Source organism: Sphingobacterium paludis (assembly GCF_004364125.1).
GTDB classification, from domain to species: Bacteria; Bacteroidota; Bacteroidia; order Sphingobacteriales; family Sphingobacteriaceae; genus Sphingobacterium; species Sphingobacterium paludis.
This window is the reverse complement of the sequence record NZ_SNZV01000005.1, coordinates 115,343-172,088: the sequence shown is the minus strand read 5'-3', so window position 1 is coordinate 172,088 and position 56,746 is coordinate 115,343. Positions and strand designations below refer to the sequence as shown.

At 43.4% G+C, this 56,746-nt stretch carries 57 protein-coding genes and 1 tRNA gene (2 of these 58 cut by a window edge); 28 read left to right on the top strand and 30 right to left on the bottom strand.

The genetic code is table 11. From position 1 onward, the window contains the following. The 3 genes in view from B0I21_RS11050 to B0I21_RS11040 are tightly spaced (at most 17 nt apart) and all read right to left on the bottom strand, a layout consistent with a single transcriptional unit that may run on beyond the window. On the bottom strand, positions 1-51 hold the 5' portion of the coding sequence (locus B0I21_RS11050) for an undecaprenyl-diphosphate phosphatase (protein WP_133640536.1). The gene continues 744 nt to the left of window position 1, outside the view; the window shows 51 of its 795 coding nt (coding positions 1-51); it begins with the start codon at positions 49-51; the stop codon falls past the left edge of the window. Further along, entirely contained in the window at positions 51-305 is a 255-nt protein-coding gene (locus tag B0I21_RS11045; RefSeq protein WP_133640535.1) for a DUF3098 domain-containing protein, read from the bottom strand. Before B0I21_RS11045 ends, B0I21_RS11050 begins: the two co-directional genes overlap by 1 nt. A gap of 17 nt (positions 306-322) precedes the next feature. Further along, positions 323-1,201 carry a cell division protein FtsX gene (locus B0I21_RS11040; protein ID WP_133640534.1) on the bottom strand — a complete coding sequence of 293 codons (879 nt, stop codon included), beginning with the start codon at positions 1,199-1,201 and terminating at the stop codon, positions 323-325. 215 nt (positions 1,202-1,416) lie between these two features. On the opposite strand from B0I21_RS11040, the gene leuS reads away from it, so the two are divergent. The 5 genes from leuS (at position 1,417) to B0I21_RS11015 (ending at position 7,287) form a co-directional block, all read left to right on the top strand. Continuing rightward, a complete protein-coding gene (leuS, locus tag B0I21_RS11035) occupies positions 1,417-4,200 on the top strand; it encodes a leucine--tRNA ligase (protein WP_133640533.1) in 2,784 nt (927 codons plus the stop codon). Between the two features lie 379 nt (positions 4,201-4,579). Beyond that, positions 4,580-5,170: a hypothetical protein gene (locus tag B0I21_RS11030; RefSeq protein ID WP_133640532.1), complete on the top strand. Its 591-nt coding sequence runs from the start codon at positions 4,580-4,582 to the stop codon at positions 5,168-5,170. Beyond that, a complete protein-coding gene (locus B0I21_RS11025; RefSeq protein WP_133640531.1) occupies positions 5,167-5,910 on the top strand; it encodes a DUF3307 domain-containing protein in 744 nt (247 codons plus the stop codon). Before B0I21_RS11030 ends, B0I21_RS11025 begins: the two co-directional genes overlap by 4 nt. A gap of 144 nt (positions 5,911-6,054) precedes the next feature. After that, a complete protein-coding gene (locus tag B0I21_RS11020; RefSeq protein WP_243836053.1) occupies positions 6,055-6,567 on the top strand; it encodes a hypothetical protein in 513 nt (170 codons plus the stop codon). 36 nt (positions 6,568-6,603) lie between these two features. Beyond that, positions 6,604-7,287, top strand: coding sequence for a head GIN domain-containing protein (locus B0I21_RS11015; RefSeq protein WP_133640530.1), 684 nt, complete (start codon positions 6,604-6,606; stop codon positions 7,285-7,287). 51 nt (positions 7,288-7,338) lie between these two features. Here the strand turns inward: B0I21_RS11015 and B0I21_RS11010 are convergent, their stop codons facing one another. After that, positions 7,339-9,813, bottom strand: coding sequence for a DUF5686 and carboxypeptidase regulatory-like domain-containing protein (locus tag B0I21_RS11010; RefSeq protein WP_166637836.1), 2,475 nt, complete (start codon positions 9,811-9,813; stop codon positions 7,339-7,341). A gap of 158 nt (positions 9,814-9,971) precedes the next feature. On the opposite strand from B0I21_RS11010, the gene guaA reads away from it, so the two are divergent. The 3 genes from guaA to B0I21_RS10995 are packed head-to-tail and all read left to right on the top strand — an operon-like array spanning position 9,972 to position 13,943. Then, positions 9,972-11,522: a glutamine-hydrolyzing GMP synthase gene (gene guaA, locus B0I21_RS11005; protein ID WP_133640528.1), complete on the top strand. Its 1,551-nt coding sequence runs from the start codon at positions 9,972-9,974 to the stop codon at positions 11,520-11,522. Next, on the top strand, positions 11,479-12,762 hold the full coding sequence (locus B0I21_RS11000; RefSeq protein WP_243836050.1) for an ABC transporter substrate-binding protein: 1,284 nt from the start codon (positions 11,479-11,481) through the stop codon (positions 12,760-12,762). Before guaA ends, B0I21_RS11000 begins: the two co-directional genes overlap by 44 nt. A gap of 2 nt (positions 12,763-12,764) precedes the next feature. Next, the gene (locus tag B0I21_RS10995; protein WP_133640527.1) at positions 12,765-13,943 is read left to right on the top strand and encodes an RsmB/NOP family class I SAM-dependent RNA methyltransferase; all 1,179 of its coding nucleotides are present in this window, start codon (positions 12,765-12,767) and stop codon (positions 13,941-13,943) included. Positions 13,944-13,960: 17 nt separating this feature from the next. Here the strand turns inward: B0I21_RS10995 and B0I21_RS10990 are convergent, their stop codons facing one another. Next, complete coding sequence (locus B0I21_RS10990; RefSeq protein WP_133640526.1) at positions 13,961-14,428, bottom strand: universal stress protein; 468 nt, start codon at positions 14,426-14,428, stop codon at positions 13,961-13,963. A gap of 83 nt (positions 14,429-14,511) precedes the next feature. Between B0I21_RS10990 and B0I21_RS10985 the strand changes: the two genes are divergently transcribed. Further along, positions 14,512-15,285, top strand: coding sequence for a C40 family peptidase (locus B0I21_RS10985; RefSeq protein ID WP_133640525.1), 774 nt, complete (start codon positions 14,512-14,514; stop codon positions 15,283-15,285). A 75-nt stretch (positions 15,286-15,360) separates the two neighbouring features. Then, positions 15,361-16,356, top strand: coding sequence for a tetratricopeptide repeat protein (locus B0I21_RS10980; RefSeq protein WP_133640524.1), 996 nt, complete (start codon positions 15,361-15,363; stop codon positions 16,354-16,356). Between the two features lies 1 nt (position 16,357). Here the strand turns inward: B0I21_RS10980 and B0I21_RS10975 are convergent, their stop codons facing one another. Together B0I21_RS10975 and ychF are read right to left on the bottom strand one after the other, a co-directional pair. Then, entirely contained in the window at positions 16,358-17,278 is a 921-nt protein-coding gene (locus B0I21_RS10975; protein ID WP_243836048.1) for a DUF72 domain-containing protein, read from the bottom strand. Positions 17,279-17,369: 91 nt separating this feature from the next. After that, a complete protein-coding gene (ychF, locus tag B0I21_RS10970) occupies positions 17,370-18,470 on the bottom strand; it encodes a redox-regulated ATPase YchF (RefSeq protein ID WP_133640523.1) in 1,101 nt (366 codons plus the stop codon). A gap of 156 nt (positions 18,471-18,626) precedes the next feature. Here ychF and B0I21_RS10965 point away from each other — a divergent pair, with 156 nt between their 5' ends. From B0I21_RS10965 to B0I21_RS10955, 3 genes are all read left to right on the top strand, one after another. Continuing rightward, a complete protein-coding gene (locus B0I21_RS10965; RefSeq protein ID WP_133640522.1) occupies positions 18,627-19,319 on the top strand; it encodes an outer membrane beta-barrel protein in 693 nt (230 codons plus the stop codon). Positions 19,320-19,415: 96 nt separating this feature from the next. Then, positions 19,416-19,874, top strand: coding sequence for a hypothetical protein (locus tag B0I21_RS10960; RefSeq protein ID WP_133640521.1), 459 nt, complete (start codon positions 19,416-19,418; stop codon positions 19,872-19,874). A gap of 275 nt (positions 19,875-20,149) precedes the next feature. Continuing rightward, the gene (locus tag B0I21_RS10955; RefSeq protein ID WP_243836046.1) at positions 20,150-21,046 is read left to right on the top strand and encodes a polysaccharide deacetylase family protein; all 897 of its coding nucleotides are present in this window, start codon (positions 20,150-20,152) and stop codon (positions 21,044-21,046) included. A 74-nt stretch (positions 21,047-21,120) separates the two neighbouring features. Here the strand turns inward: B0I21_RS10955 and B0I21_RS10950 are convergent, their stop codons facing one another. After that, complete coding sequence (locus tag B0I21_RS10950; RefSeq protein WP_133640520.1) at positions 21,121-22,074, bottom strand: acetyl-CoA carboxylase carboxyltransferase subunit alpha; 954 nt, start codon at positions 22,072-22,074, stop codon at positions 21,121-21,123. 261 nt (positions 22,075-22,335) lie between these two features. On the opposite strand from B0I21_RS10950, the gene B0I21_RS10945 reads away from it, so the two are divergent. After that, positions 22,336-23,205, top strand: a complete 870-nt coding sequence (locus tag B0I21_RS10945; RefSeq protein ID WP_133640519.1) for a mechanosensitive ion channel family protein — start codon at positions 22,336-22,338, stop codon at positions 23,203-23,205. A 3-nt stretch (positions 23,206-23,208) separates the two neighbouring features. Here B0I21_RS10945 and coaA read toward each other — a convergent pair whose 3' ends face one another. From coaA to B0I21_RS10920, 5 genes are read right to left on the bottom strand one after another with little or no spacing between them, the layout of a single operon-like run. Beyond that, a complete protein-coding gene (gene coaA, locus B0I21_RS10940; RefSeq protein WP_133640518.1) occupies positions 23,209-24,156 on the bottom strand; it encodes a type I pantothenate kinase in 948 nt (315 codons plus the stop codon). 59 nt (positions 24,157-24,215) lie between these two features. Next, positions 24,216-24,617: an OsmC family protein gene (locus B0I21_RS10935; RefSeq protein ID WP_133640517.1), complete on the bottom strand. Its 402-nt coding sequence runs from the start codon at positions 24,615-24,617 to the stop codon at positions 24,216-24,218. A gap of 4 nt (positions 24,618-24,621) precedes the next feature. Continuing rightward, on the bottom strand, positions 24,622-24,996 hold the full coding sequence (locus B0I21_RS10930) for a methylglyoxal synthase (RefSeq protein ID WP_133640516.1): 375 nt from the start codon (positions 24,994-24,996) through the stop codon (positions 24,622-24,624). 18 nt (positions 24,997-25,014) lie between these two features. Next, entirely contained in the window at positions 25,015-26,247 is a 1,233-nt protein-coding gene (locus tag B0I21_RS10925; RefSeq protein ID WP_133640515.1) for a nucleoside recognition domain-containing protein, read from the bottom strand. A 55-nt stretch (positions 26,248-26,302) separates the two neighbouring features. Beyond that, entirely contained in the window at positions 26,303-27,352 is a 1,050-nt protein-coding gene (locus tag B0I21_RS10920; protein WP_133640514.1) for a patatin-like phospholipase family protein, read from the bottom strand. Positions 27,353-27,714: 362 nt separating this feature from the next. Here B0I21_RS10920 and B0I21_RS10915 point away from each other — a divergent pair, with 362 nt between their 5' ends. From B0I21_RS10915 to B0I21_RS10900, 4 genes are all read left to right on the top strand, one after another. Next, positions 27,715-28,170, top strand: coding sequence for a DUF1963 domain-containing protein (locus tag B0I21_RS10915; protein ID WP_133640513.1), 456 nt, complete (start codon positions 27,715-27,717; stop codon positions 28,168-28,170). A 297-nt stretch (positions 28,171-28,467) separates the two neighbouring features. After that, on the top strand, positions 28,468-28,758 hold the full coding sequence (locus B0I21_RS10910) for a helix-turn-helix transcriptional regulator (RefSeq protein WP_133640512.1): 291 nt from the start codon (positions 28,468-28,470) through the stop codon (positions 28,756-28,758). Between the two features lie 3 nt (positions 28,759-28,761). Continuing rightward, positions 28,762-30,015: a type II toxin-antitoxin system HipA family toxin gene (locus B0I21_RS10905; RefSeq protein ID WP_133640511.1), complete on the top strand. Its 1,254-nt coding sequence runs from the start codon at positions 28,762-28,764 to the stop codon at positions 30,013-30,015. Between the two features lie 697 nt (positions 30,016-30,712). Then, positions 30,713-31,195, top strand: coding sequence for a hypothetical protein (locus B0I21_RS10900; protein WP_133640510.1), 483 nt, complete (start codon positions 30,713-30,715; stop codon positions 31,193-31,195). Between the two features lie 146 nt (positions 31,196-31,341). On the opposite strand, the gene B0I21_RS10895 is transcribed toward B0I21_RS10900, so the two are convergent. Continuing rightward, entirely contained in the window at positions 31,342-32,256 is a 915-nt protein-coding gene (locus B0I21_RS10895) for a LysR family transcriptional regulator (protein ID WP_133640509.1), read from the bottom strand. Positions 32,257-32,567: 311 nt separating this feature from the next. Between B0I21_RS10895 and B0I21_RS10890 the strand changes: the two genes are divergently transcribed. Next, positions 32,568-33,566 carry an aldo/keto reductase gene (locus B0I21_RS10890; RefSeq protein WP_133640508.1) on the top strand — a complete coding sequence of 333 codons (999 nt, stop codon included), beginning with the start codon at positions 32,568-32,570 and terminating at the stop codon, positions 33,564-33,566. A gap of 679 nt (positions 33,567-34,245) precedes the next feature. Here B0I21_RS10890 and B0I21_RS10885 read toward each other — a convergent pair. The 7 genes from B0I21_RS10885 to B0I21_RS10855 all read right to left on the bottom strand — a co-directional run bounded on the left by B0I21_RS10885 (position 34,246) and on the right by B0I21_RS10855 (position 42,031). Continuing rightward, positions 34,246-34,333, bottom strand: a tRNA-Ser gene (locus tag B0I21_RS10885). A gap of 1,121 nt (positions 34,334-35,454) precedes the next feature. Then, positions 35,455-36,699 carry a sulfate adenylyltransferase subunit 1 gene (locus B0I21_RS10880; protein ID WP_133640507.1) on the bottom strand — a complete coding sequence of 415 codons (1,245 nt, stop codon included), beginning with the start codon at positions 36,697-36,699 and terminating at the stop codon, positions 35,455-35,457. A 249-nt stretch (positions 36,700-36,948) separates the two neighbouring features. Then, entirely contained in the window at positions 36,949-37,839 is an 891-nt protein-coding gene (gene cysD, locus B0I21_RS10875; RefSeq protein WP_133640506.1) for a sulfate adenylyltransferase subunit CysD, read from the bottom strand. Positions 37,840-37,870: 31 nt separating this feature from the next. Then, complete coding sequence (locus B0I21_RS10870; protein WP_133640505.1) at positions 37,871-38,569, bottom strand: phosphoadenylyl-sulfate reductase; 699 nt, start codon at positions 38,567-38,569, stop codon at positions 37,871-37,873. Continuing rightward, a complete protein-coding gene (locus B0I21_RS10865; protein WP_133640504.1) occupies positions 38,553-39,146 on the bottom strand; it encodes a precorrin-2 dehydrogenase/sirohydrochlorin ferrochelatase family protein in 594 nt (197 codons plus the stop codon). Before B0I21_RS10865 ends, B0I21_RS10870 begins: the two co-directional genes overlap by 17 nt. Next, positions 39,146-39,910 (bottom strand): uroporphyrinogen-III C-methyltransferase, encoded by a 765-nt coding sequence (gene cobA / locus B0I21_RS10860; RefSeq protein WP_133640503.1) that lies wholly within the window; start codon positions 39,908-39,910, stop codon positions 39,146-39,148. The genes B0I21_RS10865 and cobA overlap by 1 nt, the downstream gene beginning before the upstream one ends. Before the next feature lie 18 nt (positions 39,911-39,928). After that, the gene (locus B0I21_RS10855) at positions 39,929-42,031 is read right to left on the bottom strand and encodes a HEPN domain-containing protein (protein WP_133640502.1); all 2,103 of its coding nucleotides are present in this window, start codon (positions 42,029-42,031) and stop codon (positions 39,929-39,931) included. Positions 42,032-42,208: 177 nt separating this feature from the next. Between B0I21_RS10855 and B0I21_RS10850 the strand changes: the two genes are divergently transcribed. Genes B0I21_RS10850 through B0I21_RS10835 form a run of 4 tightly spaced genes read left to right on the top strand, consistent with a single transcriptional unit; the run spans position 42,209 to position 45,677 of the window. Next, entirely contained in the window at positions 42,209-43,168 is a 960-nt protein-coding gene (locus B0I21_RS10850) for a PstS family phosphate ABC transporter substrate-binding protein (RefSeq protein WP_243836043.1), read from the top strand. Positions 43,169-43,171: 3 nt separating this feature from the next. Next, positions 43,172-44,062 carry a phosphate ABC transporter permease subunit PstC gene (gene pstC / locus B0I21_RS10845; RefSeq protein ID WP_133640500.1) on the top strand — a complete coding sequence of 297 codons (891 nt, stop codon included), beginning with the start codon at positions 43,172-43,174 and terminating at the stop codon, positions 44,060-44,062. After that, positions 44,059-44,913, top strand: coding sequence for a PstA family ABC transporter permease (locus B0I21_RS10840; RefSeq protein ID WP_133640499.1), 855 nt, complete (start codon positions 44,059-44,061; stop codon positions 44,911-44,913). The genes pstC and B0I21_RS10840 overlap by 4 nt, the downstream gene beginning before the upstream one ends. Beyond that, positions 44,868-45,677 carry a phosphate ABC transporter ATP-binding protein gene (locus B0I21_RS10835; RefSeq protein WP_133640498.1) on the top strand — a complete coding sequence of 270 codons (810 nt, stop codon included), beginning with the start codon at positions 44,868-44,870 and terminating at the stop codon, positions 45,675-45,677. Before B0I21_RS10840 ends, B0I21_RS10835 begins: the two co-directional genes overlap by 46 nt. 30 nt (positions 45,678-45,707) lie before the next feature. On the opposite strand, the gene B0I21_RS10830 is transcribed toward B0I21_RS10835, so the two are convergent. The 3 genes from B0I21_RS10830 to rpsU all read right to left on the bottom strand — a co-directional run bounded on the left by B0I21_RS10830 (position 45,708) and on the right by rpsU (position 48,213). Continuing rightward, the gene (locus tag B0I21_RS10830) at positions 45,708-46,544 is read right to left on the bottom strand and encodes a sulfurtransferase (RefSeq protein ID WP_133640497.1); all 837 of its coding nucleotides are present in this window, start codon (positions 46,542-46,544) and stop codon (positions 45,708-45,710) included. A gap of 19 nt (positions 46,545-46,563) precedes the next feature. After that, the gene (locus B0I21_RS10825; protein ID WP_133640496.1) at positions 46,564-47,883 is read right to left on the bottom strand and encodes an MFS transporter; all 1,320 of its coding nucleotides are present in this window, start codon (positions 47,881-47,883) and stop codon (positions 46,564-46,566) included. 138 nt (positions 47,884-48,021) lie between these two features. Next, complete coding sequence (rpsU, locus tag B0I21_RS10820) at positions 48,022-48,213, bottom strand: 30S ribosomal protein S21 (RefSeq protein ID WP_037502579.1); 192 nt, start codon at positions 48,211-48,213, stop codon at positions 48,022-48,024. A gap of 418 nt (positions 48,214-48,631) precedes the next feature. Here rpsU and B0I21_RS10815 point away from each other — a divergent pair, with 418 nt between their 5' ends. Next, positions 48,632-49,105 carry a hypothetical protein gene (locus B0I21_RS10815; RefSeq protein WP_133640495.1) on the top strand — a complete coding sequence of 158 codons (474 nt, stop codon included), beginning with the start codon at positions 48,632-48,634 and terminating at the stop codon, positions 49,103-49,105. Positions 49,106-49,131: 26 nt separating this feature from the next. Here B0I21_RS10815 and B0I21_RS10810 read toward each other — a convergent pair whose 3' ends face one another. Further along, positions 49,132-49,401 carry a hypothetical protein gene (locus B0I21_RS10810; protein ID WP_133640494.1) on the bottom strand — a complete coding sequence of 90 codons (270 nt, stop codon included), beginning with the start codon at positions 49,399-49,401 and terminating at the stop codon, positions 49,132-49,134. Between the two features lie 40 nt (positions 49,402-49,441). Further along, the gene (locus B0I21_RS10805; RefSeq protein ID WP_133640493.1) at positions 49,442-50,944 is read right to left on the bottom strand and encodes a DEAD/DEAH box helicase; all 1,503 of its coding nucleotides are present in this window, start codon (positions 50,942-50,944) and stop codon (positions 49,442-49,444) included. 155 nt (positions 50,945-51,099) lie between these two features. Here B0I21_RS10805 and B0I21_RS10800 point away from each other — a divergent pair, with 155 nt between their 5' ends. Next, positions 51,100-52,056 (top strand): TIGR03885 family FMN-dependent LLM class oxidoreductase, encoded by a 957-nt coding sequence (locus tag B0I21_RS10800; protein WP_133640492.1) that lies wholly within the window; start codon positions 51,100-51,102, stop codon positions 52,054-52,056. 89 nt (positions 52,057-52,145) lie between these two features. Here B0I21_RS10800 and B0I21_RS10795 read toward each other — a convergent pair whose 3' ends face one another. The 3 genes from B0I21_RS10795 to B0I21_RS10785 all read right to left on the bottom strand — a co-directional run bounded on the left by B0I21_RS10795 (position 52,146) and on the right by B0I21_RS10785 (position 55,057). After that, entirely contained in the window at positions 52,146-53,072 is a 927-nt protein-coding gene (locus B0I21_RS10795; protein WP_133640491.1) for a hypothetical protein, read from the bottom strand. A 5-nt stretch (positions 53,073-53,077) separates the two neighbouring features. Next, positions 53,078-53,773, bottom strand: a complete 696-nt coding sequence (locus B0I21_RS10790; protein ID WP_133640490.1) for a hypothetical protein — start codon at positions 53,771-53,773, stop codon at positions 53,078-53,080. Between the two features lie 168 nt (positions 53,774-53,941). Further along, positions 53,942-55,057, bottom strand: coding sequence for a helix-turn-helix domain-containing protein (locus B0I21_RS10785; RefSeq protein WP_133640489.1), 1,116 nt, complete (start codon positions 55,055-55,057; stop codon positions 53,942-53,944). Here B0I21_RS10785 and B0I21_RS10780 point away from each other — a divergent pair. The 3 genes from B0I21_RS10780 to B0I21_RS10770 all read left to right on the top strand — a co-directional run bounded on the left by B0I21_RS10780 (position 55,038) and on the right by B0I21_RS10770 (position 56,066). After that, positions 55,038-55,289 carry a hypothetical protein gene (locus B0I21_RS10780; protein WP_133640488.1) on the top strand — a complete coding sequence of 84 codons (252 nt, stop codon included), beginning with the start codon at positions 55,038-55,040 and terminating at the stop codon, positions 55,287-55,289. The genes B0I21_RS10785 and B0I21_RS10780 overlap by 20 nt on opposite strands. Before the next feature lie 87 nt (positions 55,290-55,376). Continuing rightward, positions 55,377-55,751: an SPW repeat domain-containing protein gene (locus tag B0I21_RS10775; RefSeq protein WP_133640487.1), complete on the top strand. Its 375-nt coding sequence runs from the start codon at positions 55,377-55,379 to the stop codon at positions 55,749-55,751. A 96-nt stretch (positions 55,752-55,847) separates the two neighbouring features. Next, positions 55,848-56,066, top strand: a complete 219-nt coding sequence (locus B0I21_RS10770; RefSeq protein WP_133640486.1) for a hypothetical protein — start codon at positions 55,848-55,850, stop codon at positions 56,064-56,066. A gap of 19 nt (positions 56,067-56,085) precedes the next feature. On the opposite strand, the gene B0I21_RS10765 is transcribed toward B0I21_RS10770, so the two are convergent. Beyond that, positions 56,086-56,746, bottom strand: the 3' portion of a protein-coding gene (locus B0I21_RS10765; protein WP_133640485.1) for a YeiH family protein. The gene runs 590 nt beyond the window's last position; 661 of the gene's 1,251 nt are visible here — the last part of the coding sequence; the start codon falls outside the window, past its right edge; it ends in the stop codon at positions 56,086-56,088.

The following is a 56,746-nucleotide window of genomic DNA, read 5'->3' as shown; positions in this document are numbered from 1 at the left end:
TTCCGTCAATCCTTCAATGATCGCTAAAACAATAGCTTCGAAATATGTCATTAGTTGTCTGTGTTTTTGCTTTTTGGTTTATATAAAATAGAAACAAACCCTAAGGCAAAACCCAGGACAACTACAAGTGGAGCCAACGTGATTTTGGTAAAGCTGTATATGTCTTCTGTACCCATCATCAGCAAAAAACCAATGACGACGACCACAATACTTGCTATCAAAAGCTGATAGTTTATTTTTTCAAAAGGAAAGCTAGCTCGCGCGTTGCTTGTCGATGCTGAAGTTTTGATTTTTTTTTCCGACATGTGTTGATGACGTATAGTTAACGATATAGACTGTGTGACTTGGCTTTTAGATATTTCGTTACGGCAAAGTAAGTGCTAAATCCGGATATCAGGACGCCCAGCATCACAACGATCAGGAATATGGCGCCAAACTCATACCAATTCCGTAGAAAAACCAAGTCAGGAATTTGTTTTTGCGCGAATTGCAACGTGAAAATGAGCAACAATATAGCGATCAATGATCCTAAAAGCCCATGGAATATACCATAAAAGAGGTAGGGCTTTCGAATGAAATTTTTCGTAGCACCAATAAGTTGCATACTCTTGATAAGAAAGCGTTGCGAATAGATGGCTAAACGGATGGTGTTGTTTATCAACGCAACTGCAATAATGAGCAATACCACGGTAAAAGCTAGAACGACCATACCAATAATGCGAATATTTTTGTTCACCATATCGATAAGCGACTCCTGGTAAACAATTTCCTTGACGCGGCTATTCTTGGACGCCATTTGTATAAAAGTCTGAATACTGTCGGTATTCGCGTATTGCTCTTTTAGATAGACATCGATGGAAGGCAATAACGGGTTATGCCCTAAATATTCTACGAAATCTTCACCCAGATCTTCCTTCAAATTTTTTGCAGCTAATTCCTTGCTGATATATTCTGTGCGTAATACGTAGGGATCTTTCTCAATATCTTTTTGCATGGCTAGGACGTCCCCTTCGTTAACATTATCATTGACGATGATATTTAAAACGATGTTCTCTTTAACATACTTCGAGAGATTTTTTGCATGCACTAATATTAAGCCCAGCAACCCGGTCATCAATAGCACTAGCGCAATACTGATAACGGTAGAGACGTAAACAGACTTTGTTTTCTTTCTTGGTGATCCTTCTTCGTAAGTCGACATATACTGTTTTTAATGTATTTTGATGCGAAAGTAAATAATTATGCTCATTTAAGGAATATTTTCGTGTAATATCTTTCGTTAAACCGAGCAAAATATCCGCTACTCCTTAAACTTACAATATGCGCATTTTATTGTTTATTGTGAAACTTTTATATCAGTTCTAACGCAAAATAGCTATTTTCGCCTCTATTCTCGATTAAGCACAACAGGTTACAATGGAATATAATCATCAATCTTTAGAAAGTAAGTGGCAAAAATTTTGGGCAGCGCATGGAACGTTCCAGCCATCGGAGTCAACGGAGAAACCCAAGTACTATGTATTGGATATGTTTCCTTATCCGTCGGGTGCTGGTCTCCATGTTGGGCATCCACTGGGCTATATTGCTTCCGATATCTTTGCACGCTATAAGCGTTTAAAAGGTTTTAACGTCCTGCATCCGATGGGATATGATTCTTTTGGCTTGCCGGCAGAGCAATATGCCATCCAAACCGGGCAGCATCCCGCTATCACGACGGAGGTGAACATAAACCGCTACCGAGAGCAGCTCGATAATATCGGTTTTTCATACGATTGGTCGCGCGAGGTTCGCACATCAGACGCTGCATATTATAAATGGACGCAATGGATCTTTATGCAGCTTTTTGACGCTTGGTATAACAAAGCGTCGGATAAAGCGGAGCCTATCGCCGCCTTGGTTGAGCATTTCGACATAAATGGTTCGGAGGGCGTAGATGCCGTAGCTGATGACGATATTGCAGTCTTTACGGCCGCAGCATGGCAACAGTTTTCGGAGGAAGAAAAGCAAAAAGAATTATTAAAATATAGATTGGCTTATTTACGGGAAAGCACCGTTAACTGGTGTGCAGCACTGGGAACGGTATTGGCCAATGACGAAGTAATCAATGGTGTTTCCGAACGTGGGGGCTATCCTGTAGAGCAAAAAAAGATGATGCAATGGTCGATGCGTATCACGGCGTACGCAGACCGTTTACTTCGCGGATTGGAGACGATAGACTGGCCGGAGCCTTTGATCGAAATGCAGCGCAATTGGATCGGCAAGTCTGTTGGCGCATCGGTTAAGTTCGCTGTGCCTCAGATTAATCAGGATATCGAGGTGTTTACGACCCGTGTTGATACGATTTATGGTGTGTCCTTTATCGTGTTGGCGCCAGAACATGAGTTAGTTGAAACTTTAACAACCGATAGCCAACGAGCAGAAATTGAATCGTATAAGGATAGAACGGCCAAAAAATCGGAGTTGGATCGTATGGCAGATACCAAAACGGTGTCGGGGGCTTTTACAGGTTCGTTTGCTAAACATCCGCTTACTGGTGAAGACGTTCAAATTTGGATTGCGGATTACGTCTTGGCGAGCTACGGCACGGGCGCGGTTATGGCGGTGCCATCCGGTGATCAGCGGGATTACCTCTTCGCGAAATTTTTTAATTTGCCTATCATCCCGATTTCTGATACGCAGGAGGTCGACGATGCTGCAGATCCCAATAAAAACGGACGTTACATCAATTCTGATTTTATCAACGGGTTGACTTACCAACAAGCTGTCCCCGCTTTGATCGACCGATTGGTCGAGTCGAAACGTGGCAAGGCCAAGGTTAATTTCCGCATGCGCGATGCTATTTTCGGACGTCAACGGTACTGGGGAGAGCCAGTTCCCGTATATTTTAAAAATGGTTTACCTTATCTCTTAAAAGAGGACGAACTTCCGTTGCTACTGCCTGAGGTTGATAAGTATTTGCCTACAGAGTCTGGCGAACCGCCGTTGGGTCGTGCCGAGAACTGGAAATACAACGATCAATACGAGTATGAGTTGAGTACCATGCCGGGTTGGGCAGGATCATCTTGGTATTGGTTTCGATATATGGATCCAAATAACGATGGAGCGTTTGCAAGCCCTAATTCTGTTTCATATTGGAAAGCAGTTGATTTATATATTGGTGGTTCAGAGCATGCTACAGGTCATTTGCTCTACTCTCGCTTTTGGAACAAGGTGTTAAAAGATCTAGGTTATCACAACGAAGAAGAGCCATTCAAAAAGCTGATCAATCAGGGCATGATCCAAGGCCGTTCAAACTTTGTCTATCGCGTATTAGACGCAGAAGGCAAAGGAACAAACCTCTTTGTATCGTACGGTCTTAAAGATCAGTATAACACCATCCCCTTGCATGTAGACGTTAACATTGTTTACAATGATGTGTTGGATACGGACAAATTTAAGTCGTTTCGCCCAGACTTTGCTGATGCCGAGTTTGTATTGGAAAATGGCAAGTATATTTGTGGCTCTGAAGTGGAAAAAATGTCCAAGTCAAAATTTAACGTGGTTAATCCCGATGACATTATCGAGTCCTACGGAGCAGATACGCTGCGTCTGTATGAGATGTTTTTAGGGCCGCTTGAGCAGTCAAAACCTTGGAATACAAATGGTATAGAAGGGGTATATAAATTCTTACGTAAGCTGTGGCGTCTTTTTCATGACGCAGACGGAAATTTTGCCGTGACAGACGCTGAGCCTACAAAAGCGGAATATAAAGCACTCCACAAGATTATCAAAAAAGTAGAAGACGATGTCGAGCGTTTTTCATTCAATACGTCGGTATCAGCCTTCATGATTTGTGTGAACGAGCTTACGGAGCTAAAATGTAATAAACGGGCGATTTTGCAGGATCTGATCATTGTGCTTCAGCCGTACGCGCCACATATCACGGAGGAGTTGTGGGCGCTACTTGGTAATGAGCAAGGTGCAATCTCCTATGCATCTTATCCAGTTTTTAACGCGGACTATTTAATCGAATCTGAGTTTGCGTACCCCGTTTCGATCAATGGTAAAATGAAGATGAATCTCGCTCTTTCGCTTGATCTTGATCAAAAAACAGTGGAAAGCCTGGTGCTTGAAAATGCTGATGTGCAACGGTTTTTGGAGACAAAGCCTGTCAAAAAGATTATCTTTGTGAAAGGGAAAATTATTAATATAGTTATTTAATAAACTGCCGTTGTGTTGTTGAAAAGATCATCTGCCTCTGCAGATGATCTTTTTTTATATTCTTCAATTCTATTCTAACATAGAAGCATTCCCCACTGCACTATTTTTATTATCAGCGAATTTGCTGATATTTTAAATTATCGTCGAATTCGCTGATATTTCTGATTATCGTCGAATTTGCTGATATTTCTAATTATCGTCGAATTCGCTGATATTTTATTATCGATGAATTCGGAGATATTCGTGATTATCAGTATATTCGATGGCATTCTTCATTATCGCTAAATTCGCTGATATTTAAAACTGATCATGCCAAAAATAGGGCTGATGAGCAACTAGCAACGCATATAGTGATTGATGCAATTCAGAATTGAGAAACATGATAGCAATAATAACAGGCGACATTATCAAATCAAGAACAGCAACACCCAAAATTTGGCTGCCGGTTTTGGAAGAAGCAATTGCTTGCTTCTCAAAAAAATTTGATATCTTTCGGGGTGACAGCTTTCAGCTGGAGGTTTCTGTGGAGCAGGTTTTGATAGCCGCCTTTTATATTAAAGCGGCAATGATTGAAATAGGATTGGATGCACGTATGGGGATAGGCATCGGTGTGAAGGATGATGATGAAGGTCGCTTGAAAACAACCTTCGGTTCAGCATTGATCTATTCTGGAGAATCGTTTGAGGAGCTGAAGAAAGAAACACTGCATCTCCGTACCGCGGACGAAAAGCTAAATGCCTTGTGCAACACTATTTTGCCGTTGCTAACCGAGCTCACTACACGCTGGACAAGCAATATCGCAGAAACGGTTAAATTGGCTTTGTTAAATGAAGAATCAAGTCAATCCGAGCTGGCTAAGAAGTTGAAAAAGAAGCACCAAAGCTTAGTAAGCACAGCCTTGCAGAAAGGAGCATACACAAAAATACAACATGCAATTGCATTTTGTACAACGGAACTACTGAAATTATGAGTATACTTTTTTTAAAGCTCTTCTTGGCACATGTGTTGGGTGATTTCGTTTTCCAACCTAACAAACTGGTGCAAAAGCGGAAAGAAAAAATCGGTTTTTTGTTGCTTCATGTTGCCATACATGGAATGATCTTGACCATATTATTCTGCACAACCCTTTTCAAACACTGGCATATTGTACTATTCGTCACGTTTGCGCACTTACTCATCGATAGCGTGAAGATATATGTGGAAAGACAGTGGCCACTACAGCCATTTACGTTTTTTGTCTTTGACCAGTTGTTGCATCTCGGGAGCATAGTTGCTGCATTGGTGTTAGCATACGGCTGGCCAGAAACATGGACGCGAGCTATTTTCTCTGATACCAGCCTATGTTACGTCATTGCATTTTTGCTAACCGCTTATGTAAGCCCTATAGCCCTACGTGTATTCTTTAGTAAATGGACGTCACAGGCAGATTTTCTCAAAAAACCAGAAACCTCTTTACCCGATGCCGGGCTGTTAATCGGCATTATGGAACGCTTGCTGATCGTCCTATTCGTACAAATAGGATTTCTCTCGGGCATAGGATTTCTGTTAGGTGCCAAATCAATTTTTAGATTTGGAGATCTAACAAAGGCAAGGGATACCAAATTTACAGAATACATATTGGTGGGCACATTCGCCAGTTTTATATTAGGCATACTTATCGGTTATGCTTTAAAATTTGGTTTAAAATATTTAACAAATCCAATAGGCTGACCCGAGTCGCCAAAGCGTGAAAACGCCCGTTACCCGCGGGATTTGTTCTATATCCACAGGTACTAACTACAATTATTCCGTAATTATTTCGTCATATTTGGCTTGTTTTTTGTAAATTTCTTGAAGTAAAAAATGTAAGAGCTCATGGCAAGAAAATTTTTGTACGGTTTGATAGTAATGCAGGTCTTAATCTTTGCAGGACAAATTAAAGGGCAGACACTAAGTCTTCCCCAAATACGTAAAGACTTCAAAATAGGTCATAAAGATGGTGATAAATGCAAGCAACACCTCGAGTCGCTGGGTAAACACGCGGATTCACCAGTAGAGCTTGGTTATGAAGCGGCTTACCATATGTTTATGGCCAAGCACACCGGCAATCCCATCAAGAAGATGAGCTATTTTAAAGACGGCAAGAAAATGCTGGAAAAGCAAATCGCTAGTAACCCAAACAATGTTGAGCTTCGTTATATCCGGCTATGTATTCAATATTACATCCCTTCCTACATGGGATATCGGGATAATATTGAAGAAGATAAGGATTTCCTGATGAATAATTTATACAAGCTCCAGGATAAAGAGGCAAAGGAACTTCTATATACTTACCTAAAAGGTGCAAAGATGTACTCGGAAAAAGAGCTAGCGCTATTGGGCCGATAGATTAAAGTAAATAAAAATTAAATACCGTTGAACAAGATGATGAGAGCAACGTGCTTGGTACTAGCTGTCCTGATGGGCTGCACGGCAGACCTAATAGCGCAAACAAAAGTGGATATAGGCCATGTGGTCGAACTCCATGTCACGGATAAATTAAATGTAGTTTTAGTTCCGTCGGATGAAAACTCCGTTTTAGTAGATGGCGATTTGAAGGACAAAGTAGAAGTTACACAACAAGATGGAAAACTCCGCATTAAAATGGCGTCGGGCTATCCTTTGAAAGGAGCAAACACCTTCGTCAGGGTGCATTCGCCCAGCATTTACAGCTTCACAGTACAAAAAGGTGCCGTTGTACAAACAGAAGAAGGCAGCATCGAGCAAGACTCGATATTGGTCTGGGCCAATGAAGGGGGTAAGCTCGATCTAGCGGTCAATGTAAAACGCGTAGAAGTAAATAGCACAACAGGCTCCTCCGTGACCTTACGGGGTGATACGGAGTCGCAAAATATTATCCTAACATTTGGTGGTAACTACTATGCGGAAAAACTAAATTCCAAAAAAGCTTTTGCGCGGACAAATGGTGGGGGAGTCTGCGACGTAAGAGCCTCGGTAAGTGCAGACGTACAAACCCGCGCCGGCGGATATATAAATGTTTACGGCAATCCTACAGAAAGGAAGCAAAAGCGATTAGCCGGCGGTAAAATAACCTTTATGACGAAATAATAGACTTATATAGCCGATAGGGTTAAGGTGTTATACCTTGCTGCCTCCCTGCTAATTTAAGATGTTCAAAAATTTCAAACCCACGATAACCCCTGGAATAGAAGACGCACCTTGCATCGCATGCACGTAATCCACGCGCAACAAGCGATATTTTCCCCAACCCAGGTTATCGATTCCAATGCTTAGTTCGTGATAGGGCTTTCTCGCTGGCGTATGGAGAAAATGGTAGCCAGCTATAAGGCCCCACTGTAGTTCCTGTATGCCCGGTATTTTGTTAAAAAGATAACCCTTAAAATCCTGTTCTGCATGGAATTCTACAAACCCTTTGTTTGTACTATGGCTGTAATAGGGTAATAGCAAAAACGTATTATCATAAGAAGAGGTCGTACCGATATGGGTTTGGTTTCCCGAAAAATGTTTGTAATCGGTAAACGGTATGTTTTCAGCATGCAAAAATTTGCCCGCTTTTAACCGAGCACTTAACATACCGAATGGGCCCAATTGTCGGTTCTGTGCAATAGCGCCTTGCAAAAGTTGGTAGCTCATCTCGCTATGCGTTAGGTTAAACCCTTGTTTGTATTGTATGGTAAGGAGTGGATAACGCATATCACGCAAAAGCAATGTTGCATCAGGTCGGTCAACAGCTTTTTGTCCCATCGCCCACCGCAGCCCGACTTCTGCTTCCAAGACCCGATTGGCTAAAAAGGCTGGCGTTGCATAATCTGTTGGCGCCAATGGGTTGTTGGATACATAATCTCGCTCTTGCCGCAAGAATGAATAATTACTGCTGTTAAAGAGCGGACTGCGATTTGCCCAAGCGCCGGAGACCATAAGTTGAAAGGGCACCCCCAGATTCTGCGTGTATCGCAATTTGACTTGCTCTCTTTGATAGAATTGCAGGTAACTGTCTTTAAAAAACAGCGAAGTGATATTGTTGATTAAAGGCAGCGGCCCTAATTCGTCGTTAAAAGGCGTAGCCCTATTTCCAAAATTCAAGGCCAGCGTAGCATAGTTTTGCGTGTTGAAACGATGTATATAATCCGCATTGAAGCGAAGCTTCTTTTCCGAAAAACCATATTGAAAGTCATTATTCAGCTTGGTATACGAACCTGTTTCTGCCGAACCGAAACTTGCGTTTAAAGCGGCCGTAAACGTAAACCCTTGCACCGCATTAAAACTCGCTTTAGCAAAATTATTTAAGCCGAGGTATTCCAATTTAAATTGCTTTTGTGAGTTCTGATATGCATAGCCGAGGAGGGGATCCAGCGGACTAAATTTATTTTTAGAGCGGTCCACAGAATCTAAATAGGCGCTACTGTTACGCACAGTTTGCATACTGTCTTTAAATGCATAGTCCTGACGTTCCTCGGCTGTTAGCTCTATGGGACGTGCAAAACTCCAATAGGCTGAGTCCAATAAGTTCGATCCCTTATTGATCTTCGTTAATGTATTGCCAAATGTACCCTTCGGAAATGCTTTCACGAATTCGTAGTTCGAAAAGTTCTGCATATAATTGCCGGCAGCCTTGACACCAAAGAAGCTGAGTTTAAAATCCAGTCTTTGGAAGGATTTTGTTCGGCGCTGGTCTTGATCATTCCAAGCATAATGCTGCGTAATGTGCAGCGTGTCCAGAACAGGCTGCTGCAGGCGATAACCAGGCAGTGAGAAATCGGCCGCGTATATTTCCCAGCTGTTCTCAACAATATAGATAAACCCATCCACCGTAGGTTCTTTGTCTCGCTTAGGTTGGACTTTGATTTTGAAAATCTGCTGACCGTCCTCTTTAGTGCTATTGATCAATGTATAATTGTAATACGATAAGGCATTGTAGGCAATGGGCGAAATGATACCATTCCATAACCCAACCATATTGCTGTAAAAATCGATATTCGCGCCGATTGCCGTATTAAAACTAAAACCTTTGTCATCTCCACTAACCTTCGACGCAATAACTTCTTCGTATAACTTATTCGGTTTTTTGAAACTTATTTTTGATACGGTTTCCGACAGGTAAATAATGCCGGAGCCGCTGGAATCGAGGCCCGGAAAGTTGTCTGCGCCGGCACGCGCCATCCGCTTTGGCAAGTTTTGAACACGCATCAGACCTTTGGAATAGAAATCGGCGCGGTAACTGTCTATTTTATTTCCATTCTCTTCTCGATGACGTATGGCTTGTTTAATGATTCGGAGGGCTGGATTATCACGGTTGGTGACCACAACTTCCTCCAACGCATTAATTTCTTCGTCTAACACGACGTCTACCTGTAACGTTTCCCGTCCTATTTCAATTTCCTTGTAAAAGGTTTGGTAGCCCAAGCTCTTAAAAATTAAGGTCTGCCGGCCCTTCGGCAATCGTTCCATAAAAAACTCCCCACTAGCGTTTGTCGAGGTACCGATGTAACTGTTTTTTAGCAACACCGTTGCCGAAGCGAGTTTCTCGCCATTTTTATTGGATACCGTACCCTCCACTTGCGCGGCGAGCCATATAGGAAATACGATGGATAATAGAGTGACGACTAATTTCATGAATATAATGTAGGATCGATACATCTCGAATATAGCTGTTTTTATAGAAGCGTCCTATTAAACCGAGCAAAATTCTTCGCCGATCTGGATCGCCGAATCTACAGAAACCTGTTGTAAAAAAACCTAAAAATTACGCGACGAATATGTAACTTTGCCGCATGTCCGAAAAAATTATCATTCTCGATTTTGGTTCACAGTATACGCAGTTGATAGCGCGTCGTGTACGTGAGCTTAATGTTTATTGTGAAATACATCCGTTCAATAATTTGCCAGACTTTGACGATACGGTCAAAGGCATAATCTTTTCCGGTAGTCCTTTTTCCGTTAGGCAAGAAGGAGCGCCGCAAATTAATTACAGCGAGCTTCAGGATCGTTTTCCGATATTGGGAGTTTGCTACGGCGCGCAATATTTGGCGCAAAAGTCTGGTGGCGAAGTATTACCGTCGGAGATCAGAGAATACGGACGTGCGAATCTGCAATTTGTGGATACGAGCAACGAATTGTTAGTGGGCGTACCCGTGCAATCCCAAGTTTGGATGTCACACGGCGATACGATAAAAGAAGTGCCAACAAACTTCCATATCATAGCCAGCACGGATAAAGTTCGTGTGGCGGCATACCATGTTGCTGGCACGCGCACCTATGGCATACAGTTCCACCCGGAGGTTACGCACAGTACGGATGGACAGGTGCTATTGAAAAATTTCGTTGTCGGCATCTGTGGATGTGCGCAAGACTGGACATCGACAGCATTTGCTGAGACAACCATTGCCGAGCTGAAAGAACAATTGGGCAATGATCACGTTATTATGGCGCTATCAGGTGGCGTAGATTCTACCGTTGCAGCGGTGTTATTGCATGAAGCTATTGGTAAAAATTTGCACTGTATTTTTGTGGATCATGGTCTGCTGCGTAAAAATGAATATGAGCAGGTGTTGGACTCTTACAAAAATATGGGTCTTAATATAAAAGGTATCAATGCTAAAGATCTTTTTTACGGACGTTTAGCAGGTGTATCTGAACCTGAACAGAAACGTAAAATTATCGGTGCATCATTTATTGATGTATTCGATCAAGCTGCAAAAGATATACAAAATGAGCTGCCTGACGGTATTGAGGCAAAATGGTTAGGGCAGGGAACAATCTACCCCGACATCATTGAGTCCATTTCGGTTAAAGGGCCATCAGCTACCATAAAATCACACCATAACGTCGGTGGACTTCCCGATTTTATGAAATTGAAAGTAGTAGAGCCATTAAAAACCCTATTTAAAGATGAGGTGCGCCGTGTCGGAAAAACCTTAGAGGTAGACCCGAATATCTTGGGTAGACATCCTTTTCCGGGTCCCGGATTGGCAATACGCGTTTTAGGTGATATCACGGAAGAAAAGGTACGGATTTTGCAAGAAGCTGACGATATCTATATCCGTAATTTAAAAGAGACGGGATGGTATGATAAAGTTTGGCAAGCGGGCACGATCTTTCTGCCCGTGCAGTCCGTGGGTGTGATGGGCGACGAACGTACGTACGAGCATGTTGTGGCCTTGCGTGCAGTAGGTTCACTAGACGGTATGACCGCTGACTGGATTCATCTCCCTTACGATTTGCTTGCTAAAATTTCTAACGAAATCATCAATCATGTTAAAGGAATCAACCGAGTTGTCTATGATATCAGTTCAAAACCACCAGCAACGATTGAGTGGGAATAAATTATTACTGGCTTTAGGACTAGCGCTTAGCTTAAGCGCTTGTTCGCCTAAGGTCGGAGTATTAAAATCTCCCGATCATCGTGGCGGAAACGTAGGGAGTGGCACGACCACGGCTGATAAACCAGGATCATCTAAAACAGGTGAAGCTGGCGAGGTATCTGCGGGAAAAACAAAACGTGTGCTCGATAACAGCATAGCACTGGTGCTCCCTTTTCAACTCGACCGCTTGAATCCAAATGCCGTGTCAAAAGCAGACATCAGTCGTTCTTCTATAGCCTTGGATTTTTACCAAGGCTTCCAACTGGGCTTAGATGAGTTGGCTAAAAATGGGAAATCATTTGCTTTAAATGTGATTGACTCGCGCGATAGCGAAGGCCAGAGTATGAATATCGCGCAATCCCAGGAAATAGCGGATGCTACATTGATTGTTGGACCGGTGTATCCAAAGGAAATTAAGGTGTTTGGCAGCAATGTGCCAAATAATAACGCCTTACAAATCAATCCATTGGCAGCTTCCAAAGCAAGTGATTTCAACCTACCTAATTTGGTATCACTAACCCCTTCTATTGATATGCATATGAAGGCTACTGCCAAAAGATTGTCTCGGGAATATAATGGGGGCGACGTCATCATCATTTACAACACGGCAGATAATGATGGTCGGCAGTTTTTGGCTGGATTTGTATCGGAAATTCGGCGGTTAAAGCCCTCTGCACAAGTTCAATCAGTCTCATCAATTGCACAATTGAATGAAGCATTAATTACGGCGGGAACAAATTTCATCGTTACAGGTACTACGGATAAGTTCCAACTCCGCACATTGCTCAATAACTTGGATGCTAAATCCAGCGAAAGTTTTTACAGCCTTAACCTGTATGGCCATCCGCTTTGGGATCGCATAGATTTCAGCATGTACGCCAATTTTTCAAATTACAATCCCACGATTTCATCGGAGAGTCATCTCAAAGGTTGGACATCGGGCGTTAAAACGTTTAAGGATTTGTATTACTCGCTCTACGGCGTCAATCCTTCCGATTATTCCTATAAAGGTTACGATGCAGCAAAATACTTTGGCGGGCTTTTGGCAAAGTATGGATCTAAATATCGTGAATACGTAACGAAAGATTCATTTGATGGTTTGTACAGTACCTACCAGTTTGAGCATAGTGAAAGCTCTGGTTTTATCAATAACGCCGTAAGCTTTAAGTCTTACCGTGGATCATCCTTTCAATTAAACTAATATTGGAAGTAAAGCAGAAAAAAGTAGCGCAACAGCTGCGTAATTTCGAACGTGCTTTAGGCGAGTATAAATTAGACGAGCCCTTAAGTAGGTTTTTAACCCGCTTTTACAAAAGTAATAGACAGATGGGGTCTTCTGATCGCAGAATGACATCCCGTCTTTGCTACAATTATTTTAGAGTGGGTCATATAGCAGCAGATCAAGCTCCGGAGGCTCGGCTAGTCATCGCAGAGTTTCTGTGCGAAACGGCAAGTGATCTTGTTGACGTGCATAGGCCGCAATGGTCTGCTTATCAACAGGGGGAATTGGCGGACAAAATAAATTTCTTGGAGCAACAGGGGATTCCCTGCGACGATGCCATCTTTCCTTTCTATAGCCATCTTTCCTTATCCATAGATCCAAAGCAATTTTGCAGAAGTCAACTCATTCAGCCCGATTTATTTTTGCGTGTGCAAAAGCATGCAGTTTTGGCAGTAGAGGAGGAACTCACGAAAAACGCAATACCCTTCGAAAAGGTTGGTCCTTATAGCTACCGACTGCCGAACGGCGCGCAACTGCAGCAAATAAAAAAGATAGAGGGGTTATTTGAAGTGCAGGATTTATCGTCGCAGGAGAGCTTGGATATCGCCCATATCGCTAAAAATCAATCTTGGTGGGATGCTTGTGCTGCATCCGGCGGTAAATCCTTACTGCTGCTTCATAAAGAACCTAGTATCCAATTGTTGGTGTCCGACATCCGCCTTAGCGTTTTAAGAAATCTAGACGAACGCTTTTTGAAAGCAAACATCCGGACAGCGTACAGGAAGAAAGTCTTAGACTTGACAGTAGATGTGGAGCATTTACTGCATGGAGAACGCTTTGACGGCATTATCCTTGATGCGCCCTGCTCGGGGTCGGGCACTTGGGGTCGAACACCGGAAATGATGAGTCAATTTTCGGAATCCAACATAGCCGATTTTGCCAGCCTTCAACAGAAAATAGCGGCACGCGCGTCGAAATACTTGCAGAAAGACGGCCAGTTGATCTATATTACATGCTCTGTTTTTCGAGAAGAAAACGAGGATATCGTGGCCTATCTGGAAGATACATGCGGCCTGAAAGTAGAAGCAATGAATCTTATAAAGGGCTACCATCGCAAATCGGACAGCATGTTTGCTGCCCGACTTCGGAAAATACAGTAATGGGTCTTCGCAGGTCGTTATTCTTCTTTGCTTGGAATAACCAACACGGGGCAGTTTGCTTTGCGGATGACTGACTCCGAAACGCTACCTGATATAAAATGTTCGAACCCAGTCTTTCCATTAGAACCCATGATGATGAGATCTGCTGTCCACTCACTAGCGGTGTTCAATATCTCATCACGCACGTTTCCGACCTTATTAAAAAGAAACACTTCGTGTGCCCCTTCAAAGGCGTTGCCTAAGCTCTCCAGATAGCGCTGGGCGGAATCTTGCTGAATTTCCGACACTTCAGGAACAATAATGGGTTGCTGCCCCAACAACGGGTCTGCTCCATAAGCTGCCGGCGAGGTTGGCGGTACGACCGTAACCAAGGCAATAGACGAATTAAATTCGCGAACCAGTTCCTTGGCGTGTTCGATGGCTTTTAGCGTGCAAGGTGTATCGTCCACTGCTAAAAGAATGCGATTAAATCTATGGTTGCTCATGTGCGTGCGGTATAAAAAAGTTATATTCGTATACGTAGATAACATCTGCGTCATATTATTTGTTTTTAGTAAAAAAAGAAAAGATGGTTTTAGGTATTTGTAATCTTTCTGTGGTGCCTTTGCGATCAGACCCTTCCCATCGTAGCGAAATGGTCAACCAAGTATTGTTTGCCGAAATCTTTGAATTACTGGAGGAGCGATCGGAGTGGACATATATCCGCATGCTGGAGAGTGATTATGAAGGGTGGCTACAGCATGGGCAATACAGGATATGGGGTGGAGAAATACCATCGTTCGATGATGATGCATATCGGGTGGTAGATTGCTCAGGTGCCGAAGCCATTTCTGACCAGAACAGCATACGTTTGGTGCCCGGAACAAAGATTTGGGATACGCTATCGTTAACGCTTCCCAATTCGTCACCTGCTCCATACCATATTCAAGGTGGGCTTCGTAACCCTACAGTCGCCGACTTCGCTATGGAGCTTCCGAAACTGGTCAATCTTTACCATGCATGCCCGTATCTATGGGGCGGGCGTTCGCCGTACGGCTTAGATTGTTCCGGACTTACGCAAGCGATATACGCCCAATTTGGTATTACCTTACGCCGCGATGCCTATCAGCAGGCCGAGCAAGGTAGAACAGTCGACTTTGTAGCCGAAATCAAGCCGGGTGACTTAGCTTTTTTCGACAATGAAGAGGGGCGGATAACCCATGTTGGATTGATGTTAGATGCGGATCGTATTTTTCACGCTTCGGCGTACGTACGGACGGATAACATGGATAGTGAAGGCATTTTTAACCCATCCGAAGGTCGATACACGCATAAGCTACGCATTGTAAAACGTATCTTATAAAGGCCAGCTTCGTTCGGGCATAAGCTTTCCAAATTTTCACTATATTCGCGACCGTAAGAAAACTTTCTTTTAGCCATGCAAATACGTAAAAATCGTTATTTCCAACTTGCACAAAGTGGACTACTCCCTTATCCCAATACCACTATTACGCCAATTTCTGAGCCCGATGAATGCTTGAAAATCGCGAAAGAAGGCTTTGATTTATTCACAAAAAGGGAATGGAAAGAGGCGCATGTTTTGTACTCTCGTGCTATAGAAAGCTATCCGGATCAACCTTTTTTCAGGGCCTGTCGATCGGTCTTGAACGCCTATCTGGAGGATGATGAAGGAGCATTCTATGATTACCAAGTTGTCAAAACGCTGGATGCAAACTATTGCAGCTATATGCAGTGGCAACAGGAAAAACCAGCAAACACCGTGCACGATGCCGATCAGGTTGAAAGTGTGGAAGCGCTGCTCGAAGCCGCCCTTGAGTTTACCCCTCAATTTGATTATGAGCGGGCACTAGCCTACTACGCCGAGGCCTTTCGCAGAGCGCCTTCTGCAGATACCCTTGTATATGCGGGCGCTTTACAAGTACATATGTTACGGTATGAAAATGCTTTCGAATCATTTGCCCAAGCCTTGCAAATCGACCGCGGCAACGCTTCTGCCTATCTCTACCGTGCCAAGCTCTTTAGCGCTATCCGCGAGTTTGACAACGCAACGCAGGATTTAGATAAGGCGGTGGAGTTAGCACCGCAATCCAGCGCAGTGTATGAGGAGCGGGGAAATTTTTTCGTTGAGCGCGAGCAATATGAAAAGGCAGCAGTCGATTTTAACATCTTGATAGCACTGCTGCCTGAGGATTTTTATGTTTATGCCCTGCGGGCCGATTTGTTTGAAAAGATGGAAAATTGGGAATCTGCACTGGCTGATTATGGCGAAGCGATTGTGCTAAACCCTACATATTCGGAACTCTATCTGTATAGATCTAACGTGAGGGAACAGCTAGGGGATGCGCGCGGCGCTGCGGAAGACTTAGATACGTTCCACAGGCTGGACAAACGCCATCTTTCAGACGAAGATTAACTTAAAACAGTTTCCCTTGGCTTTGACCACCATCTTTATTTGGGATGGTCAGATTTGTGCCGATTGCTTTGTTCAGCTCGGTAATGAAGTGGGCCGCGAGGAGGGGAGATGCAACCTCCACATTCTGGTGAACGAAAAAGAAAAGACGACGTAAACCTGCTTTTTTCCATTCTTTGATGCGTTTCACCCAGTCGGTAAGCCGGTCGTAATCCGTTGGATGATTAGCGCCCACGTAGCGAACAAAAGCATCCGAGGTCGTTAGGCGCATATGCAAAAGATCGCGTCTTCCTGCTGTGTCTACAATAACGTTGGTCGTATCTGTCTTTTCCAATAACGTAACGAGATCATCAAATACGTTTTTCTCTGTAAACCAGGATGTATTGCGCACTTCTAGCGCTAAGGGATAACCCTTTGGGAAATTCTCTAAAAATCCTTTCAAGCGTTCGAAGTCTTTGGGTTTGTAATTATCATGCATCTGCAAAAATGCCATGCCCAGTCTATCCTCAAAATTCACGGTAGCGTCTACGAAGGCTTTCACTTTTTCATCGGTATGAAGCAGCCGGCCATAGTGACTTATCGATTGCGGAATTTTTGGAAAAAATTTGAAACCTTTGGCGGTTTTGTCTCGCCAAGTGGCCACCTGCTCTTTGCTTGGCGAATTATAGAAGGTGGCATTAAGCTCAATCGCATTGAATTGCTGCGCGTAGTAGCTTAATTCGTCTTTTGTGCCACGAGGATAGAAGCCTTTTAGATCAGCTTTGTTCCATTTTGCACAGCCTACATATACTTCCAGCTCCGCCTTTTCTTTGTTGCTTTTTAGCAAATCCAATGTTTCAGCAGGGGTGGGGGGAAGAGTAAAATCGATCTCTTCGGGATGTTCTACTTGACCAAATTTCATAATCGAATATACGGAATGATACATACATGAGCAACGTATAGCTGCGATTAAAAAAAAACTCCTGCAACATATGTTGCAGGAGTCTATATCGTGATCATTGGATCGTTTCGTGGCGTTATACGTTAAAACGAAAATGCATAATATCACCGTCCTCTACGATATAGGTTTTACCTTCCACGGATAGCTTGCCCGCTTCTTTCACCGCAGCCTCCGACCCATATTGTACATAGTCTGCATATTTAATCACCTCAGCACGAATAAATCCTTTTTCGAAATCCGTGTGGATAACGCCCGCCGCCTGCGGTGCAGTAAATCCATTCTCGATTGTCCAGGCACGCACTTCCTGCACACCAGCCGTGAAATAGGTAGACAGCTTCAACAGCGAATAGGCTGCGCGAATCAATTTATGCACGCCAGATTCTTCCAAGCCAAGATCTTCTAAAAACATCTTGCGCTCTTCATAAGATTCGAGCTGCGCTATTTCCGATTCAATCTGCGCCGAGATGATTAACACTTGTGCATTTTCATCTTTAACCGCGTCCTTTACGCGTTCTACATAGGCATTACCTGTATTTACAGAGGCTTCATCTACGTTACATACGTACAATACAGGCTTTACAGTCAATAGAGCAAGGTCTTCGATATAATCAAAATCTTCCTCCGATATGGCTGCTGTTCGTGCCGAACGTCCCGATTCCAAATGAGCTTTGACAACAGAAAGAATTTCGAAAGTCTTTTTCGCGTCTTTATCACCACCAGTTTTCGCCATCTTTTCGACTTTCTGTATCCGTTTCACCACGGTATCCAAGTCTTTCAACTGAAGCTCGGTATCAATAATTTCTTTATCGCGGATAGGATCTACAGAACCATCTACGTGGATAACATTTCCGTCATCAAAACAACGAAGCACGTGGATAATAGCATTCGTGGTGCGGATATTACCCAAAAACTGGTTTCCTAAACCTTCGCCTTTTGATGCGCCCTTTACCAGACCGGCTATATCAACAATTTCAATCGTATTGGGAACAATGCGCTGCGGATTTACCAGTTCAGCCAGCTTGTTAATTCGCTCGTCAGGAACGGTGATCACACCGACATTGGGTTCTATTGTACAAAAAGGGAAATTCGCTGCCTGCGCCTTCGCGTTTGACAGACAATTAAATAATGTTGATTTACCTACGTTCGGTAAACCTACTATACCACATTGTAAAGCCATGAAAATTGCAATTTTTTAATCGCCCAAAGATAGGTAAAATAGTGGAATGTTGACGGCCGTAAAAATGGCTAACTTGAATAACGCGCTTTATTTGATTAGGATGTTCCAAGCTATTTGAATTATTTGTATTTTTACCGAGAATTAAAATAATAATGTATGAAAAAACTATTACTTCTGTTTTTTAGCTGTCTATTTTTACAAGCAGCAACTGCTCAAGATTTTAGACCCTATTTTTCCAACAATTTCAATTTCGGCGCGTCCTATACCAATGGACAAGCTGAAAGCCAAGTTGCCGCATACGGCGATCGTCAGATCGACTACGTCGGACTGCAGTTTAATTACATTGGATTGTTTCATTTGACTCCCAAAGTAGCCATCGGTGCCGGTACGGGGGTAAGACACGTTATTGAGGTTGATGCAGACTGGGATTATTGGGGCGACGATGATGATATCGATTTTCTACGAAATTACATCTCCATTCCTCTTTACGCACATGCGTCCTTCCGGTTTATAGATAAACGTGTCAGTCCGTTTCTGTCTGCTTCGCTGGGTTACAACTTTCGGGTAGGTAGTCATGAATCCTCGCACACGTCAACACGGTTTTCGGGGACAGCAAGCTCGTTCTACGCTGTTGAGGAACGTTCGCACCTATCTTCCGGTATCTTAGCCGGAGCCCAAGCAGGTGTCAGTATTCGCGTAGGCTCCAGGTTCGACATCATGACTGGACCGTATTTCGAATACCGTAAATCTACGTTAAACTCTGCCATTCAAGATGGTACATCTTTTTCATCATCGCAAAGAGACTTAAATTTATATGAAGTCGGCGTAAAAGTTGGATTCGCGTTTTAGAAATTTTTCACTATTTAATGGGTGAGCGGTTAATCCTTTCTATTTGCTATGCTGTCATAGTATTAAATAATTTGTAAAATAAATAGAAAGGAGCCTATGAAAAAGTTTATTTATGTAGCAGCAATCGTTAGCTTGTTTGTCTTTGTTAAACCAGCAAATGCGCAGGTAAACGTAAACATTAATATAGGGTCACAGCCAAGCTGGGGTCCGGCTGGTTACGACTACGTTCGGTATTATTACTTACCTGAAATTGGTGTTTATTATGATGTGTCCAGCAGGCGGTACATCTACCCACAAGGTAACCGCTGGGTCAATGTGCGCTCCTTGCCGAAACGCTACAGGCATGTAAACATGAACCGGACGTATAAAGTGGTACTAAATCATGCTCAGCCTTGGAGAAACCACAGAGACGTTCACAATAGATACCACCGCTACGCAAATAATCATTCACAGCGCTACCTTGGTGATCGCCGAACACATGATCGCTACGATAAGAAGCATCATCGTAAGGGAAAGAAACACGATCACGACCGAGGAAGAGGTCGCCGCAGATAAGATAAGTTTCAAGCCGGAGTTGATGTGCACGATGGCAGCGCGCACATTGACTCCGGTATATGTGCTGACGCCATCGACCACAGAGAACGCCGCTTTTACTAACATTTATCTACAAACCCATTTTTACCAGTTAATAATTTTGCGTTTGCCACTGCAATGATCTAAATTTGCAACAAAATTCGGAAGATAAGATTAGTATGGGAAAAGGTATGAATTGCCTCTTTACTTTTGGGGGATTGTTTTATTTGATGTGTCTAACATCATGTCATGGTGGAATGGATAGCAAAGCGGCTAACGCGTCACAAGATTCGCTGGTATTAGGAGGCGTGAGCGTATCGAAAACAGACACCGTTCCTTTATGTACAGGTAAATTGACGAAACGCTGGAAAGCACCCGTTCACCTCAATATCGATACCCTGCATCCAATCAGTAAAGATTCTTTGGCCAAGGCGCTGCGCATAGAACGTCGCCGCATACGAGATTCGGTAAGGTTGGCTTTGGACAAATTGCCTAAACATCTTTATTTTACTTTTGATGATGGGCCTCTACGAGGGAGTAAGGCCATCGATTCTATCGCCAAAGCCAGAAAAATAAAGATCAACACCTTCTTGGTTGGAAAACATGCTTTTATGTCGAAAGGCTTAAAGCGGGACTATCAACGTTACTACGACAATCCGCTTGTGGAATGCTATAACCACAGTTATACGCACGGGAATAACAAATTCACCAGCTTTTACAGCAATGCCGTTGGGGCAGTCAACGACTTCGAGAAAAATGAAACGGATTTAAAGCTTCAACATAAGATCATCCGCTTGCCAGGACGTAACATTTGGATCTACGACGACGTGCGTCGTATCGATCTGCAGAGTGGTGCTAGTACGGCCGATCTTTTGTATACCAATGGCTATAAAATCTTCGGATGGGATGTCGAGTGGAAGATACATGGGCTTACCGGCAAACCGATACAGTCGGTTCATGAAATCTATACGCGCATTCGAAATTACATGAACAATAAATCTTCCATGGAACCGAATAACGTGGTGCTCCTCATGCATGATGACATGTTTCAAAATAAGAAAGGACAGCAATTGCTATCCTCACTGATTGATACCATTCAGAGGCATACCGACTACCAATTCGAGTTTATGCAGGACTATCCATTCCGGTACTGATGCAAACAAGTAAGTCACGTAAACAAGAAACGCCTGCAAAAGCAGGCGTTTCTTGTTTTTAAAAGATCCAGATGCTATTCAACCACAACACCCATATTGCTGAATTTAGCAATACGATCGTTAACCAAGGTCTCTGCATCTTTAAGCTTCAATTCTTGAATATCAGCAAGTATTTTTGTCTTTAAGGAATGGGCTGTCGCTGCGGGATCCTGATTCGCTCCACCAACAGGTTCTTCGATAATCCCATCAATAAGCCCATTTTTAAGCATATCTTCCGCTGTCAGTTTCAGGGAGTCGGCAGCCTTTTCTTTTTGATCCCAGCTCCGGTATAGAATGGAGGAACAAGACTCCGGAGAAATAACAGAATACCACGTGTTTTGCAACATATAGACTCGATCGCCTACACCAATACCCAAAGCACCACCTGAAGCACCTTCACCGATTACCACGCAAATCACAGGTACGGTCAAAACCGACATTTCCAGCAAATTGCGCGCGATAGCTTCCCCTTGGCCACGCTCTTCTGCTTCCAATCCCGGATAAGCACCCATCGTGTCAATAAAAGTGACGATAGGTCTGTTAAACTTCTCTGCCATTTTCATCAGCCTTAGCGCCTTACGGTAGCCTTCCGGATTGGCCATACCAAAGTTTCGATACTGCCGCTCTTTGGTATTTTTACCTTTCTGATGACCAATGACCATAACAGCTTGACCATCGATAGAAGCAATACCCCCAATGATAGCTTTATCATCCTTTACCGTTCTATCGCCGTGGAGTTCAATGAACTCTTCGCACAGCATCTCAATGTAATCGGATGTTTGTGGACGATCAGGATGTCTGGACATCTGCACTTTTTGCCATCCGCTCATATTGGAATAGATATCCTTCTTGGTTTGTTCCAATTTCGTTTCAAGCTCATTGATGGTTGCACTCATATCCACTTTCGTCTTTTCTTGGACCTGTAAGACCTTTTCTATTTGGGTTTGCAAATCTGCAATAGGCTTTTCAAAATCAAATGTTGTTTGCATAATTGTATGTATCTAGCACATTTCAGCTTGCTAAGTTAATTTATTTTTACATATTATAAAATGGCGTCTTCCGATTAGTTTGCTATCCGGTTTATAATCAAACGCTTGTCCTGTACATTTAGTTTGCATTCTTTTTTGAGAAGACGCTATCTTTTCTCCGGTGCTGGACTACTAGACCTGCTGCTTGGTTTGGGGCAATATAATTGTTGAAGGGATTGCGACAGCCAAGGAAAATTAATATTTTCGTTGGATTATATGACAATGGCAGAAGAACGCAACCGTACCACCGTATTCAAGTTTCTGGGTAAACTTGTGTTATGGATCATGTTGTCTACCTCATTTTGGTATTTCGAAGAGTATTATAAAGCCCATCGGCTGATCAGCAATGCGTCTAGTGCGCTGAACTTATTTTTAACGGCCAGCATATTATACTCCATAGGTCGGTATATCATGATTACGCTGTACACGAAAAGACACGAACATAGGAGCGTTCGGGGAAACTTTGTGTTGGGAATAAATCGATTGACGGCGGTTTTGAATACCACGACAGCAATCATTGCCATCATGCTAGCACTGGGGATAGACCCGCGGGAATTTGTGACAAGTTTGACCATCGTCGCTATGGCTATTGCCGTGACCTTCCGCGAATACATCACCAATATGCTATCCGGTCTTTTCATTATGTTTAATGATCAGCTATCCGTAGGCGATCGGGTCAAAATAGGTGAGTATAAGGGTAGGATCGTGGATATTACCTTTTCCAGTCTCTTGATACAAGATGAAGAGGATGATATCGTGATGGTTCCCAACAATTTGGTGTTTACGTCGCCCATGGTTAATTTTTCTGCGCACCGCTCAAGCCTTTTCTACGTTCGCTTTGAGCTTCCGCTCCAAACTGCTGTGGAGATAGATCAGCTGGAAGCGCGCATTCAGAAAACACTGATTAATCATCCGTATTTGACGGGCGACGATGATCTGCATTTAAAAGTGGTAGAAATTGGGAAGGATTACGTGAAGTATAAAATGGAAATGCATGCCACCAGCAGCAGCAATAAATTGCACCGGCAGCTGGAGAATGAAATTTTGAAAGAAGTACTCCAGTTTAAGCGGGAGTATGATCTTGATCAGTAAGTGTTAGGTTTTACGAACGTGTATACGCTTTACAAAATGATGGGATCCCTTTTCCAAAATTAAGTCTGCCCGATAGCGTGTGGGAAGTATGTTCTCGTGCAAATTGGGCTTGTTGATTTCATTCCAAATATTGCTAGCCATGGCTAAACTCTCTTTTTCGTCCATCCCGGCATAACGGTGGAAGTACGAATCCGGATTTTGGAAAGATGTCGCCCGAAGCGATTCGAAGCGGCTGATATACCAATCCATAATATCTTTCTCATCCGCATCCACGTAGATCGAATAGTCAAAATAGTCGGATACGAAGACGTTGTTGCCCTTGGAAGAGTTTACCTGCAAAACGTTTATTCCTTCCACGATCAGAATATCGGGGCGAACAATACGTTGTTTCTGATCTTCCAAAATATCATAGGCTAAGTGCGAATATACCGGAACTTCAAATTCCTCAACGCCCGACTTCATGGCCGCCAAAAAGCTGAGCAATAATTTGGTATCGTAGCTTTCCGGAAAACCCTTTCTGTTTAGCATACTCCGCTCATTCAAAATCTTATTGGGGTACAAAAAACCATCCGTCGTGACAAGATCTACGTGTGGCTTACCCGGGAGCATAGACAAAACCTTCTGCAACACGCGGGCTGTAGTACTTTTACCAGCAGCGACTGATCCGGCAATACCGATAACGAAGGGGAGGCGTTGGGTATGTTTGTTCAAAAAGCCGTTCACGACCGCGTGTGCGTCCTTCGCGCGTTCTAAAAATATGTTGATCAGGTGCGCAAGCGGAAAATATATCTCTTCAATTTCCTTGATATTCAGCGGTTCGTTTAGCGCATGGAGATTTTCTACATCATCTTGGGTTAAATGGTAGGAGAAATGCCCATTCAAGCTTTTCCACTCTGCTCTTTCAAAGAGCTGAAACGGACTACTAACCGCATTGGTATTACTGGAAGACATACGTTTATATTTAGAATGACGGCAAATATACTATGTAAATGGCGATATCAGCGTAACATTTATATTAAATTGCTTTCTATAACGATAGGGTTTTTCAAGATATTGTGCACCGGACATTTATCAGCAATTGTCAGCAGCCTTTTGCGTTGCGCATCATCCAAGGATCCGCTGAGTTTAATATGGCAGTGGATGAAGGTGGTCTTTTGGAGATCCGTGCGTTGCTCACTGATGGACATTTCGATCTCTACTTCCTGTAGATCCCAAGCCTTTCTATCGGCATACATCCGCAAGGTCATTGCTTTGCAGGTGCCCAAGGATGACATTAAGAGCTCCGTAGGAGAAGGCCCCAGATCGGTACCGCCTACATCTTCCGGTTCATCAGCTAGCAGAAGGTGCTGTTGTACATGTATTTCTGTTTTGTATCGGTCTAAGCCAGCTTTTACAATAATATTCCTTGCCATTCCTTTATATCAACCCTTCAATAATTAATGTTCCTGTTCCGGGATTTGTCGCTAACGGTACATTATACAGATCAGCTATGCGCATCAGCATTTGAATATCTGGTTCATGCGCATGCTTGCCAAGCGGGTCACGAAAAAATATAATCGCATCTACTTTGCCTTCGGCGGCCAATGCCGCTATTTGTGCATCGCCTCCCATAGGACCGCTAAGCTTAAGCTCGACTTCCAATCCCGTTTGGCGAACATAGGAACCGGTGGTGCCTGTAGCGATAATATTGGCTCGACGTAAATGTTCTAAATGATCTTTGACAAAACCCACCATATCGGCTTTCTTGCCGTCATGCGCTATCAAGGCAATGGTTCTCTTCGTAGTATCCATATGATTTTTTTAATGCTATTAACCGAAAAAAATGTAAGCTAAAACGACGGCCGCAATAAGCCCGACCACATCGGCGATCAATCCACAGGTCAAGGCATAACGCGTATTTTTAATACCGACCGATCCGAAGTAAACGGCCAACACGTAAAATGTAGTTTCCGAAGATCCTTGGATGATACTCGCCAAGCGTCCCTGAAAAGAGTCTACGCCGTAGGTTTGCATCACATCGACCATCAGGCCTCGCGCACCACCACCGCTCAATGTCTTCATCAGCCCCACGGGCAATGCCGGTACAAATCGCGTATCCATGCCCAACGACGAAAAGCAATACCCAATAGCATTCACCACGTAATCCATACAACCGGTGGTACGAAATGCGGAAATAGCAACCAGTATAGCGATCAGGAAGGGAATAATCATAACAGCTGTGCTAAAGCCTTCCTTTGCGCCATCAATGAAGGCGTCGTATACATTAATTTTCTTGATTGCACCAAATACAATAAACAAGATGATGATGGAAAAAATTAACAGCCCGCCGATCAAACCGGTGATCTTTTCGATCTGTTCGGGTGGCAATCCATTCAGTCCAAAATACAACAAGCACATCAACCCCAAAAAGAAACTTAAAAACAGAAGTACCGGTAAGTTAAACAGGTTTATGCGCTGATAGATGGCCACGGCGATCATTCCAGAAACAAAGGAGATGAATGTACCGATCAGCGCGGGTATAAATATGTCTGCGGGGTTTGCTGCTCCACTAGCGAGCCGTAAAGCGATAACGGATGTAGGTATGAGGGTTATGCCTGCCGTGTTCAGCACCAAAAACATAATTTGTGCATTGGTAGCCGTATCCTTGCTTGGGTTAAGCTCTTGTAGCTCTTTCATGGCTTTAAGCCCTACGGGCGTGGCAGCATTATCTAATCCCAGCATGTTTGCAGAGAAGTTCATAATGATTGAGCCATTGGCAGGATGCCCTTTGGGAACGCCGGGAAACAGTTTGCTAAAAAATGGGTATACACCTTTGGCAAATAACGAAATCATCCCTGCTTTTTCCCCCACCTTCATAATACCCAACCAGAATGTCATGATACCGACCAGCCCCAAGGATAATTCTGCGCCGGTTTTTGCACTGTCGAATAGGCCGTTTATCAGATTAGAAAATATTTCGGTATCGCCCAAGAACACAAGCTTGACCAAAGCAACAATAAATGCGATAATAAAGAAGCCGATCCAAACGTAATTTAAAGCCATATTGATAGTTTACGCCGTAAATGTAAGATTTATGCAGGAAAAGCAGTGGCAAAGATTAATTTTTTAGGAAGTTCCACACCGATCGGTCTTTTTTCCCGGGCTTGTCTGCGATAATCTCCTCGACAATGCTATTAATGAGCGTCTCATTTTCGCTGACCAGTTTATCTGCTAATGAAATAATCTTTTGTATGTTGGTGGGCGTTGCGGCGTCCATAGACGCGTCAATAGAGGAGAGGTTCGTGGGTTCTATACGAATGTAATTTTCCGATTTGCCGACCGATTTGAAGAGCTGTTTCAGGTAATAATTGGTGCTTTCCGCAGAGCTGCTACTCATTATATCTACCAAAGCAGGTCCGATGGATATTGCTCTTTTTTTCTTGAAGTCTTCGTAATTATAGGAAATCTTCGATAAGCCCGTGCCCAGCGATAGAATCCAGATGTCGTCAATCTTATAGCTGTTGTAGCTCTTGATTACTTCGAGCAACGCTGAGAGCGATGGGTTGTGGGCGAATACACCGCCATCTACCAATGGATAGCGTGTCTTTGCCACCGAAAATATTTCAGCCACCGAAAAATACGTTGGTGCCGCCGATGTGGCGCGACATACGTCCCGCAAATAGAAATCCCGCGATTCGCCGTGCGAAATCGCTTTCTGCTGCCGGAAGAGGTGGTTTTTTCGGAGTTCGATGTTGTAAGCGGTGATGATGCAGGGCTTCAGCAGTTCGCTCAGCTTTTTATCGCCGAAGTAGGCTGCTAATATTTTTTCGAGAACGGTGTTATCATACAGCTCACTTAACAGGCCAAACCGACTTAGAAATCGTCGCCAGGGTTTTGCCGCAAAGATGGCTGTGCCGTGTTCCAAGTAGATGTCCAGCGCATCTTTGGCGCTGTATATGGGCTTACCTGAATTTTCGGGGTCTGGGCAGAGCAGGATAGACAAGAGGATGCCACCGGTGCTTGTGCCCGCGAAGAAATCGAAATAGTCCGATAAGTGCGCGCTCGGATTACCAGTCGCCTGCCTTATCTTATCTTCCAGTGCAACCAGAAACATGCCGGGGATAATACCGCGTATGCCACCGCCATCTATGGAAAGTATTCTTTTCATCGTAATAAGCTGTTCGTTAAGGATGATGAAGCTATCAAACCCATTAAAACCAAAGCGCAGCGTAGTAGGGACAACGTCGTCCTGCCTTATGCTATGCCAAGCCGGTTTCTAAATTACAAAAAACAGGAGACAAGAGATATTGCGGGATTAAAAAAAGTTTTAAAAGCGCAGCGTACTGTCCTAAAGTTCCGTTGGACCGCCCCCAACTATTAGCCAACCTAAACAGGAATATTAACTTTTATAACAACCTCTACGTATATTTACCACACTTTTTACTATGCAGAATGCTACAGATAGCGTGACGAAGCAAGCTCCAGTTAAAAAAGTAGTGATCTGCTATTTTCTAATACCGACTGACAACAATGCAAGAAGTAGACAAAATCAAACAAAAAATCGTTAAAAAAGCTACAGTATTTGAAACAGGTGGTTTTAAGCCTGAATATACCAGCACTGAAAGTTGGATTGGAAAAGTTTACCTTTTGAAGCCATTCCCTTTACGACCTCAGCCTACCAGGGACGATTATCCTGTTTGGGACGGCGGCGGCTTAACTCGTGAAATGGAAGTTGAAATTTTAGAACTTGAAAGGTCTGGAATAATTGAAAGCTATTATGATATAACCGAAAATCAATATGGACATAAACTTGGTGGATATCCGAGTTTTTGTCAACCAGGTGTTTATTTTGGAGACAATTTTGAATTTGTATTTCAAATTGCATCAGATGATAAGGCAAGATTAAATATAGTAGATAGTGGCACAATGTATTTTGCGAAAAACGCTATAACTGGCGAATGGATTTTTTATTGTGACTTTTATTAAATCTTAAAACAGCAGCAGACATCTGCATCGGCAAAATAGCGTCTAGCTGCATAGCCTTCCTTCAAATCATTGCACGTTCACTACAGCGTCTTTATACTTCGAAATACGCTATGTAGCATTGATAAGAAAAAGCAGAATCCTATTGCGTTTTCCTGTCCGAAATGTAGGCGCTAGGGGTTTGAAAATGCTTAGTACCTTTTAGATAGCCTAATCCGTTAGCAAGTCAAGTAAAAATAAAATTTGATTGTTATTTCGATCAGAATATCTACATTTGTATGAAATAACAATCATTTGAAGATGAACAAGAGAAAGCAAACGATTTTCCCTCGATATAATCAACTGCTGGAAGAGATGGGAGAGCAATTAAAACTTGCTAGAAAACGGCGTAAGCTGACTACTACGCAGGTCGCAGAACGTGCCGACATAGCTCGATCTACTTTATATCTGATTGAAAAGGGAGATGCAGGCGTAGCTTTAGGAGCCTATTTCAATGTGCTCCGGGTATTAGGCTTACAGGACGACATATTGAAATTAGGGGCTGATGATGCGTTTGGAAGAAAATTACAGGACTTAGGTTTATTGACATAAGAAATGGTACAGAATAAGTTCGATATCTATGTCTATGCACAGTGGAAAGGCATGGGTGAAGCCAAACCTATAGGCACGCTTTCTGCCCATTTCGGAAAGGGGAAGAAAGCCTTTAGCTTTGAGTACAATAAAAACTGGATAAAGTCTGAGCAGCAGCAGCTTTTGGACCCCGATATACAGTTCTACACCGGTACGCAGTTTCCAAACAATAAAGAAAATTTTGGAGTTTTCATGGATAGTATGCCTGATACTTGGGGACGTACACTTATGAGAAGGCGGGCTGCCCAACAGGCCAAAGAGCGGGGTGAAAAGACGCCGACTCTATATGACATAGACTATTTATTAGGCGTATATGACGAAAGTCGTATGGGAGCATTACGTTTTAAGACTGATCCCGATGGCCCATTTCTGGATAATAATAGTGCTATGCCGACACCTCCTTGGTCTTCTGTTCCCGAACTGCAATCTGCTGTGGACAGTCTGGAAAAAGATGAAGATAGTGAAACCGTAAGAAAATGGCTTGCTATTTTAATAGCTCCCGGTTCTTCGTTGGGTGGAGCAAGGCCAAAAGCGAACGTGTTGGACGAGGAGGGGAGCTTATGGATAGCAAAATTTCCCTCGAAGAGCGATACTATTGATAAAGGCGCTTGGGAATATCTGGCCTACAAGTTGGCCATTGATGCTGGTGTTATAATGAGTCCTTGCAGGATAGAAAAAGTAGAAGGTAAATATCACACATTTTTCACCCGGCGATTCGATAGAGACAAGGGAGAACGCATCCATTTTTCATCCGCTATGACGATGACGGGTAACAATGAAGATACTATACGTGATAACGTAGCAAGCTATGTGGATATAGCCGAATTTATCAGTAATCACGGAGTCAATATAGAGGCAAACTTGCATCAATTATGGCGCAGAATTGTTTTCAACATTGCTATTTCCAATACCGATGACCACCTGAGAAATCACGGATTTATTTTAGCGGATGAAGGGTGGATTTTATCTCCCGCGTATGACTTAAACCCATCTGTTGACAAAGATGGGTTGGCGCTTAATATCGATATGGACAATAATGCATTGGATTTTGAATTGGCAAAAAGTGTTGGAGTCTTTTTCAGGCTTAATGGAGCGCAGATGGAGCAAATCATTAGCGAGGTATCAAAAAGCGTTATCGGGTGGGAAAAGGTGGCGGATACAATAGGTATATCGCGCAGCGAACGTGAGCTCATGAGGGGAGCATTTAGCGTATACTAAGTGTCAAATATACAAATGCCAATTTGCCATACATAATTAAACTGCAGAAGATTATAAAATAATAGTACACTTTTGCTACGTAGCAAATTCTGCAATTAGCCCTTTTCGGTCTTAGGAGTGTTTAGGTTTTTTATTTTCTCTTTATTTTGAATTATTTAAAAAATGTTAAAGCTAAATCTAAAAGCGGCTATGACGGTCTATTAGCTGATATGAGATTAAGAGCAAACAAAGAAACGATTGCAAAAATTATTCAGGCATATACGAACGGGGAGTTTTCAAAAGGTATCATTGAACACTGCGAAATACAAATCAACCTTAATGCAGACAAATCATATATAGACTTCTGCGCAAATATCCGTGATAGCATTCATACAGTATTTACTAAAGATGATTGGAGGCTACTATCCAAGTTACTATATGGAAAAAATTAATTTGATTGAAAGCATTTCCTTCGTTGAGGAAATGATGCTATCCCTACAATCTAGCATGCTAGGATCAATTTTAATGCGCTAGATCCCACATATATACTTCACCCATAAAGACAGTTAAGAATAAGGTGCAAATCGGTTGATGGAGAGCGTAGCCGGACTGCAGGTCGTTTGGACATGTATACTACATTAATTTAAAAGGATTAACAGAAATGTTGCTCCTTTTTTTGTCTGGGATTTATATATTTGCTCATTACAATAAATTCAAAATGATTAGAACTTTACTACTTCTTACTACGATTATAGGGTTTATATCCTGTTCGAAAAATGAAGATCCTAAACCAGCAAAAGACGACCCGATAATTGGGAGCTGGGAGTTGGGAGTTATAAGCAAGGTAACGGCGAATCGGGAAAGTAATGTGTTAATAACGCTCGACCATGAAACATTCAATAATAGAATACCTGTCTATATTTTTAAGAAAAATGGAGTAGGAGATATGCAAATTAGCAATTTGAATAAACAAGCCTTTAATTTTTCTTATAGTGATACTACGCTGTCTATCACATACACAGTGGACACTGAAAAATTTATACCCGAATACCAAGAATTGACTTACGTAATAGAAGGAGATAGATTGAAAATTTCAACTCCACGATTTGATATTGATGAAGAAAGGATTGGTCAGGACTTTTATTATTTCTCTAGGAAGGAATCTACCGTTACTAAGAAAAGAAGTAAAATAGAATGGTAATATGTAATACTGTATAAATAATATACGGTATTCATTTGGTATAAAAGCTCTCTCTTGTCAGGAGAGCTTTTATTTTGCTTATCAAAAATAAATGTATTTATTTAAAACACTTCGACTATAGTAGCAACTGCTTATTTAGTTAATTACTAAATATCGTTATTGCATTTCCACCTTTCTTCGAATAGCGTTTTTAATCCTGCTAACTCTTTTTCGTAAAGGGTGTTTTTCCTCGTACCAAAGTAGAGGGTGTTTTGCCAAGGGGTGTTTCCTTCCCATACCAAATTGACCTTTCCGTCAGCAAGTGCCTCAGCGCAAAGGAAATCAGGCACCACCGCGAATCCTTGATTATTGCTTAGACAACGGATGATGGAACTGATGTTGGGCACAATATAGTTAGGGCTAAAGTCGGGATGCTCATGGAAATTCCTTGACCAAAAGTTTTTCAACTGTTCCATATCACCCGCCGTGCTATACCATAGCTGCCGCTTCAAGAACTCCTTTGCCTGGTTCATCGCTCCCGCATGGAGCATGGGCATTAGTTCTGATGTATCCGTAGTACTTCCGGTAATCAGTATAATGGTTTCCTTCGAAAATGGTTCATAATGCAGGTTTTGTTGATTGCCCTTCTGAGGGGTAACGATCATATCTAACAAGCCACTATCTAAATCGGCCTGCATTTGCGGGTACAAGCCAAATTTAAGGATCAAGTTGAAAGGCAAACTTGCTACGTGTTCCTCTAAAGTGTATTGGAATGTTTCGAAGCACATCCCCACGCAGATGGTTGCTCGCTCAGGATGTGAACGACGATGAAAATGCTGCTCAGCACTTTCTAATTTTTGAAGCGGCTCGAGAATAGCGTTGTAAAGTATTTTACCTTTCTCGGTTGGAACCATTTTCCGTGGCGCACGGTCAAACAATTTATATCCTGCAAAGGCTTCTAATGAATTAAGATGCAGACTTACACCGGGTTGTGAAATAAACAATGCCTGCGCTGCGGCAGACAACGTGCCGCTCTCGTATATAGCTCTGAAAGTTCTAAGCCATTCTAAGTTCCAATGCATAACTATTATTTTTATGATACAAATGTATAATTTAAGTTATTTCCATTATAAAAAGAAATCCGGGAAATTTGTAGTCATAGCTTCATGAATCGTGTAAAAATAACATCATTCTTACCGTGGCAATAGGCTATGAAGGGGCTCTCCTCGAAAATATAAAAAAGCAGCGTGTTTGCCATTTCCGGACTTAGTAATAAATAGCGATAACATAGATGATATAAGAGCATAAGGTGCTTTTTGATAACTGGCGGAGTAGGTAATAAACGTTACAGGACTGGAGTTTATCAAACCTTTAAGGAAAAATAAAATATAGTATGGAATACAGACGATTAGGCAATTCAGGATTGCGAGTTCCTGTTTTAAGTTTAGGTACAGGTACATTCGGTGGTACAAATGAGTTCTTTCAGCGTTGGGGCCAAACTGATGTAAAAGAAGCGGCACGGTTGATTGACATCTGCTTAGATAGGGGAGTCAATTTCTTTGACACCGCAAATGTGTACTCGCAAGGTGCTTCTGAAGAAGTGCTGGGAGCGGCATTAAAAGGAAGACGTGAGAAAACAATTATTTCTACAAAAGGCACATACACCATGGGCGATGGACCAAACGAAAGAGGTTCGTCACGCTTCCACATCCAAAATGCCGTACATGATAGTTTGAAGCGTTTAGGTACGGATTACATCGATGTGTACTTTATGCATGGTTTTGACAGCCACACGCCAGTTGAGGAAACTTTGCGAACATTAGATAATTTGGTGGCTAGTGGAAAGATAAGATACATAGGCTGTTCGAACTTTGCAGCTTGGCAATTGATGAAATCTTTGTCCGTTTCCGAAAAGTACAACTTTGAAAAATATGTCATCTTTCAAGGGTACTATTCTTTAATCGGGAGAGATTATGAACAGGAATTAATGCCATTGATAAAAGACCAAAATATGGGTTTAATGGTGTGGAGCCCGCTCGGCTGGGGCAGGCTGACCGGAAAAATAAAGCGTAACCAACCACCCGTAGAGGGACGAATACAATCAGGTGGAGCGGTTGGTTCTCCACCTATTGACGATGAATATCTATTTATGGTTGTAGATAGTTTGGAACAGATAGCCACCGAAACGGGCAAGACCGTTTCGCAGGTTGCCATCAATTGGCTTTTGCAACAAGATACGATTTCGAATATTGTGATAGGCGCCCGAAATGAGCAGCAGTTGATACAAAATTTGGATGCCATTGGTTGGAATTTGTCCTCCACGCACCTTACACAACTTGACGCAATAACAAAACAAAAGCTGATTTATCCTCACTGGGTTGGCGAACGATAGTTCAATTCGGATCGAACCCGAGGGTTCTCATCCCTCAGCGATCAACCTGTAAAACAGTCACCATAAAAAAAAGCCTCAATCTTGGATGGAAGCTTTCTGCGGAGAGGGAGGGATTGGTTTAGCCGCACAGCCCCAGACATTGCCCTAAACCTCCTTCGGATCGAACCCGAGGGTTCTCATCCCTCAGCAATCAAATGCTAGACGCTAGTCATAAAAAAAGCCTCAATCTTGGATTGAAGCTTTCTGCGGAGAGGGAGGGATTGGTTTAGCCGCACAGCCCCAGACATTGCCCTAAACCTCCTTCGGATCGAACCCGAGGGTTCTCATCCCTCAGCGATCAAATGCTAGACTCTAGTCATAAAAAAAGCCTCAATCTTGGATTGAAGCTTTCTGCGGAGAGGGAGGGATTGTTTAGCCGCTCAACCCCAGACACTGCCCTAAACCTCCTTCGGATCGAACCCTCCAAACCCTTCTGTTCGAACCCTATCTGCTTTAAATAAAAAATCCCTCATCTGATGAAGAATTTTATTGGCGGAGAGGGAGGGATTGGTTTAGCCGCACAGCCCCAGACATTGCCCTAAACCTCCTTCGGATCGAACCCGAGGGTTCTCATCCCTCAGCGATCAAATGCTAGACGCTAGCCATAAAAAAAGCCTCAATCTTGGATTGAAGCTTCTTGCGGAGAGGGAGGGATTCGAACCCTCGATACAGTTATCCCGTATACAGACTTTCCAGGTCTGCTCATTCGACCACTCTGACACCTCTCCGTTTCGGTGTGCAAATATAAAAGAAATATATATATAAATTCAATATTTTATCTTTTTTCCGATTTCGTGCGCTCCGCAAACATTGCAAGAATGAAACTTTTGCTTAATGCTAAGCAGATTTAAACAAAAGGGCAGGCCGGAACCGATGTAATAACTCGTTAGAAAGATTAGACAAAATACTTCTTTAACAATACTATTTGCCCTAAGTGGTAATACGCATGCTCAATCATCGAGTCTATATTTCGGAGATAGGTTCCATATTTTTCCTCAACAAACACATCATACAACTTATCTTTAAGCATCTCTTCGACTAAAAGAGCAAATTCTGTAGCGGCCTTCCATAATTTGTTTAGAAAATTGGTCCATTCATCATTTAAAATAATTACGGGGAAGTCAAAGCTTTCAGCGTCACTGACCGTGACCGCTCCGCCGTTTTATTTATGAGTGCATAGATAGCATCAAGTGATGTATGCATGCTGCATAAGCTATTAACCTGCTAACCGTATCTCAAGATTTCTAGCTAACAAACTGAAGAGTCCGATTTCATAACAATAAACCACAAAATCTCAGCCAATATCAAACAAGCAAATTCGAATATAATTTATATTATGTTAAATAGAATATTTTGATTCTTCCCTTCCCGTATAGTTCTCGTTACTTTCTAAGTGCACTGTGCTGCTTGATTTGCACGCATATACTGAAGAAATGAACCGCTTAATGATTCCATTATTAAAAACCAAATAAGCGTGCTGGATCAATAAATGGGTAAATTGAACTATGCGATTATAAAGTCGTGCTATTCAATAGCACCCTTTAAAACCACAACTATTACAAACGCACTTAAATGTTCCGGTATATTTAGTTGCATCCATAAAACGTATAACTATACGTGCACTTGAAATGAATTAAGATCCATAAGGCTTATATACGTAAGAAAGCATTACCTATCTATTGAAAATTGTGATTGCTCAACTTTTAAAGGGCGTAAAACTCTGCTAAAAAGCAAAGGATGCTTAATATTAATAGCTAAGATCGGCTCTTAAAACAAGCAAGATCGCTACCGTGTAAACTAAAAAAGACTTCACAGCGGAAGTCTTTCTATACGTATCTAAAAAATAATGTTAAGCTACATCTTCAATCATCAATGCGGCGACCGTTAGATTGCTTCGCGGATCGATAAGAATGGCGCGAGAGTTTTCCGGAAAATCTTTATGCGTATCAAAAACAAGATCGCTAGCTGCTTTCAGGCTCACTTTGCCGATATCATTCAGCTTAATTTCTTCGCCATACAACTTTTCTTGGCTATTGACATCATATTTATAATGCACGTCAGTAATTTTAATTTTCGTGAGGTGACTATGGTTTTGCAACAGGTAAACCTGTCCATCGTCTAGCGGTTTGCTATCAAACCAACATAACTTTGCCTCTACATTTCTTTCGGTCGATGCCGGACGACTGGCCGGCACGATAAAGTCGCCCCGCGAAATGTCTACATCATCTTCCAGATGGACAATAATAGATTGCCCGTCTTGCGCGGATTCGAGATGAGCTCCCGCGAGTTCTATGGCTTTAACGACAGATTTAGCACCATTAGGAAGCACGATCACTTCCTCGCCGACTGTCAGCCCCTCTCCTAACACGCGGCCCGCATAGCCCCGGTAATCATGCAATTCATCCGTTTGCGGACGAACAACCCACTGTACAGGAAAGCGCCAAGGCTGCTCCTTGTTTCCCTCTAGTTCTATATTTTCCAGATAGGCCAGCAAAGAGTCGCCGTTATACCAGCTCATGTTCTCCGATGGCGACACAATGTTATCGCCTTTTAAGGCCGAAACCGGTAAAAAATCTACATTTTCTAAGCCTAACCGATCCGCTAATGCAAGATAATCCGTTTTGATATTTTCGTACACTGCTTGTTCATAGTCTACCATATCCATCTTATTGACGCATACGAGCACTTTCTTCAACGAGAGCAGTTGCGCGAGAAAAGAGTGGCGTTTGGTTTGCTCGATAACACCTTTTCGCGCATCGATAAGAATAATGATCAGCTCAGAATTAGATGCTCCCGTAACCATATTTCGTGTGTACTGGATATGGCCTGGCGCATCCGCAATAATAAACTTCCGCTTTTCCGTTTGGAAATATTTATAAGCCACATCAATCGTGATCCCTTGCTCCCGTTCTGCCTTTAGGCCATCTGTCAGTATCGCAAGATCCACCGTGCCGTCATTATTCTTTCTGTTCGCTTTTTTGATCGCCTCCAGCTGATCATCCAAAATCGAATTTGTATCGTATAGCAAGCGACCTATTAATGTACTCTTTCCGTCATCGACTGAGCCTGCTGTTATAAACTTTAGTATGTTCATCTTTTAGATTATAGTATTTAGATTATAGTACTTAGATCGTAGTGCTTGCATGATAGTACTTAGATTATAGTATTTAGATCGTATTATTTAAGTGATAGTGATTTTGATGGAATCTTTTAATGAAACACAGATGACTAAAAATCTGTAAATATGATTCATATCTCGATAGGATTTGTTCCGTCAATCATTAGCATAAAGATCTCGACCGCCTGTGTCTAAGTACTACATACTACTTACTAAGTACTACTATTAAAAATATCCCTGTTTTTTACGCTCTTCCATAGCGGCTTCAGATACTTTGTCATCCATCCGTGCGCCACGTTCGCTTACTGTTGATGCCTTGATTTCTTCAATGATATCATCCAATGCTACAGCGGTTGAATCTACTGCGGCAGTGCAGGTCATATCGCCTACTGTTCTGAACCGCACCGATTTATGCGCTACAATATCCTCATCATCTATCTGAAGGAATGGTGCAGCTGCCATCCACTGTCCGTTGCGAAAAACAACGTCCCGATCATGGCTAAAATAGATGGTGGGTAGCGCTATCTTCTCGCGTTTGATATAATTCCATACATCCAGCTCTGTCCAATTGGAGATGGGGAATATGCGTACATTTTCGCCTTTATGGATTTTACCATTGAAGATGTTCCACAGCTCCGGACGTTGACGCTTCGGATCCCACTGCCCAAACTCATCGCGAACAGAAAATATTCGTTCTTTTGCGCGTGCTTTTTCTTCATCGCGGCGGGCCCCACCGATACAGGCATCAAAACCATGTTTTTCAATCGTATCGAGTAAGGTCACTGTTTGGAGTGCATTTCTACTGGCGTTTTTTCCTTTTTGTTCAACCACCTTACCTTGATCAATGCTATCTTGAACAAGTCCGACGATGAGCTTCTCGCCTGTTTGCTCGATCAACCAGTCGCGGTAGGCTATGGTCTCGGGAAAATTATGCCCCGTATCGATATGTACCAAAGGAAACGGAAACTTCCCCGGACGAAAAGCTTTCATAGATAGGTGCACCAGCGTAATCGAATCTTTCCCTCCCGAAAACAGCAGCGCAGGATGCTCAAATTGGCCAGCTACTTCGCGTAAGATATAGATGGCTTCCGCTTCTAAATGATCTAAATAATCCATTCTCTCTCTTTGTTTCGTTGTAACTCTCTCTTTATTTCGTTGTTATATGTAAACCACATTCTTTTTTGCTGGTATCTTCCCACCACCAGCGACCGGCACGAAAGTCTTCGCCGGGTTGTACGGCGCGCGTACAGGGCTGACAGCCAATGCTGGGGAAACCCTTGTCGTGCAAGGGATTGTAGGGAACGCTATTGTTTTTCAAAAACAGCTCCACCTCAGCCAGTGTCCAGTCAAAAATCGGGTGTATCTTAATGATATTGTTCGCGGCATCCCATTCCACGGCCGACATGCCTTCACGGTTTGCCGATTGCTCGGCACGAATACCGGTAATCCAAACCTCGAACCCGTTTATTGCGCGATGAAGCGGTTCAATTTTCCGGATGTAGCAGCACTCCTTTCTGTTCGCTACCGACTCATAGAAGCTCGACGGGCCTTTTGTGCTCAGGAGGTTTTCCACGGCTTGCGTATTGGGATAGTATGCTTTTATGGGCAGTTTATATTTTTCCAAGGTCCGGTTCCATACATAATACGTCTCCGGGAATAGTCTGCCCGTTTCCAAGGTAAAGATCGAGGCCTTGCTGTCTGCCTCCGCGAGGAGATGTGTCACCACTTGATCTTCGATCCCGAAGGATGTGGAAAAGACAGCCGTGGCGCCAAATTTTTGTTCAATATACCGGATGATATCTAGCGCACCTAGGCCTTCAATATCATGCTTAATCTTTTCTATCATAAGCCTCCCTTGTAAAAAAATCCTGTGTATGTTCGTTCAATAGACGCACCTTTTCCTGAAAATCTCCCTTTAGGTTATTACGTAGGTTACTCATCAGGGTTAGCGTCTCGTCAATCTCATCAGGCAGTAGGTCATCGAAAAACTCCTTTAAACGTTTCGCAATCGTAGGCGATTTGCCGTTGGTGGAAATGCCGATTTTCAGGTCGCCCTTACGCACCACCGATCCTAGGTAGAAGTCGCATAGGCTCGGTTTATCCGCCACATTTAATAATATATTTTTCGCGCGTGCCAACTCCCGAATGTGCGCATTGAGCGTTGGGTTGTTTGTTGCTAAAATGATTAGATCTACCCCATTCACGTCTGCATCACGGAAAGCACGCTCGGAAGCCGATAGGCCGGCCGAGCCAGCAACAAGCTCCTGTACCTGTGCATCAATACGCTCGGCAACAAGGTGAACCTGAGCGCGCGGCGAATTGGCAAGAATAGCTTCTAACTTTTCTAAACCGACAGGGCCGCCACCCACAAGCAAGGTCCTGATCTGGTCAAGCTTGACATAAATGGGGAAAAGTTCGTTCATTACTGGGCTATCGCTTTGAGTTCTACCTTGAGTTGATCAAATGCCTGATGTTTCGCAACGACCTCTCCTATGACGATAATAGCCGGAACACCAATTTTGTTTTCTTGTGCTTGCTCGAGTATGTTGTTAATACGTCCCAAAACTACCTTTTCCGTAGGAAGCGAGCCGTTTTGGATCAATGCAATAGGCAGATCGCCTTTCCCTTTGCTTGTATAAAGAGCCACCACTTGCGCAAGCTTGGCGTAGCCCATCAGCAAGACTACCGTAGCGGTGCTTTCCATTGCCGTCTCCAGATCCGAGGATAGTTTTCCGTCTGATGTCGATCCGGTGATCACCCAGAAGCTTTCGCTAAGCCCGCGATATGTCAACGGTATCTGCTGCAAACCAGTTAACCCTACCGAAGAGGAAATACCGGGAACCACAGCGGTCGGGATGTCAAACTGCCGCGCATAATCCAGCTCTTCGCCCCCCCTGCCAAATACAAATGGGTCGCCCCCCTTTAGTCGGACGACATGGCCATGTGTAAGGGCATAGTCAACCAATAATTTATTGATATAGTCTTGTGATGTAGATATGCGCTCCGCGCGTTTACCAACATATATTTTTGTGCATGTAGGTTTTGCATAGTCAAGAATCTCTTCGTTAACCAGGGCGTCATACAAGATCACGTCCGCTTCACGAATCGCTTTGATTCCTTTCAGCGTAATCAAATCAGGATCCCCTGGCCCTGCTCCCACAAGCGTTATAAATGGTTTAATCTGCATTTTTCTCTCCTTCTCTCTTTAAGTAGTAACGCGCAGCTCTTCTCGTCTTGCTGCTCCTTCGTAATGAAATGCTGTAGACTGTTTGATGAACAGTTCTGCAAACTCCTGCGAAGGCTCATATTTATTGATCTGTAATACCCGCTCAGCAAATGTAGTCGAAAATTCGAAAATTCCGCCTTCTACATAGTGCTTATCGAATTCTTGGATAACAGCGGCTTGCGTGCTCGCGTTGACGCCCTTATCAAGCAACAGTGCTTTTGCCGTCCATACGAACGAGGCGTATGCATGGTAGATAGCATCAGCGTATTGCTCTTCTTCCAATGCCTTATTGGCAAGTGCAAGTTTCTCCTCTGCTTCAAGCAGTAAGGTCGCTACGAGGTCAATCACCACGCCGGCACATTCGCCCACACCAATAGCTGTTGCGAAGGTTTCTTCGTGACCCCAATCGATAAATTCATCAGGTGAAAGTGTACTGAGATCTGCCAAAGGCTTCAACAACTTGTAGAAATAATCTTTGGTCTGCCGATCGTAGTATCCGTGAAAATTTTCTTCCGCGAGCCGATTGGTTTTATAATCAGATAAAATCACATCCACCACCTGTAAAACGCGTTTTGTAGGTACTTTAATGACGCGCTCTGCGACACGGCCGACACCGTTCCCTACGGTTCCTCCGCCGAGCATCACCTGCGCTGCTGGAACGACTTTGCCCTCGGCTTTTACGGAGCTTCCGTGAAAGCCTATATGGGCAAGCCCATGTTGACCGCAAGAGTTCATACAGCCGGAGATTTTGATCTTCAGATCTTGTTCGTAAATAAAGTCTTCGTGAAACTCGTGAATATAGCGCTCCAGCACACGTGCCATCTCCGTCGAGTTGGATATACCCAAGTTACAGGTATCCGTGCCAGGGCAGGTCGTTACGTCCGATGTGCTATTATAACCCGGCTTTGCATAGCCCAGCGCCGTCAGCAGATTAAAGATGTGCGGTAATGATTCTGCACGCACATACTTGAATAGCAAGTTTTGATCTTGCGTGATGCGGATATCATCTGCGATATGGCCTTCTACCCCTGCTACGAGCGTACGCGCTTTGTCTGTCGGGATGTCTCCCGTCAATACCTTCACATATACACCGTAATATCCTTTTTGCTTCTGTTCGAATATATTGGTCGCTTTCCAAAGTTCGTAAGCTCGCGGATCGACAGGTTCTACAGGCGTAACATCACCCGTGGGAGGTTCCGGTTGCGAAATCAACGCCCGATCCACCTGAAAGCTCTTAATTTTATTTGCTGTACGTTCTTCATCAATCAGCCGTAGCACTTCTTCAAGCCCCAGCTTTTGTACAAGATATTTGAAACGCGCTTTGTTCCGGTTATTGCGCTCGCCATACCGATCAAATACACGTAGCGTGGATTCGATGTAAGGCAAAACATCGTCCTCAGGCAAGAAATCAAAAATTTCATTAGCAAGAACGGGTTGTGAACCTAAGCCACCGCCTAGCATCACTTTGAATCCTCGAACTTCTTGTCCATCCACGATTTTTACTTTTGGAATAAAACCAAAATCGTGGATATAGGAGAATGCGGTATCCTTATCACTCGACGAGAAAGACATCTTAAACTTACGGCCCATCTCTGCACAAAACGGATTTCGAAGAAAATAAGCAAATGTGCTTTGCGCATAAGGCGACACGTCAAAGGGTTCATCAGGATCGATGCCTGCTGCCGGCGATGCTGTTACGTTACGCACGGTGTTTCCACAGGCCTCGCGCAGTGTCATATCGTCTTCAGCGAGCTTCGCCCAAACCTCTGGCGTTTTATTTAAACTCACGTAATGAATTTGGATATCTTGGCGCGTCGTTAAATGTAAATTTTTGCTGGCATATTCATCAGATATGGCCGCGATCTTGAGCATTTGCTTAAAGGTTATACGCCCGAAAGGCAGCTTGATGCGCACCATCTGCACACCGCTCTGCCGTTGTCCGTAGACACCACGTGCTAACCGCAGGGAACGAAATTTTTCCTCGGGAATTTCACCCCCCTGAAATTCTCTTATTTTTTTTTCCAGTTCTATTATCTCTTGTTCTACAACTGGATTCTCTAATTCTGTACGAAAACTTTGCATACGATCTTCTCTTCTCTTTTAAGACTTTGCTAATTGACAGTAGATATTACTACGTTCTTTTCAACAAGCTCCCTACAAAGTTATAAAATATTTATCTAGTTGTCATATAATATCTATCAATTTAGTATATATTTGTAAAAATAATCAGATTTGTCAGACTAAAAATAATTTGTGCCTGTGCGTAAATATGTAATACATAGTATCCTGCTGTTATTGATAACGGTGTCTTGCGCACCGAAAGTGAAAGAGGGATACGATGAAGAGAAGGGTTTTGTGGGCACGATTTCTATATCAGGTGCGTTTGCGCTGTATCCCATCGTCGTATTATGGAGTGAGGATTTTAAAAAAGTTCACCCTAACGTACGTTTCAATATCTCGGCAGGTGGCGCAGGGAAAGGTATATCGGATGTGCTGTCCAACATGGTGGATATAGGCTTGGTCTCACGCGATCTGCATCCACAAGAATTGTCACGTGGCGCTTTTCCGGTCAATGTGGCGAAGGATGCCGTGGTCGGCACGTTTAATGCCAATCATCCGAACCATGGACTGCTCATGCAGCGCGGCTTGTCACAACAGGAACTGATTGGGGTGTTCGTGAAAAATAAATATCGGCTATGGAGCGATATTGATCCACGATTGGTGCGCGAGCCTATCGAAGTTTACGTGCGATCCGACGCTGCCGGCGCTGCGGAAACCTGGGCGAAATTTTTAGGTGAAAGACAAGAAGGCCTGAAGGGTATTGGTATTTTCGGCGACCCGGGCTTAGCACAGGCGATAAAAGACAAACCGCTTGCTTTGGGATTTAACAACATTAACTACGTTTTTGATTTGAAAACCAAGAAAACGGCATCGGGCTTAGCCGTATTACCTATTGATGTAAATGGCAATGGACAAGTCGATGCAAACGAAAATTTTTATGACAACCTCGATTCGCTTACCTCGGCCGTTGCAACGAATCGGTACCCATCGCCGCCAGCCAGAGACTTAACCTTCGTTATCCATAAGGATAAGAAGACTAAGCTTCTTGCGGAATTTATCCGCTTTGTGCTGGATAAGCAGCAACAGGGATACCTGCTAGACAATGGCTATGTGCCCTTAAACGACGAACTTAAGCAAATTGAACTCAATAAATTGTAGCCTGTGAACTGGAGATTGATTAAAGATAAATTGGCTCAGCGGAGTTTTGCGCTGCTATTGATTTTGTCCATCGTGGTCATCTTGTTGATTTTGGTGGGACTCGTTACCAAATCGGTGCCGCTGCTAAAAGCGGAGCATCTTTTTAACATTTTGTCGGGCAGTGTATGGTCACCGATGAAAGGCGATTTTGGTTTCTTACCGTTTATTATGGGCACCGTCTGGGTCACGATGGTATCGTTAGTCATTGCTGTACCCCTTTGTGTATTAGCGTCTGTTTACCTTGTGGAATATGCCAGCGAGACACTTCGGCGCCTGGTATTGCCCTTAATGAATGTGCTGGCCGCGATTCCGCCTGTGCTTTACGGGGTATGGGGCGTGCTTTTCGTCGTTCCGATACTGAGCGAATATATAGCACCTGTATTTGGAGTGGATACCACCGGCTATACGGTGTTTGCTGGTGGCATTGTGCTGGCGGTCATGATTTTCCCTATTATGATCAGCATTATGGTCGAAGTGTTACAAACCATTCCGCAAGAGCTGAAGGCGGCGTCTTTGTCATTGGGCGCTACGAAATGGGAAACGATTACCAAAGTGATTTTGATAAAGGCAAAGCCGGGTATTATTGCAGCTATAGTGCTGGGCGTCTCACGTGCTTTTGGCGAAACGATAGCCGTACTGATGGTCTGCGGAAACATTCCGCAGCTTCCGAAGTCGCTCTTCGATGCGGGTTATCCGCTGCCAGCCCTTATCGCGAACAACTTTGGGGAAATGATGTCCATACCACTGTATGATTCGGCATTGATGTTTGCAGCATTATTACTATTCGTTCTGATTTTAGGATTTAATTTAATCTCACGCATCATTTTAAACAGATTGGAGGAGAAAGCACAATGAGTAATGTGAAGAAGAGACTGTTCAAGGAAAAACTGGCGAAAGCGGCTATGCAGTTATCAGGCATGCTGATTACAGGGTGCTTGTTTTTTATTGTCGGCACCATTTTATACAAAGGTCTGCCCTACCTTTCCTGGGAGATGATCTCGCAAACGCCGCAAGGGGGCTTCTATATTGGTAAGGATGGTGGTATATTCAATGCAATTTTGGGTTCGCTTTATCTCGCCACCGTTTCCACGGCATTGGCAACCTTAATCGGAATTCCTATTTCCATTTACGTGCATATGTATGTGAAAAGTGGCTCCTTTTTGGAGCGCGCTTGCAAATTATTATTTGATGTTTTATTCGGCATTCCGTCCATTGTCTATGGCGCCATTGCGTTCAGTATTATGGTGTGGATAGGAATTCGCGCCTCTCTTCTGGGCGGGATTATCACCATCACACTGCTAACGATACCCATTGTCGTGCGGACCATAGATGAGCTATTAAAAACCATTCCAATCGATTTAAAGCACGTCACCTTTTCCCTAGGCAGTACCCGTTGGGAAACGGCAAAAATGTTTTTACGTTATATCAAACCGGGCATCTTCACCGCCGTGCTTCTTGCCTTCGGCCGGGCTATTGGCGATGTTGCGGGCGTTTTGCTTACAACCGGCTTTAGTGACAACTTGCCTAAATATATTGATGAGCCGGCGGCAACGCTCCCGCTAGCTATCTTTTTTCAGTTGAGTAGCCCGATTCCTGAAGTGCAGGGTCGAGCCTACGCATCAGCATTAGTTTTAACTTTTATCATTTTAACCATCGTTATATGCACGCATCTACTAGCATCCAAACAGCAGAAGCACAAGATCTAATCGCTTTGTCGCCGCCACATATACAGATCAAGGATTTGAATGTCACCATCGAGGGTAAGCGTATCCTGAAAGACATCAACCTTTCGGTTCCCAACAACTCGATTACATCGATCATTGGGCCATCCGGTTGCGGCAAAACCACCCTTTTGAAGACGTTGAACCGTTTGGTAGACGATACAAAAGGTGTAGAAGTTAGTGGTTCTGTACTGGTAAATGGCGAAGATATCTACGCAAAGGATGCCGAAGTAACACATATCCGGAAGAAAATGGGCCTATTGTCACAGAAGCCTTTTCCCCTTCCGATGTCTATTTTTGATAATGTCGCATACGGTCCGCGCATCCATGGCGAGCGCGATAAGAAAGTGCTTAAGCAGATAGTGGAAACCCAACTCCGTAACGTAGGCCTGTGGGAAGAGGTGAAAGATCGTCTTGATGCTTCAGCCACGCGCCTTTCTATTGGTCAGCAGCAGCGGCTTTGTTTGGCTCGTGGACTGGCTGTAAAGCCAGAGATCATCCTCGGCGATGAGTCTACTTCGGCACTAGACCCGCTTTCTACACAAACGATCGAAAACCTGCTCATCGAACTGAAGAAAGATTACACTATTGTTTTGGTGACACATATTCTTAGACAGGCGCGTCGCGTTTCCGATTACATCCTGTTTGTTTACAATGGAGAAGCTGTAGAATTTGGCCGGACAGAAGACATCTTGCTCAATCCACAACATGAAATTACGCGCCAATATGTAAAAGGCTTTATTAGCTAGGCGCTACCCCTGCATTGCCCAGCGCTTTCGCTATTCTCCGGTTGCTATAGGCTTTTCATTTCGAGACCATTCGCTCCATGAACCTACATAAAGGCTCGGTAAGGAATAGCCTGCGTGCGCTAATGCCAACAAGCTGTGGCAGGCCGTGACGCCCGATCCGCAATGTACTAGCACGTTTTCTACCTTTTTACCGTGCAGATAGTCGTCATAAACGCGTTTTAGCGCCTCGGGGGTCTTGAAAAAACCATCTTTATCCAAATTATTATGGAATGGAATATTCACCGCGCTCGGTATGTGGCCGGCTATCCCATCCAAAGGTTCGGTTATTCCCTGATAGCGTGCTGCCTCGCGCACATCGATAATAAGCGATTCTGGCTCACTCGTTAGCCGGTCGACTTCCTGAAGCTGACGCGTCGGCAAGAGCCAACTATCAAATTGAAAATTGGAAGGATCAGGATGCGGCTTTTTACCTGCCTCTATTGGATAGCCTGCAGCCTCTGCCGCCTGGTATCCCCCATCTAAAACTTGCACGTTGGCTATCCCAGCAGCTTTCGCCATCCACCAAAAACGTGCTGCCGCGTTAGCTCCATTCAATCGGTCATACACCACAACATGACTGCTGGCATCTATTCCGAGTTTGCTGAGCGTTTTCGAAAAATGCGTAGTAGAAGGAAGCGGATGTCGTCCGCCATGTTTCGGATCTTCCAACGCGGATAAGTCTTCGTTAAGATCAACAAATCTTGCCCCGAGTAAATGGCTTATGAGATAGTTTGTTTTCGCATCTATGCCCGATGTAGCGTCGACTAAAACGAACGATGGATTAACGTCTATTGCTTGAAGTTTACTTACGCTGATAATAGGTTCCATAGTAATTTTGGTATAAAGTCTAGTGAAATGACGACGCCTTTCTGGTATCTTTCATAAAGAGATAAACCAGTAGCGATACAAATATACATCCAGTGACGTAGTAAAAGAACAGCTGCTCCTGATCGATATGTTTAAACCATAGCGCTACATACTCACAGGTGCCACCGAAAATGGCTACAGTAAGCGAATAAGGCAATCCCACACCTAATGCACGTATATTCGTCGGAAAAAGCTCCGCCTTGACCACAGCATTAATTGCGGTATAGCCACTCACGATGATCAAGGCTGCCATCAGAATGAAGAAGGCCAGCCAGCTGTCTGTAGCACTGTCCAGCTGGCCAAGCTTAGTCAGCATGGGTACGGTAAACAGCGTGCCGAATACACCAAAACCGATAAGCAATGGCTTTCTGCCTATCCTATCAGAAAGTAGCCCAAACAAAGGCTGCAACACGGCAAACAGCAACAGGGAGGTAAAGGTGATAACGGTAGACTGCTCTTTAGAAAAGCCCACGCTGTTTATCAGGTATTTTTGCATGTAGGTGGAATAGGTGTAAAAGGCTACCGTTCCACCTAAGGTGAGACCAAACACGGTGATCAAGGCCTTTGGATGCTTTAACAATTCAGCTATAGATCCACTCCGCTTTTTAACGCTTTGCTTGGCGGTATCCGCGCTGGACTGAAAAGCTTTTGTTTCAGCCATATGGCTGCGTAGGTATAAGGCTACCAACGATAGTGCAGCACCAATGAAAAACGGAAGCCGCCATCCCCACTCGCTCATCTGCGCTTCACTGAGCAGGAGCTTCTGCATAATCAACTGAATTCCCAAAGCAATCAATTGTCCACCAATAAGCGTCACGTATTGAAAGCTCGAGTAAAAACCTCGTTTATCCGAGGTCGCCATCTCACTAAGATACGTTGCGGAGGTGCCATACTCCCCGCCAACGCTTAGGCCTTGTAGCAAACGAGCAAGCAATAGCAAAATTGGAGCAACCAGACCTATGGACTGATACGAGGGGGTTAGCGCGATCAACAGCGAACCAAAAGACATCAGTAATACCGAAAGAGTCATAGAAAATTTTCGACCCGCTCTATCCGCCAGGCTACCGAAAAGCCATCCACCTATAGGGCGCATCAAAAAACCGACGGCGAATATGCCGGCCGTATTTAACAACTGTGCAGTCGGATTGCTGTCCGGGAAAAAAATCGGTGCGAAATAGATGGAAAATGCGGAGTATGCATACCAGTCATACCATTCTACCAAATTGCCTATCGAACCACTTACGATAGCTCGGAGCCTCGTCGTGGTGGATTCCTCGTGTACGTGTTGTATATTTTCCATGTGCTGCTGTGGATAAATATACAGTAAAAAATATGTTCTCGCGATGAAAAGCGGCAGCATTCGACAGATGGTCGTTAATCATAAAACAAAAAAAAGAGGACTATTGCTAGTCCTCTCGCTATATCGAATAAACCGAAATTAACCGTTGTCTTGGTTTAATGACTGTTTGTAGATTGCTTTTTTAACTTGGGTACGACGAGTAACTGATCTCTTTTCGTATGCTTGACGTGAACGTAGTTCGCGCAATACGCCAGTTTTTTCAAATTTCTTCTTGAAACGTTTTAACGCTCTATCTAGAGATTCTCCTTCTTTTACATTTACGATAATCATGTGCTGTATATACCTCCTTTCGTGCCCTTTTAGTTTTTTGTGACTGCAAAGATAAGGATATTATTGACAAATCAAAGTGTAGAATTGAAATTATCTGCTCGCGTGAATAGAAGGTGACAAGCACCACAACCACGCCTAATTTTCTCGTCCAACATTTTCGTCGAGTCGTTTTTGTTTAGATTGACTGCCGCTGATTTTGATAAACCGCTACGATAGCAAACGCTGTCAACGCATGACTACAATATTTTTTTTACCTAAAAAATTCCTGCATCAATAAAACTACTGTACCTCAGCATGCTAAAGCCTCGGATACTCGTCGGCAACAACAAATGGAACCAATTGATCGTTGGCGAACGAACGGATGTCCGTCGCAGCAGCTCATTTTTTTCTACCTTTAGCCGAAAATAATACATTGCTCATGAAGTTACGCCGGCACAATTTACGTTTTAAAATTATTCTCACGGTTTTTTCATTGTTGTTCTGCTTAGGTCATCCGCTATTGGCGCAAAAGAAAGTGGCGTTTAAAAGTAAAGATAATATATCCCTCTACTTTTCCAATCAGAAAGTATCCAAAAACTGGGTAACGATAGCGATCCATAGTGGCCCGCAAGGTAGCATCTATTCGCTTAATGGAGCTGGAATGGATAAACCGGTATCATTCGATATTGCCGAGGCCTACTTGCTTGACGACTCCTATTACGCCATTCCGCTTGACATTCAAGACACCGCTTTCTTCTTTTTCTTTTCGATCAAGTATGGCCGAGGTCTACTGATCAGTGATATCAAAAAGGGCGTGCCGATCAAGGTAGAGTTACGGGAAGCCTTTAAGCAAACTTTCGAAGGCGAGGTAAAGATCGAAAGCATGATCCCTCTGCTGCGTTTGCTCCTCTAGAACACCCATAGGTAAATAGACTATGGCTATTCCAGTAGGGTCTCAGTCGGCGTTTGTATGGCGTCATCTTCTTCTTCGAGCACGACGGCTTGGCCGTCAAAAGGATGTGTGGATACAAGTGTTAATACGCCGGTCAATATGACGCTGTCTTCTATCGCTATTTCTTTGTAAATGGTGTTTTCAGTATCGACAAGCTCGTATGTCGCTATACGTCCAGTCTGTTCGATTGGTGTGGCATATACATATAGCTCTTCGAGCAGGTCAAAATCTTCTTTTCGAAATTTATAGGCGCTCATAATTGAATTTTTTTTTAAAAGTTGTGTGTGCTGTAATTCCTTATACGGCCGTCGGTAAAGTACGCTGTCCATACATATAGCGAGTAATGATCTTCTTCAGCCGTTCTTTGTAGTCTGCTGTCAACCATTTGCTATACGCTCGTGTCACGTTACCCAGGCACTTCACGTAATCCTTGACACGCAAATCAATCTCTTTGTCCAAAAGATCGGTCAGCGCAATAGCTTCCGTTATCGTTTGTGCATTTTCGGTGCACATCTTCGCGTGCTGCCTGATTGAATCCCGAATCACATTTTTGACCTTCTCTCCTTTCTCCAACGTCTCTTTATATGCGGAGAATATATCGAAGGTTACTTCCAAACTTGCCGGGAACTGCGCTCGAAGTTCTGGGGATATCTGTCGGATATCCGAGACAGACTCTTTTATCTGCCCCACATAACGCTCGGGATGCGTAAAGACTTCCTGCCAATCGATAGCTTTATCCCATGCGCCAAAGCGCTCTGTGTTATTCCCCAAATCAATGATTTGAAACGTCTTTTTATTAGGTAATCGTCTTGCTCCACGACCTATCATTTGATGGTAAAGCGTGATAGACGTAGTCGCTCTATTCAAAATTACGGTTTGGATAGTTGGTTCGTCAAACCCAACGGTCAATATGGACACTGACGTAAGGATGGCACCTTTCGTCTTTTTAAACCAGCGAAGGATTTCAGCACGTTCGCCCGCTGCAGTTTTATTATCCAAATGCTTAATCGCATAACCCGCTGTTTGAAAACGCTCAGCAATCTTTTTTGAGGTAATGATTCCGCTATTGAATATCACTGTCTTCTTCTTTTGCGCGTGTGCCCGATAGGTTTCCAATAACAGATTGATCATCGCGTCAGAACCATACAATGCATCAGACGTACCGATCGTGAAGTCGCCGGTATTGCCTGTGCGCAAGGTGTTCAATTCGACGTCGTATTCCCGCACAACCGGTCTGGCCAAGAAGCCCTCATCGATTAATTTGGAAATAGATTGTCCAATCACTATTTCGGTATAAAAATTACGCAACGGTAGATTGACATCGGAAGATAAGGGAGTTGCCGTTACACCGATTATTGCGGCATTTTCAAATCGGGAAAGTAACTTCCGGAAGGAATTGTGATGCGCTTCATCGACAATGACCAGACCAATATCGCTTGTGTCAAAAAGGCCATCCCGGATACGTCGCTTTAATGTTTCTACCATGGCTACGTAACAGCTAATTGTCTCTTTACGTGCAATGCGTTTTACAGAACTATCGATCACCTTATTGTCCACGGTGCTAAACCGAAGTGCTTTGCTGGTTTGCTTACAGAGCTCAGCGCGATGCGTCAGGATAAGCACCTTCTTGTCGTATGCCGTAATATACTTGTGCGCAATAGCAGAAAATATGACCGTTTTGCCACCGCCGGTTGGCAGTTGGTATAACATGCGGCAATCACGGCCTTCACAGCCCGTCATTTTTTCAAATAACAAATCTATATCGTGTTGTTGGTAGTAATAGGGCTTTTGTTTTTGCATATGCTGTGGCTGATTAAATTACTACGGGAACTATCCACCGAGCAGTATAGTTCTATCGGATAGCGAATTTTTATGAAGGCTGCCCTCTATTCCTTTCCATCAAAACCAAAAGCCCATGGCAATCGTTCACGTTGTACATTTGCAGCTTAAACAATATGATAAAAATTGGCTATCACGCATCGCACGAACAATTTTCACCAAAGTTTTTAGTAACATGTGCACAACGTGCTGAAAAGAATGGGTTTGATCTTATTACATCATCTGATCATTTTCATCCTTGGACCGAGAAAGACGCGCATAGCGGATTTGCTTGGAGCTGGTTAGGTGCAGCTATGCAGGTCGTACAGCTCGAATTTGGGATCGTCACATCTCCTGCTCCGCGCTACCATCCGGCTATCATAGCACAGGCGGTGGCGACGTTGAATCAAATGTTTGATAATAGATTATGGATTGCCGCAGGTAGCGGACAAGCTATGAATGAAAGCATCACTGCTGATGTTTGGCCAGACAAAGATACACGAAACAAGCGGCTGGCAGAAAGTGTGTCGATTATGCGTAAGCTTTGGAGCGGCGACGAAGTCAATGCTGATGGATCCATCAAGTTGGCTAATGCAAAGCTTTACACGCTGCCTACAGCATTGCCACAGGTGATTGGAGCGGCACTATCCGATCGGACAGCATCTTGGATGGCTACATGGGCCGAAGGACTGATTACCATAAACCATGCAGAGGATACATTAAAAAAAATAGTCAGTGCCTTCCGCGCAAAAAATAAGACGGGAGTCCTAGCGATAAAAATCCAAACATCGTTTGCCGAAAATATCTCCATTGCTGAAAAACTTGCTTGGGAAAGTTGGCGCAATAATGTGTTGGGAACCAGTATCCAAGCAGAGTTATCTCAGCCAAAGTTTTTTGACGAAGCTGGCCAGTTCGTCCGCGTGGATGACATGAAAGAGCATGTGTTATTAGGCACGGCTGCCGATACGTATATCCAAGCAATACATAAGTACCGGGAGATGGGTTTTAGCAAAATTATTTTTCATAATGTCAATAAAAACCAGGACTCTTTTATAGATATGATGGGCCGAGAGGTTCTTCCTTACGTCCGTTAATTTGACAGCCGCTTAAGGCGGTTAGTTAGGATGAGAAATAATGACATATAGTGTATGCGATTGTCTTTTTCACTATTCGTAGAATGATCTTAAAGCTTGCCGTCTAACCAGTGTATACTATTAAGTAGCAACTTTGCATTTTGCCGGGCTCCAGTATGGTTCATGCCTCGTTTCTCACTTTTTATTCCCTGTAGCTGTGCAGAGAAGGGGGCGCCATCAGCAAAAACCACTATTTTACCGCGCCCGAATTTCAAATACGCACCGTTTACTACGCCGACACCGGAAACATAGGGTATCGTATCGGCTATTAGTCGTTTGATTTGCGAAACATCATGTGGAAAGTAAATGTTGTAATCCTCTCCCAATGTGGAGATGATATGGGCATGGGATGGAGCTATAAAACCGGTTCCGCCCCAGCACATGATACTGTCTACATTGTTGCCCACGGCGTTCGTGATTTCATTGTCAAGAAGTGTCTTGCGCCGTTTAGCAAATACTTCGGGCTGACCATCCTTCCGTAGCGCAAAACCATTCAGAACGTTTATGCCAAAACTCTTTCCTAATTCATGCACAGAAGCACCGCAAGGCATATGATCCGTTACGAGAAATAGGCTTCCGCCATTGGCCACCCAGCTGGAAAGTGCAAGGATCTCATCCATCGAAAATGCAGATCGTCCGGGTAGATTCCAGTCTTCGGTAGCATACATCGCGTTTACCGTGACATAGATCTTCGTCGTTTTTAGCAGCTCAGGTGTAATCTTATCCAACGTAGGCAGAATGGAATAACCGTCGCTGGCCAGCAGTTTCGCGAACGCAGCGTAGGTTCCCCGCAGGGTTGACGCATTGTTATGTGCCTCGTCAAAAAGAATAAGCGCCCCCCTGCCTATTTCATAGACGGGGGCAGCAATTGGATAATCGAAATTCCTGTCTGCAACTTGCTGCGCTCTCCCAATTGATAGCCAAGCAAAGAGCGCAACCAAAATAACAAGCCGACACATTATCGTACAGACACTCATCGGCGCTATTTTTGTTTTATCCAGACGTCATCTTCGAAACAGGTGACCTGCAAAACCTCCCCGCCCTGTGATAAAAATGACATTGGAAAGGTGCCATCTTCATTCAGAAAAAAGGTCTCTGATCGAGGCGTGAAGCTAATTTCTTTATTATCCCATACCTGTTTTAGCGTTAAGCCATTCGTTGTTGATGTCATATCAATTTTTAAACCATCGTTGTTTTTTAAACTATACGTGCCTTCAAACCTTTTGAGTTGTGTGGCCGACAGCTGTTTGACCACGGTCGGATTAAAATGTACTTTTTCCGCTGTGATCCTTCCTAAAATTTTAGCATAAGCAAATTCCCCAGCGCCGTCGCGCAGAAACTCTACCTTGTGCCCTTCCTCCCTGGTTTCAAAATTTGCTTCGCCTTTCTTGATAAGCTGATATGCTTTATTGTCCCACAGTTGTGTAGCCACCAGCGAACCGTCACGGATGTCAAAGTAAATAAAGGCAATTTTGTTTGGCAGCTGGTAATACCCGGAAAACTTTTCCAGCGGTTCGGTCTCGTGTTTGGGAATGGCTACTGACGTAGCGATACCACTTGATAAATGTGTTTGTGCGTGGCATGGCCAAGACAAAAGTGTGCCAGCTAATAACATGCTCCCGAAGGCAGGCCCTCTTTTCGAAGCGATAGCGGAATGAAATGCGTTCATCGTTTTCATACTGTATAATTTATAGTTTACTAGGTGCTAGCAATACGCGGATCTCGGTTGTATTCGGACCGGTAGGTGCCGGATCCCCGATATCGCTTATCGTTGCATTGATGATGCAATAATAGTACGTCGTAGCTTCGCAGAGGTTCGCGTGGATACAGAAGGATTGAATGGCGGTTAAATTCGGTTTGATTTTGCTTTAATGTATTCCTTTGGGGTAAGATTTGTCGCTTTTTTAAACGTCGTGTAGAATGTAGTCTTCGAATTGAAGCCAGCCCGGATGGCCACGCCGGTCATATCTAAATGCTTAGTTTCGGCAGAGAGTAAGAGGACCTTGGCTTCCTCGGCACGTAGTTCGTTTATAAATTGGTAGAAATTTTTTTTCAGCCCATTATTCAGTACGTAAGACAGTTCATGGACACGGATACCTATTTTCGCGGAAAGCATGACAAGTGTTAAACCAGGATCGAGATAAAGCTTTTCATCAACGGTTCTTTGTTGAACCACCCGTTTAAGCTCTTCGACTTGATCAAAGGTCAACCGTTCGTGTACTATTTTCCCTGCAGGCACTTGGTCTTTTTCACCTGCATATTCTTTTTTCTCCGTCGTGTAGATGGATTTTTGGGTAAGGGTTGCATAGGCCAAATAGATTACGCCTATAAAATAGAGTATCGGTGAATATCGAGAAATTTGAGCAACGTAGCTACTCGCTATGCGGATCGAAATCAGTATCAATACGGAAATCAGAAGATACTTTATCCAACTTAAATCTATTTTCTCTGTAAACGATGCTAACTCCTTTATATTTTTTTGATGTTGATAAAATAGTTTAAAACAGAAAATCCAGTAATAAACCATTTGAGCAAAAAACAAATACCGCGCAATAAAGCCCAACCACGTAGGTAGGGCCAGTGACGTATCGTTCTTGTTTAACAAATGGGGAATGATTTGGGTTAAAGAAAAGGCAAGAAAAAATAAGAACGGTATGAAATGTAGTAGTTCATATTTGTTACGCGCCGAGGGGGACGTGTAGCGACGCACGGCGAAATAAAAGCAGGGAAGCATTGCCCATCTGGGCAATTCGAGCAGATGGATGGTGAAACTACCTACAGTTTCAAATCCTTCAAAGAAAAGTTGCGTAAAAGTGCCACCTAGGATATAGAAGAATATTCCGAGACAACGATTCGCAGAGGTATTACCTGTATTAACACCTGCACAAAGCATGGTACCTAAAACCCACAGCCCGCCGGCGGAGAATGCATGAAAAACGGTTATGAGTTGGGTATCAGACATGGAATGTGGAGACTACGGGCATAAATTTAATGTATTGACGGGAATAATCGCTATACTTTATTATAGCGTGTTGATTCATGCGGTATCCCGGCCATCGCTTGTTGCATCTAAAATAGGGCTGAAACGTGCTATTTTGTTCGTATGTATCCAAACGCACAACATCCGCCCTATGCAATTCCTCCTAGAATATGAAGAGCAAACCTGCTGGAGCCATAATAAGATTTATCCGTAAATACGGAAACCTAAAGATTAATACGTATTGCTTTCAGAGGCATGAACCATTTTAGTCGAGCAGCATTCAGTAGCAAAGACGAACGTGATGAAAAGAATTATTCCTACGAAAGCACATGCGGTGATGGACTATGGGAGCGCCATCATATTATTGATTGGTCCTTGGATTTTGTTATTTAATGATAACGCCGAAGCAAAATATGCATTCGTTTTTGCCGGAGCCTTTATTTTGCTTCAATCCTTGTTCACGAATTACGAAGGAGGTTTGCTCAAAGTACTTCCGGTGAAATTTCACTTATTTATGGATGTTGTGTTAGGCCTTGCCCTACTTTCTTCTCCTTGGGTATTTGGATTTGCAGAACAAACGTGGTTATGGCATGTGTTGATGGGTGGAATGAGTGTGTTTTCAGGGTTATTTACCAGTACCAAGATACCCGAGTTCTTATCCATGAAGGGTATGTAAATGTTGCCCATGATTAGCCTTTAAAAAACACGTACCGAAGGTATATTTATTCAAACTTATTTGCATAAAAATGGTTATTAATTAAAATACCTCGCTATGTTCACATCATCCGAAATCCACATCATCAATATTTTGCGAAACGGGGTTAGCTATCGCAGCATACTAACGAGTTCGCCTTATACCGATACTGATTTAAAAATTGCGATAGCGCAGCTCTTGCAAAAGGGCATTATCCAAAAGGCGAAAGCACATTTGGCAAATTGGCCTATCGAAAATCATATCCTGACGGATTATGGTGATATGTACCCCCTGTAGCTTTGGTATACGCCCCTACTTAACCAAATAATACGATAGCAATGACGAGTGTAATTAGCACATTAAACGTCTGCGCAATAATAAATGCGTACAATGGTTTTTTGCTCCCATGACCAAATAGATCCTTGATATTAGTTTCCAAACCAATTGATGTAAAGGCGAGCGCAAACCAAAGGCCTTGTATACTTTTTAAACTATCTTTTACCTGAGCATATGTATCTTCCGATACGGCGAAAGAGAACAACAATGATGCAAACACAAACCCAAGTACAAATTTTGGGAAGCGTTTCCAGATAATGGATAATGTTGGTTTTTCTACGTGCTCGGCTTTCTTAGCGCTATTGTACGTCCAATAGATGCTAATAGCAAATGCTGCAATGCCTAGCAACACGTTTTGAGAAAATTTCACAATGGTGCTTATTTTCAAAGCCTCCTCGCCTACCAAGGAACCCGAAGCGACGACCGCTCCTGTAGTGTCAATACTGCCGCCTAGCCAAGCTCCCGTGACCGCCTGTGACAAGCCGAGCCAATCAGCGATATAGGGCATAAAAATCATCATTGGAATGGCGGTGATCAGCACAAGGGATATGACATAGGAAAGCTTTTTACTATCCCCTTCTATAGCACCCGATGTCGCAATAGCTGCGGACACTCCGCAAATAGATACCGCGCTCGACAAC

What these genes read in the sequence shown, in the direction of transcription:
- B0I21_RS11020 (WP_243836053.1), top strand. Translation starts at nt 6,055, where the DNA reads ATGGCAAGAAAATTTTTGTACGGTTTGATAGTAATGCAGGTCTTAATC.
- B0I21_RS10935 (WP_133640517.1), bottom strand. Translation starts at nt 24,617, where the DNA reads ATGGCAAGGAATATTATTGTAAAAGCTGGCTTAGACCGATACAAAACA.
- B0I21_RS10915 (WP_133640513.1), top strand. Translation starts at nt 27,715, where the DNA reads ATGCAAGAAGTAGACAAAATCAAACAAAAAATCGTTAAAAAAGCTACA.
- B0I21_RS11000 (WP_243836050.1), top strand. Translation starts at nt 11,479, where the DNA reads ATGATATCAGTTCAAAACCACCAGCAACGATTGAGTGGGAATAAATTA.
- guaA (WP_133640528.1), top strand. Translation starts at nt 9,972, where the DNA reads ATGTCCGAAAAAATTATCATTCTCGATTTTGGTTCACAGTATACGCAG.
- B0I21_RS10880 (WP_133640507.1), bottom strand. Translation starts at nt 36,699, where the DNA reads ATGAACATACTAAAGTTTATAACAGCAGGCTCAGTCGATGACGGAAAG.
- B0I21_RS10965 (WP_133640522.1), top strand. Translation starts at nt 18,627, where the DNA reads ATGAAAAAACTATTACTTCTGTTTTTTAGCTGTCTATTTTTACAAGCA.
- B0I21_RS10890 (WP_133640508.1), top strand. Translation starts at nt 32,568, where the DNA reads ATGGAATACAGACGATTAGGCAATTCAGGATTGCGAGTTCCTGTTTTA.
- B0I21_RS10955 (WP_243836046.1), top strand. Translation starts at nt 20,150, where the DNA reads ATGGATAGCAAAGCGGCTAACGCGTCACAAGATTCGCTGGTATTAGGA.
- leuS (WP_133640533.1), top strand. Translation starts at nt 1,417, where the DNA reads ATGGAATATAATCATCAATCTTTAGAAAGTAAGTGGCAAAAATTTTGG.
- B0I21_RS10900 (WP_133640510.1), top strand. Translation starts at nt 30,713, where the DNA reads ATGATTAGAACTTTACTACTTCTTACTACGATTATAGGGTTTATATCC.
- B0I21_RS10865 (WP_133640504.1), bottom strand. Translation starts at nt 39,146, where the DNA reads ATGAACGAACTTTTCCCCATTTATGTCAAGCTTGACCAGATCAGGACC.
- B0I21_RS10925 (WP_133640515.1), bottom strand. Translation starts at nt 26,247, where the DNA reads ATGGCTTTAAATTACGTTTGGATCGGCTTCTTTATTATCGCATTTATT.
- B0I21_RS10985 (WP_133640525.1), top strand. Translation starts at nt 14,512, where the DNA reads ATGGTTTTAGGTATTTGTAATCTTTCTGTGGTGCCTTTGCGATCAGAC.
- B0I21_RS10835 (WP_133640498.1), top strand. Translation starts at nt 44,868, where the DNA reads ATGCACGCATCTACTAGCATCCAAACAGCAGAAGCACAAGATCTAATC.
- B0I21_RS10780 (WP_133640488.1), top strand. Translation starts at nt 55,038, where the DNA reads ATGAGTTGGGTATCAGACATGGAATGTGGAGACTACGGGCATAAATTT.
- B0I21_RS11040 (WP_133640534.1), bottom strand. Translation starts at nt 1,201, where the DNA reads ATGTCGACTTACGAAGAAGGATCACCAAGAAAGAAAACAAAGTCTGTT.
- B0I21_RS10960 (WP_133640521.1), top strand. Translation starts at nt 19,416, where the DNA reads ATGAAAAAGTTTATTTATGTAGCAGCAATCGTTAGCTTGTTTGTCTTT.
- B0I21_RS10945 (WP_133640519.1), top strand. Translation starts at nt 22,336, where the DNA reads ATGGCAGAAGAACGCAACCGTACCACCGTATTCAAGTTTCTGGGTAAA.
- B0I21_RS10855 (WP_133640502.1), bottom strand. Translation starts at nt 42,031, where the DNA reads ATGCAAAGTTTTCGTACAGAATTAGAGAATCCAGTTGTAGAACAAGAG.
- B0I21_RS10905 (WP_133640511.1), top strand. Translation starts at nt 28,762, where the DNA reads ATGGTACAGAATAAGTTCGATATCTATGTCTATGCACAGTGGAAAGGC.
- B0I21_RS10800 (WP_133640492.1), top strand. Translation starts at nt 51,100, where the DNA reads ATGATAAAAATTGGCTATCACGCATCGCACGAACAATTTTCACCAAAG.
- B0I21_RS10920 (WP_133640514.1), bottom strand. Translation starts at nt 27,352, where the DNA reads ATGAAAAGAATACTTTCCATAGATGGCGGTGGCATACGCGGTATTATC.
- B0I21_RS10950 (WP_133640520.1), bottom strand. Translation starts at nt 22,074, where the DNA reads ATGCAAACAACATTTGATTTTGAAAAGCCTATTGCAGATTTGCAAACC.
- B0I21_RS11025 (WP_133640531.1), top strand. Translation starts at nt 5,167, where the DNA reads ATGAGTATACTTTTTTTAAAGCTCTTCTTGGCACATGTGTTGGGTGAT.
- B0I21_RS10825 (WP_133640496.1), bottom strand. Translation starts at nt 47,883, where the DNA reads ATGGAAAATATACAACACGTACACGAGGAATCCACCACGACGAGGCTC.
- B0I21_RS10830 (WP_133640497.1), bottom strand. Translation starts at nt 46,544, where the DNA reads ATGGAACCTATTATCAGCGTAAGTAAACTTCAAGCAATAGACGTTAAT.
- coaA (WP_133640518.1), bottom strand. Translation starts at nt 24,156, where the DNA reads ATGTCTTCCAGTAATACCAATGCGGTTAGTAGTCCGTTTCAGCTCTTT.
- B0I21_RS10975 (WP_243836048.1), bottom strand. Translation starts at nt 17,278, where the DNA reads ATGTATCATTCCGTATATTCGATTATGAAATTTGGTCAAGTAGAACAT.
- B0I21_RS11030 (WP_133640532.1), top strand. Translation starts at nt 4,580, where the DNA reads ATGATAGCAATAATAACAGGCGACATTATCAAATCAAGAACAGCAACA.
- B0I21_RS10930 (WP_133640516.1), bottom strand. Translation starts at nt 24,996, where the DNA reads ATGGATACTACGAAGAGAACCATTGCCTTGATAGCGCATGACGGCAAG.
- B0I21_RS10980 (WP_133640524.1), top strand. Translation starts at nt 15,361, where the DNA reads ATGCAAATACGTAAAAATCGTTATTTCCAACTTGCACAAAGTGGACTA.
- B0I21_RS10775 (WP_133640487.1), top strand. Translation starts at nt 55,377, where the DNA reads ATGAAAAGAATTATTCCTACGAAAGCACATGCGGTGATGGACTATGGG.
- B0I21_RS10795 (WP_133640491.1), bottom strand. Translation starts at nt 53,072, where the DNA reads ATGAGTGTCTGTACGATAATGTGTCGGCTTGTTATTTTGGTTGCGCTC.
- B0I21_RS10990 (WP_133640526.1), bottom strand. Translation starts at nt 14,428, where the DNA reads ATGAGCAACCATAGATTTAATCGCATTCTTTTAGCAGTGGACGATACA.
- B0I21_RS10770 (WP_133640486.1), top strand. Translation starts at nt 55,848, where the DNA reads ATGTTCACATCATCCGAAATCCACATCATCAATATTTTGCGAAACGGG.
- B0I21_RS11045 (WP_133640535.1), bottom strand. Translation starts at nt 305, where the DNA reads ATGTCGGAAAAAAAAATCAAAACTTCAGCATCGACAAGCAACGCGCGA.
- cysD (WP_133640506.1), bottom strand. Translation starts at nt 37,839, where the DNA reads ATGGATTATTTAGATCATTTAGAAGCGGAAGCCATCTATATCTTACGC.
- B0I21_RS10810 (WP_133640494.1), bottom strand. Translation starts at nt 49,401, where the DNA reads ATGAGCGCCTATAAATTTCGAAAAGAAGATTTTGACCTGCTCGAAGAG.
- B0I21_RS11010 (WP_166637836.1), bottom strand. Translation starts at nt 9,813, where the DNA reads ATGAAATTAGTCGTCACTCTATTATCCATCGTATTTCCTATATGGCTC.
- B0I21_RS11015 (WP_133640530.1), top strand. Translation starts at nt 6,604, where the DNA reads ATGATGAGAGCAACGTGCTTGGTACTAGCTGTCCTGATGGGCTGCACG.
- ychF (WP_133640523.1), bottom strand. Translation starts at nt 18,470, where the DNA reads ATGGCTTTACAATGTGGTATAGTAGGTTTACCGAACGTAGGTAAATCA.
- B0I21_RS10870 (WP_133640505.1), bottom strand. Translation starts at nt 38,569, where the DNA reads ATGATAGAAAAGATTAAGCATGATATTGAAGGCCTAGGTGCGCTAGAT.
- B0I21_RS10805 (WP_133640493.1), bottom strand. Translation starts at nt 50,944, where the DNA reads ATGCAAAAACAAAAGCCCTATTACTACCAACAACACGATATAGATTTG.
- B0I21_RS10895 (WP_133640509.1), bottom strand. Translation starts at nt 32,256, where the DNA reads ATGCATTGGAACTTAGAATGGCTTAGAACTTTCAGAGCTATATACGAG.
- B0I21_RS10840 (WP_133640499.1), top strand. Translation starts at nt 44,059, where the DNA reads ATGAGTAATGTGAAGAAGAGACTGTTCAAGGAAAAACTGGCGAAAGCG.
- B0I21_RS10815 (WP_133640495.1), top strand. Translation starts at nt 48,632, where the DNA reads ATGAAGTTACGCCGGCACAATTTACGTTTTAAAATTATTCTCACGGTT.
- rpsU (WP_037502579.1), bottom strand. Translation starts at nt 48,213, where the DNA reads ATGATTATCGTAAATGTAAAAGAAGGAGAATCTCTAGATAGAGCGTTA.
- cobA (WP_133640503.1), bottom strand. Translation starts at nt 39,910, where the DNA reads ATGCAGATTAAACCATTTATAACGCTTGTGGGAGCAGGGCCAGGGGAT.
- B0I21_RS10785 (WP_133640489.1), bottom strand. Translation starts at nt 55,057, where the DNA reads ATGTCTGATACCCAACTCATAACCGTTTTTCATGCATTCTCCGCCGGC.
- B0I21_RS10790 (WP_133640490.1), bottom strand. Translation starts at nt 53,773, where the DNA reads ATGAAAACGATGAACGCATTTCATTCCGCTATCGCTTCGAAAAGAGGG.
- B0I21_RS10910 (WP_133640512.1), top strand. Translation starts at nt 28,468, where the DNA reads ATGAACAAGAGAAAGCAAACGATTTTCCCTCGATATAATCAACTGCTG.